Raw genomic sequence first — 45,828 nt, 5'->3', positions numbered from 1 at the left:
TCACTTATTTTAGGTGCTCCTATGTTTTTGTGGTAAAAAGTGGAAGAAGCACTTTATTTAAAACCTTTTATATAATAACTGGTCAATTTAGGATTTCTACAAAGCCAATTTTTCTACTCCAAAATATTGGTCTAGAAGGGATTGGAGGTAGTTTTGAAATAAGCTCAGTAGATGGTAAGCAACTAATATCACAGGTCCGGTCCTGCCTGTAATTAGGACTACTGGATATATGGTTGCTTTTTTTCAGGTTTTTATTTATAATATTCCGTGAGGTAAGGAAGATCAGGATAAGTCACTTTTTCCTCTAAGCTCGTTTGCTCTCCTTTCTGCTTCTTCTTTTGTCTGGAAGATTTCATTGGTGCAGGTACATTTTCGCATGTTATGGTCACAGTGGTAAATAACATACAGAATGTCAGACAGGCTGTCAGTGGGCACATAACTTAACTCGGTTAATCCCCGGCCTATACGGGTATAATTTTGCCCGTCGATCTCGAGTTCTCCTGCGTCCTTCATCGGATCATATTCAAAATATATCTCGCTGTCCAGTGCAGCCTGCCATTCTTCAACAAAATAATTAGGCTGGCCCTGAATGTAGTCTTTCTCGCAATCCGAAGTGCCGGAGCTTTTTACATACTCAAACATACTTTCATATACATCCACCGGTTTTACTTTTCCATAGTACAGGATGTTTATGTTTCTCATTTTCGTTTCATCTCCATTTCAAATTCGTATTACTCTTTATGCACGTTAAAGTATTAAAGGAAAAAGCAAAGGAAAAAGCTAAAAAAAATTATTTTTTTCAGTTTAAAAAGTTTAAATAATACACATCTAAAATAATTATACTGAAACGTTACTCCTCTTCTTCTCTATCCCATAATTTCGTCTTTTTACTATCCTGTACATATCTAAACTACAAATATCCAGGTACAGACAAATGTAGCAAATCCGATCAAAAGAGCTATCAAACATAAACTAATCCCCAGTGCAGCAAGTATCGCAAATCCTCGAAGAGGATAACCTGTGTAAACCTGACCAAACCCTAGAATTGCGCAGGATAAGAGCACTGCAATTGAAGGGCTTTTTTCTTGTTTTTTATTTTCTCTGTATCGCAATCAGGATAAATTTTAACTTCTTTCTTTTAGTTGCTTATCCAATAATTTTTGTTAGCTCATATCTTTAGATTTTTTGTATGTTTCTCATTTCTTCTCTATACTCTCTGACAAACTCCACATATTCTACAGCGTTTTCTGCTATGGCTTTAATTTCGGATTTTTCAATTTCTCTCTTAACCTTCCCCGGAACTCCGATAATTAGGCTGTTCTCAGAAAATTTCTTCCCCTCAGGAATCAGCGCATTTGCACCTACAATAGAATTTCTTCCTATTTCAGCCCCGTTCAATATTGTAGAATTCATCCCTATAAGCACATTGTTTTCAATTCTGCACCCGTGAAGTACAGCTCCGTGTCCCACACTTACATCATTCCCAATCTGAACTCCATTCTCAGGATTTACGTGAATAACCACGTTATCCTGAATACTTGTCCGGCTCCCGATTTTTATTTTGTTCCTGTCTCCGCGAAGCACGGCGTTAAACCATACACTTGAAAAGTCCCCGATTTCAATATCCCCTATCACGTCTGCAGAATCCGCAATAAAAACCGTTTCCGAGATCTTCGGGCTTTTGCCTTTAAAATTCATTATCATAAATATGTCTCCGTTCTTTCAAACGCAGTTTTTTATTATCCGAGAATTGATCATGTCATTTTTCAGTTTTAATTTCTGTCATACAGGAAACTTTGCCCTTCATAAGCCTCAAAAGTTTCATTTAGGCTTTTTATATCGAAAACAGGCCTATTGCTTTTGTAATTGTCTCATGAGTCAATTGGTTTAAATTCTTACTTAGACTGCATAATGGTAAATAAGGTATGCAACGATCAGTAATGTCAAAATAGAACGGAAGTTGTACCCGGATTCTATATGTATGCTGTTTCTCCTTTCAGGTTTTTTTGGTTGAAATACATGGTCTATTATTGAAGAGATTGAAGGATCTGTTAACTGCTCTTTCCTTCTGTATCTGACCATGAGTGCGAAATGAATTGATGTTATTATGAAGGCCAGGATAAAAGTTGCAATACCTTCTACCGATATGTATCCCATAGCATTCAGGGCTCCCACGATCAAAAAAGATACAAAATATACTGCAACTGAGCGCCATAGTTCCTGTTCCACAATTGGATCTCGGTTCATACCTCGACTTCCTTCCTATTTTCAGTAAATATCCTGCTCGATAGATTTACCTGGGATACTTCCATAAGATCATTGTATTTTCTGTGACTACCCTGTTCTTAAAATCTTCTCAACTTATTTTATCATTATATTACGAATTTCTATAAGATAATTTACTTTTAAACATTATTTATTACTAGTGGCTGAGAAATCTCAAAAATGTAAGCTGGAAAACATAGACTGAATAGAGATTGAAAACGAAAAAATAAAAAATAGAGAATGAAAATAGAGAATGAAAATAGAGGATGAAAAACAGATAATGAAAAATAGAGAATTAAAAGAGAAATTAAAAAGAGAAATGAAAAGTAAATCCAATTAAACGAGAGGAAACAACTTTACTTCTAAACTCAATTCCAATATATTTTAATCAACCTCAGCTGGTGCCTGGCGATTTTTAGCATACTCTGGGAATCGGATCTCCAGCAGGTACATCTACAAAGCGCATGCCGCCGAAACGGTTTCTCAGTATTACTTCTCTCTTATCTGGAGTAACTTCTCCTATGACAGCGGCATCCCTGCCGTAAGGATGCTGCCTTAGAATCGAAAGCACTTCTTCTTCAAAGCCGGATTTGACTCCTATAACTGCTTTTCCTTCATTTGCAACCTCAAGAGGATCAAGGCCCAGCATCTCACAGGCCGCGGAAACGGCTGGTTTGAAAGGAATCCAGTCTTCTTCAATAAGAATGCCTGCTCCGGATTTTGCTGCCATCTCATTCAGAGCATTTGCAAGCCCTCCGCGAGTTGGGTCTTTCATTGCCGTAATTACGGGTTCGCCCTCCGGGGTTCTGAGTTTCAGGAGGGGTTCTATGAGTTTCCAGAGTGGGGCTGAATCCGAGGCAAGGTCGGTATCAAAGTCAAAACCTTCCCTGTGAGCCATAAGCGAGATTCCGTGATCGCCAATAGTTCCTGTAACCAGTATTTTGTCTCCCGGCTGAAGCCCTGAGTCCCTGACAGGACTATCCGTGATCCCCAGGCCTGCAGTGTTCAGGATAATTGAATCGAGCGCGGTTTTCTCCATAGTTTTCGTATCGCCCGTTATTATGGGCACGCCAACCTCTGCAGCCGTTTCATCCATTGTTTTAATTATTTCCTCAAACTCACTGAGTGGAAAACCTTCAGGAACTATGACTGCACAGGTAAGGGCAAGGGGCTTTGCACCCATAACCGTAAGATCATTAACAGTTCCTGCAACTGCAAGCCTTCCTATATTGGTATTTGGGAAAAAGGCAGGTGTTATCACATGACTATCAGTAGTCAATACGAGTTCGCATCCCTTATTGAAGCCCTCAAGCCTGACCGTGGACCCATCATCAAGACATTCAAGCCCTATCGAGCCTGCACTTTTATTACGAAAGTTTTTAAGAATTATTTCTCCTATAAGTGCCTGCATGACCTCTCCGCCTGCACCGTGCTCAAGAGAAATGGTATTGGATTTCATATAAGTCTCCTTTTTTTCGCCTTTTAAACCCACTGGATCTTTTCAATCTACTTTAAATCTTCTTAACCCTAGCTTCGAGTTAATTCTCTTTAATCTGGTTTCTACCTTGATTTCTTTAATCTTGCCTTTTATCTATTCTGAGCTTCTTTAACTCCAAGCTCGATAAAGCTAATCCAGGTTTCCAGGCTTTCCCAGTCGTGCTTTGAAGTCAGGATAACCGGCACCTTCGGGTTTAAGGAAAGAATGTCGTCTCTCATTTTTTCAGCATCGACGTCAACCGCGTGTGCAATGTCAACTTTATTTATAACTGCAAGCTCTGCAGTCTTGAATATCATGGGGTGCTTGAGTATAATATCGTCTCCTTCAGTCACGCTCACGATTACGACCCTCAGGTGTTCCCCTAGCTTGAAATCCACAGGGCAAATCAGGTTGCCTACGTTCTCAATTAACAGTAGATCCGTGTTATTAAGATCTATTTCATCCAGGGCTTTTTCCACCAGTTTTGCATCAAGGTGGCACTCTTTCCCAGTATTTACAGGAATAGTAGGGACATCGAGTTTTCTGAAACGGGAAGAATCCATCTCTGCAATTACATCTCCTGCGATCACAGCTATTCTATACTTATCCTTAAGTTGCCTGATAGCCTCTTCAATCAGAGTGGTCTTTCCTGACCCGATTGCACCCATAACATTTACCGAGAAAACCTGATGCTTGTCAAGTTTCTTTCTGTTTTTTTCAGCAACTTTGTCATTTGCTTTGTAGACATCGTGTCCCATATCAATTACGTGCATTAACATAAACATCACTTGGGAAATTTTTTTCTCATTTTTACTTGTTTGCGGTTTAATCCTGGTCTTCAGTTTCAATCTCTATACTTTTAATTATCAGCTCTCTGCCACCTGTAATCTGGGCAGGCTTTCCGCAGGCTGGGCATTCCATGACTGCAGCGTAAGCAAGAAGTTCGCTTTCGAATTCACAGTTTTTTCGTATCTTTTTTTCATCTACTTTTCCCGTGTATCCACAGTCGCATTCAAGGGAGGGAGGGATCATTTCTACAATAAAATCCGCATCTTTGGCAATACTTTCCTCTGCAAGAACTTTAAAACAGAAATTAAGCTGTTCCGGATTAGTATGAGATAGCCTTCCCATCTGAAGGGTTACGTGCTTAACTTCCGTGGCTCCGTGCTCTTTGGCAGTAGCCATCACCTGCTCGTAAATTTCACACGCAATGGAAAATTCATGCAACCCTGTTGCCTCCTTCTCTTGAGTACCTGAACCAGTTATAACACATACCTTCCTGGCTTACCATACAGGGGCCTGCAGGGCTTTTCGGGGTACAGTCCTTCCCGAAATTTGGGCATTGGGAAGGTTTTGCTTTCCCAGTAAGGATAGCTGCGCAGATACAGCGTTTTTTGTCTTTTCTTCCGGTTTTCTTTCGGACATCTTCAAGGGCAGAAGCATATAAGTCTTCATGCTTTTTTGCGGCGTCTTTTTCCTCAAACTCTTTCCTGAGTGCAAGTCCAGAATTCTCTATTCTTCCTATGCCTCGCCACTCAGAATCCGAGGTTTCAAATACTTCCTTCATTATTTTGAGGGCAATCTGGTTTCCCTCAGGTTTTACAGCTCTCGGATAACCGTTATCTACCCTTGAGATCCCTTCCTCTGCCTGCAGTTGTAACAGGTTTATTCCAAGGAGAATGTCTGCGGGTTCAAACCCACTTACGACAACAGGAAATCCTTTTTCTGCAAGAGATTCAAAGGGTTTTGAGCCTATTATGGTTGCCACATGCCCTGGAGCTATAAAGGCATCAACGTCTGCATCCCTTGCAAGGAATTCGACTGCGGGAGGAGTTCGCTTCTGCGAGGCAAGGAGGCTGAAATTTTCGGGGGTATTTCTTAAAAGGGCAGCCGCATTTGCAGGAACGGTGGTCTCAAAGCCTATTCCAAAAAAGACTACCTCAAGTTCTGGCTTTTTTTCCGCAAGGGCAACTGCATCATCGATACTATAGACCATTTTTACATTTGCCCCTTCAGACTTCGCATCCAGTAAACTTTCGGCCGAACCTGGAACCCGCATCATGTCTCCAAAAGTGACAACGGTTGCCCCACTTTTCGCAAGGGCTATTGCAATATTAACGTCTTCTTCAGGAGTCACACAAACAGGGCATCCAGGGCCGCTTATTACCTCAATATTTTTCGGAAGGACACTCCTTAACCCATATTTTGCTATAGTCCGCTCGTGAGTTCCGCAGACATGCATTATGCGAAGCGGTTTATCCGAGCTTCTTATTCTTTCCAGAAGCTTTCTTTCAAGTTCAGGAACTTCTGGCTTTGAGAGGGAATTCCCGTTTTCCATTTTTCATCAGCGTCCGCTTTCAGATAGATTCGCTTTCTGGGGTATCTATCTCCTCAAGTCCCGCAATCTGTCTGAGAAGGTGCATTGTTTCTTCACTTTCTTCTTCCGAGATTTCGGCTATTGCATATCCAACATGGACAAGAAAGTGTTTTCCTATTTGGGATTCATTGGCGCCTCCCATAAGGTCCATATTTACATCTCTGCAGATCCCGCCCATGTCAATCGTTGCAGTATTCTCATTTACAATGGATTTTACTTTTCCAGGAATAGCTATACACATGTTTCCTCGAACTCTTTTCTTTTAAAATCCTATTAATTTATATAAATTCATTTTTTATGAGGTAAATTCCTGTATTAAGAGTTTTGTAAGATATATATTAAGGGTTTTACTAAGGGTTTTACAAGAATTATTTTACAAGAGATATATATTTGTGGGGTATATATATTTACAGGTCTCAACTTAGCAAAAACCCTCCAGTTTTATTTCCTTAACTGGTTAAACAGTTTTTATCCCCTACTTGTTTTTATTTCTCTACTGCTGCTTTTAAATGCTCGTTTTTCCTTTCTCCACTTGCCGCAGATAGAAAAATGGAGGTATCATGAACAAGAACCTGATTTTACGTTTTAAATAAATCTATTGTCGAAAATTATTTTTTAAAATTCTATGGTTCTATTTTATATTCTTTTTGTTTTTTCATTTCGCTTGCATAATTTAAAGATGTTTTTTGTTTTGATCTTGAACTTGCTTTAGATATGTTTTAGAAAGGGTTCTAAAATCGCTCTATTTGAGTCTGAATACCTCTAATTCTAAAAGATATGAATAATTGAGGTTTGAGTAGTATTTATTCTGCAGCTTCACATAATAAGATGAGCTTTTTAGCACTTCTTTTCCGTTTTAAGTTCCTATTGAGAGTGTTTTTCAGAACACTGAAGATCATAGTTAATAGAGAAAAACCCGGGTTAAAAACTGAAAAGCTTTTAGTAGAACCGAAATTATCCGGATCCTTGAGACTTAAACAGGGTCAGTAGTGGTAATGTAGTTCCCTATCATGAAATTTTAGTTCTTTTTAGAAGCTCGATCTACTAAAATATTCCTTAAAAAATAAGTGATTTTTTCTTTGCTTTTCAAAACTTTTCTGCTTTTTATCTTATTTTATGCTTTTTGTCATAAATATAAGTAAATTTCTAAATATGAATCACGATTTCAGCATTAACTTTTAACTTTCAAAATTAAATTGATTTTTTTAATTCTTTTTTCTCCTTCAAGATACCCAAATTCCACTTTTATATACTATAACGCACATTTATGTGCATCAAATTGTGTTATTTATATTTGAAGGCCTATTATATTTATTATTGAATCATATACTCCCAATGCAGCCAATTAATATATTTATCGGAGCGTGTAAAAAACCTTAAATACTATTCCCACATTGAAAACATTAGTGGTAAATTTATGCATGAATTTATATAATTATTGTGGACAATTATTCAAAATTTTCTTTCGTATGTATAATTTGGGTAAAATCAAGATGTGGTAGAGATGAGTACTGGAATAAAAAATCTTGTCCGTACACTGGATAGTGTAGATTTCCTAAAAATGGATCGGCGCACTTTCATGAAAGCATTAGGTGCAATGGGTGCAGCTACATTCCTGAACACATACCAGGCTGAGATTGTAGGTGCGCTTGAATTTGCAGAGACCAAGCTTGTATGGTTGCACGGCTCTGAATGCACTGGCTGCTCCGAATCGGTCTTAAATGCCGGCAATCCTGACCTTGTACAGGCACTAGAAAAGCTCAACGTCAATCTTGTTTTCCATGAGACTATTTGTGCACAACAGGGAATCTGGAATGACGGTAAGCTTGTAAACAACTCCGAGCTTAACTCTGAGATTCTCCTTGAAGAGACTTACAAAGCAGGCAAGTATATCTTGGTTGTTGAAGGCTCAATTCCGAACGGTCCAAATGGTTCAGGACGCTACCTGGTTATTGGAAACAAAACTTTCAAGGATTCCCTTGCAGAAGCTGCAAAGAACGCAGTCGCCATCGTCGCAGTCGGTGCCTGTGCCGCATACGGAGGAATTACCTCTGCAGACAGCGATGTTGCTAAGGATACAGATTACAAAGGAGTAGCTTACTCAAAGGACGTAAAAGGAGGCATGCTGAAGGAGCTTGGCATAGATAAGCCAGTAATCAACATTCCTGGTTGCCCTGCCCACCCTGACTGGATTCTTCTGACCCTGGGCGCGGTGATTCTTGGAAAGATCAAGGTTCCTGACGATCTCAATACCCTCCTGGATGACTACGGCAGGCCAAAGGTCTTCTATCCCCCAGATCATGTTGTCCATGACAATTGTCCCCGCCGCGGATACTATGACCGCGGAGAGTTCGATGAGGAGGTTGGCGGGCCAGGTTGCCTGTGGAAATTGGGATGTAAAGCTCCCTATGCGCACGCAGACTGTGCGATTCGTAAGTGGAATGGTTCAGTAAGCATGTGTACCCAGGCAGGTGGTCCCTGTATTGCCTGTGTCGAGCCTGGCTTCCCAGACACATCAAGGCCACTGTATGTCGAACGTGAAGATATAGGAGTTGCCGGAACAAACATTGACACCGTAGCCAAAGTTGCAGTCGGAGCAGCTGCAGTTGCTGCAGGCGTACATGCTGTTAGGAGAATGGGAAAAGGAGAGTGAGTGAAAAATGGTAAACGTTACAGTTGATCCCTTAACCAGAATTGAAGGCCACCAACGCATATCCACCGAAGTAGGTGCTGACGGTGTTATTACTGATGCACAGTCATCTTCCCTTATATTCAGGGGTTTTGAACGCATTCTGCAGAAACAGGATCCAAGAGACGCAGCTTTTCTTACTCAGAGAATTTGTGGTGTCTGTCCTCTTGCTCATGGATTGACAGCCACAAATGCTCTTGACGATCTTTATGGTGTAGCTGGGAGTGTTCCAAAAGATGCTCTTATGATGAGGAACATTTTCCAGGGTCTGAACATGGTTGCAAGCCATGCAACTCATATATATGTTCTCTTCGGTCCTGACCTTGCAAACCCAGCGTACAAAAAAGTCCTTACAACACTGGGAGACACCGGAAACGCAGTCTGGAAAGAGATGGTTGGAAGGTTTGCTCCAATCAGCTACAAGATGGATGGAGTGGCTGTACCTGTAGGAAGTTCCTATCTTGCAGCAATTCCTGAAAAGAAACGCCTTCAAGAGGCTATTGCACTTATTGCAGGCAGAATGCCTGGTCCTTCATCCCTTTATCCAGGTGGATATACCTACCCGGCTACTGTCGCAGATGTAACCAAACTTGCCTCTTACTATTTGCAGGTAATGGACTTCGTATCCAAACATACTCTGAAAGTTCCATTCAATGACTGGATCAATAATACCTATAAGGCAAGCTCTCCTCAAAAAGCAGTAAGCTTTGTTACTGAACACCTCCAGGGACTTGTTGACAAGGCAACCACTTCCAACGATTTCTCCAAAGACGCAGGTTGGGGAGATGTGGAATTCTATGCAGCTTTTGGTTCCAAGCTTGTAGGAGAAGATATTCTTGGCCTTCCAGCAAGCCTTAAACATGATACAATCGGTGGGTACAAGGACCCCTCAAAGATCTGCTTCGTTGCATACGGTGGATACTACAAGTACAAAGACGGATACGACCCGAAGAGCCCAGCAGGCGACCGTATTTTCACCTCAGGTGTGGTATCAGGAAAGCTCGAATATCAGAAATTTGATCCGGAAAAGATTACGGAGAGCACTGCTCACTCCTTCTACCAGAACAGTGCCAATGACCTCGCACCAACAAAAGGTGAAACCGTTCCGTTTACGGATCCAAATAAAATCGCCTTCACAGGAGGTTCGAACAGCCAGTACAGCTGGGACAAGGCTCCGAGATACGACGGAATTCCAGGTGAAGTCGGGCCTCTTGCACGCATGCTAAATATAAAAGAGCCTCTTGTAACCGGCCTGGCTCAGACTTTCAATGAGAAAGGCTACTCTGCAGCTAATGTTTATACCAGAATGCTGGCTCGTATGCAGGAAATGGCAATTCTCGCATATGAACTTCTCAACTGGGTAACAGTCGACTATACACCAGGAGGCAAGATTTCCGTACCTATAGACCTTAATGCAGCTAAAAATAATACGGGAATGGGCCTATGGGAAGCACCTCGTGGAGCTCTTGGTCACTGGATATCTGCTGGCAGCGATGGAAAGGTTACCAACTATCAGGCCATAGTTCCAGGTAGCTGGTTAATGTCCCCAAGAGACAGCAAAGGCATCCCTGGTCCGCTCGAACAGTCTCTCATTGGTTCAAATATCAGCCCAGTAGGATCTGTTGATTATACCAATCCAGTTGGCATCTTCCATATGGGCAGGTCCTATGATCCTTGCATCTCATGTGCAGTCCACACCATTGACCTGACTGGGAAAAACGCTCCAAATACTCTAAGAATACTCTAAGTAAGTATAGTACAGGGAGATGACCCACAATGAAATCCAAAGACAACCGGTCAATGGTTGTTGAGCGCTATACCGCAACTGACAGGATAGCTCATACCGTCCATGCTGTTGCAATGTTAGTGCTCATCATCACCGGATTAAAGATCTATACGGGATGGGACTTTATGAGTTTCCATACCGCCCGCGGGCTTCACATGATAGCGGTCCCGTTCCTGCTTGCAGTGAACTGGATTCTTATCCCTTACAACATCTTTTCCGAAGGCCATGGGTTTATGGGAAAAATTTCACACTTTACGGACCATTATGTTTTTGGTCCTAAGGATGCAGCTCGCATGGGCGGTATAATTGGCAACTTCTTCAGGAAAGGCAGATACCCTGCATTTAGTATCTATGATGAGACTACTGGCCACTACAAGACCAAACTTCATCCCTTAATGAAGATCCTGATCGTGCTTGAAGGTACAGCTCTCTTCTTTATCGCGGTTTCAGGTGTTGTTCTTTACAAGCTCGACTGGTCGGTTTTCGGCCTCCCTATAGCCTCATGGATCCTGTATGTGGCAGGCCTTATTTCGCCTTTATTCAACCTGTCTGCTTTGGAGTTCCTCAGGATACTTCACCTGCTGCTGACCTACTGGTTTGTTTTTGAACTGGTAGTCCATGTGGGCATTCTGGAGTTTGATCCTCATGTCTTGAAGTACTACAAAGCTATCTTCCTGACAGGAAAAGAGGATCTCTCAGATACTCATTACTCTGAGGTTATCACAGCTAAAACAAAGTATTGTCCTACAGAGGAAAGGCCCTGAAAATTTCTTAAAGAAAAATATTAAATTTAAGGTAGTACAGGCATGTTTGAAAAGCTTGTATACCTTTTAAATCCTTTTTTGTTTGAGTGAAAATATGTCTATACTAAATGCTCCTGTCCGTATCCTTGGCTGCGGAAGCCCATTAATGGGAAACGATGGTGTTGGCCTCAAAGTCATTGAAGCCCTTAACAAAACCGAACTTAAAGATCTCAAAGATCTCGATATAGTGGATGCAGGGGTCTGCGGACTTGACCTTCTAAATCTTCTCGACGGTGCCAGAAAAGTCATTATAGTTGATGCAATTCTGGCTAACAGCCCCCCAGGTTCAATACACCGTATAGAAGGGAAAGACTTACTGGAAGGTACCGAATTTCACCCCCTGGTTTCAGTACATGACCTGACAATTACAGATGTATTGAAAATAGGAGAACAGGTCCAAGAGCTTCCGGAAATCGTGGTTATTGGGATTGAAATCGGATTGATTGTCACGGAAGCTACGCAGGAAATAAGTCCGGATGTCCTTAAGGGTGTGGACAAAGCCATAGGGATTATCAGGGAAGAGATTTCTTACTCACTTTAACCATTTTTATTAAGTTACTTTTTTTCGGTTTCGTTCTCTATTTTTATTCGTTTTTCTAATTAATCTATATCCTAAATTCAGCTAGACAAATAAGTTATGTTTCAAGACTCTACGAATAAAAAGCTTATTTTAAAATCTGCCAGACAGAACTCTAAAAAGGACTGAATATGCCTCTGAAAAGAAAAGAAGTTAGGTTTTTGTCTCTCAGGACATATCCTCATTTTAATATCTTTTAAGGTTAATACAGCTCTCCTTTTTCATCTAAACTTTCATTTGGAGCCTGCTTAATATAAAGGGCTCTTTCCTCTTAATAAGTTACTCTGATTTTCCCGGCACCCAGTTGCTATAGAGTTTCCACTCGATTAAAGAGTCTTCACTGTCAGTTTCGATGTAAAATCTCCATATAAAGGGCTCTTCTATTGCAGAGAATTCAAAATCTACAAGGGCTTCAGGTAAAAGTACGGATTCTTTTGCTTCTCCTGTATTTGTCTTTACCGTGACGCTTGACTCCTTGACATTGAGGTTACTTAACTCAAGACGTATAGATTTTCCAGCTTCAGCTTCAAAAGAAGAATTATTTCCACTCACGGTTCCTGCAGTATGGAATTTACGTCCTTTATCATCAACCGTCTCAGATAATCTGGTCACATGTGGAGTTATCGGTGGTCTGACTGTACGTGGAGTTGTCGGCCTGGTCTCATGTGAAGATCTTACGACTGTTGTAGTTGGAGGTCTAGGTACTTTTACTTCAGGCGCTTCTACTCGCGGAGCTCTGGGTACCTTTACTGGCGGTGCTCCTACCGGCCCCAATGGAGACGCCCTTGGTGATCGAACCGGAGATTCTGGGTATAAAGGAGTTGAAACTTCTGATAGCTGCGGCTCGATTGTTGGCGAAACCGAGGGTTCCGGAACGCCCGTGAAAAATTCGTTATCCAGGCTTCCTATGGTCTCTGACCCTACTACTCCGTCAACTTTCAATCCGCGTGATTCTTGGTAACTTCTGACCGCCAGTTCGGTTTCATCGCCAAAAATACCGTTGGCTCCAACCCCAGGCACAGGAAAGCCTAAAATTATTAGAGCCTGTTGAACTTTCTTTACTGCAGAGCCGCTATCTCCTCTCTGGAGAATTCTTTCTTTGTCATTGCAAGCCTCCAGAACCTCATCGCCTGCAAATCTCGGCGACCTTAAATCGTGACCATCCCCAATAGTCATATCCTATCCCCCTTATTTTGCTGCAAAATCTTTTCCCTTAAATATGCAGCATTATTACTAAATGTTACTAACCTTAAAATTTCAATAAATAGAGTAGCGATATTAAAATATATAAGTTTTTAGAAAAATTAAATTTATTCTAACTGTTATTTAATTATCTTTATATATTGAAAGTATGACAAATTTGTCAAGAATGTCTAAGATTTGTCAGGAATATATTTTTCTTGATCACTAACAGAAACCTGTCACTAACAGAAATACCAATAGAAAGAGCCTTTATCTTTTCTTTTTAAAAAGTTGAATCTTGAAATATCTTAATTTCCTGCTGCAACATAAAAACTTACTTGCGAAGCGGGTTTGAAGATGTGATAGCCTTTAATATATTGGATTCCATTTTTTATATATCTTTATATAAAATTATTTGCAACATGGGGGAAGTGGAACGGATAATGATGGCTTACTTGAAAAGTTTAAAAATCTCGATTTCATGAAGATGGATCGAAGGACTTTTATAAAAGCTGTTGGGGCGTTAGGAGCTTCGCTTTTTTTACAAACATATAAAAGCGATATAGCGAAAGCCCTTCAACTTTCGGAAACTAAAGTGGTGTGGCTTCATGGGGTAATGGACAGTGGTTGTACCATATCAATGCTGGATGGAGGATCACCTGATATCGTAGAGTTCCTTAGGGTTTACAATCTCAAACTTCTCTATCATGAAGTTCTAATGATGCAGCAGGGAATTTTCGTAGATGGGAAGCTTGCAAATACAAGTGATCTGAATTCGGAGATTCTGCTGGATGGGATCTTAGAAAAAGAAAAAGGCTACGTTCTAGTTTCTGAAGGAGCGGTCGCTAATGGACCACAAGGCTCCGGGAAATATCTTATGTTAGGGGGTAGACCCTATAAGGAGATTTACGCGAAAGCTGCTAAAAACGCTTTAGCAATTGTTGCAATTGGAAATTGTGCGACTAATAGTGGGGTGAACGCTGCTAAGAGTGATATAGTTGAACTTATGGATCCCCGTGGGATTGCCTTTACTATGGAAGATTCCTCAAAGGGGATTTTAGATCTTCTTGGCATCGAAAAGCCTGTAATTAATCTTACTGGTTGCCCTACTCATCCAGACTGGGTTTTTTTGACAATAGGCGCAGTTGTTTTGGGAAAGATAAAGATACCTGATGATTTACCTTATGTACTGGATCACTGGAAACGTCCAAAGGTTTTCTTCCCGCCTGACCATGTTATTCATGATAACTGTTCTCGTCGCGGATACTATGACCGTGGAGAGTTTGAGCTGACAGTAGGTGGACCTAAGTGCCTCTGGAAACTGGGATGTAAGGGGCCTTATACTCATGCAGATTGTGCCACTCGCAACTGGAACGGCCACCTCAATTACTGTCCTCAGGCAGGTTCTCCCTGTATTGGTTGCGTTCAGTCGGGTTTTCCGGACAGCACCAGGCCTTTTTTCGTGGAAGTTGAGAAAACAGGAATTGTAGGTACAAATATCAATACTATAGCAGGAGTGGCAATAGGAGGCGCGCTACTTGCTGCAGGGGCTCACGCTGTGAGAAGAACTGTTATGAAAAGACCTGAGGACGAGGGAGAGGTTGCCGAAGAAACAACTTCAGAAGAAACTGGGGGTGAGAAATAATGGTACAGGTCACTGTTGATCCTCTTACAAGAATTGAAGGACACTACAGGGTTAACACCGAAGTCAACGGGGAAGGTGTAATTACTGACGCCCAGAGTAATGGCTTGCAATTAAGGGGTTTTGAACGTCTCCTACAGCATCAGGATCCCAGGGATGCGGCACTTTTGGCACAGAGAATCTGTGGAGTCTGTCCTATTTGCCATAGCATATCTGCAGCAAATGCCCTAGATCAACTTTTTGGGGTTGCAGGTCAGGTTCCCAAAAATGCTCTTGTAATGCGAAACATTGAACAGGGGTTTAATTACATAGCCAGTCATGCGGCACATATCTATGTACTTTGGGGACCTGATCTTGCAAACCCGGCTTACCGTGATATTCTGGCAAAATATGGGGATGTTGGAAATGCAGTATGGAAAGAACTTTCCGGACGTTTTGCACCTTTGATTTATCAACTTAATGGGACCAGTTATCCGGCTGGCTCGTCCTATGTTGGTGCTATAGCGGAATTTCGTCGCTTGCACGAAGCCATTGCTCTAATAGCTGGCAAAATGCCTCATCAGGTTCTTCAGCATGTTGGAGGAGTTGTATATTCCCCAACTGTTGCAGATATTGGGCAACTTGTAGGCTACCTATCAAAGACGATGGAGTTTGTTGAAGCATTTACTCTTGGGGTCTCTCCTGATACATGGATTGCAAATACCTACAAAGCTTCTTCTCCTCAAAAGGCTGCTAATTTCGTTCTTAATCACTTGCAAGAACTTTTGAACAAATCCCTCACCAGCAAGGACTTCTCACACTCTGCTGGCTGGGGGGATGTTCCACTCTTTGCGGCTTTTGGCTCGGAGTTGATAGGAGAAAAGCTTCTTGGTCTGCCTATTAGTATGAAAATGGATCTTGCCGGGGCTTACAAAGACCCTAATAAAATCGGATTTCTTTCTTACGGAGCTTTCTTCAAGCCTGAGAAAGGAGATGGATACGATCCCACAAGTCCTGCAGACAGTAGGGTTATTCCTTCCGGCTACATGAATGGAAATTTCAAGCTTGAAAAATTCGATTACAAAAAGATCTCAGAAAGCACTCGTCATGCCTTTTACATTGACAATGTAGAAGACCGTCCTCCCTGGAACGGGGCTACGGTTCCAGAAGGGGATCCTGGGAAAATCGATTACACTAAAGGATCAGCGAGCCGTTATTCATGGTCAAAAGCTCCAAATTATAATGGTATCCCATGTGAGGTTGGCCCTCTTGCTCGTATGATAATTATGGGAGAACCCCTTGTCACTGGCTTGGTAAAAACTTTCCAAGACAACGGCTACTATCCTGTCAATAATTATACTCGCATGGTTGCAAGGATGCAGGAAATCCTTGTGTTATATTCAGAACTTATGAAATGGCTTACACAGGATCTTGAGGCCGGTGGAAAGGTTGCTGTGCATACTGAGCTTTCCATGGCAGCGAATTCCGCAGGTATGGGCTTGTGGGAAGCACCGCGAGGGGCATTGGGGCACTGGATTGCCACAGGGCCGGATTCTATGGTAACTCTTTACCAGGCTGTGGTTCCGAGTACCTGGAACCTTGCCCCCAGAAACTCACAGGATATTCCAAGCCCTGTTGAGCAGGCTCTCATAGGCACCAAAATTTCAGCTGCCGAAAATGCACTTGGAGTAGATTATTCGAATCCTCTTGGGATTCTACATACAGCCCGTTCTTACGATCCCTGCCTGGCATGTGCAGTTCACACAATTGATAAAACCGGAAAACACCCGGATTATACAATCAAGATACTTTGAAGGAGGTTGGAAGTATGGTACGATCTGCTCAAAGACCCGCCTTCAGAAGAGTAATTGTTGAACGCTATACCTGGCTTGAGAGGGTTACTCATTTAGTGCATCTTATTACCATGTTTATCCTGCTTATTACGGGATTCAAAATCTACTTTGGTTGGGATTTCATGGCTTTTCAGACAGCTCGAACTTGGCATATAATTGCTGTACCTTTTTTCCTGGCTGCAAACTGGATTTTGGTTCCATACAACCTTTTTTCATGCAAAGAAGAAAGATGCAGCGCCAGAGACAGAATAGTGCATTTTAAGGACTCTTACGTTTTCGGAAAAGCTGATGCAGAGCGCCTCATTGACATAATAAAGAACTTTTTTGGAAAAGGCAGGTATCCGGCATTTAGTATCTATGATGAAACTACTGGTCACTACGAGACTAAACTCCATCCTATGATGAAAATACTGATTGTCCTTGAGAGTATAGCAATTGTCATTGTAGCAATTACAGGAGTAGTGCTTTACAACCTTGACTGGTCTCCTTTTGGAATCCCTGTTTCGTCATGGATACTTTCCGTAACCTGGTATTTTGCGTCCTTTTTCAATGTCAATGCCTTGGGGTTACTTCGCTTATTGCATCTGCTTGCAGCTTACTGGTTTGTCTTTGAAATTGTGGTCCATGTAGGAATTATTGAACTTGATCCTGATGTCTGGAAATATCACAAGGCAATTTTTTGGTCAGGGAAAGAAGATCTTTCAGACAAACATTATTCCGAGGTTACCACAGCTAAAACAAAGTATTTCCCTACAGAGGAAAGGCCATGAACATCTCTTACAGAAAATTATTAAATTTAAGGTAGTATCGGAATATTTGAAAAGCCTGTACACCTTTTTAACTCCTTTTTTGAGTGGAAATATGTCTATACTAAATGCTCCTATACACATCCTTGGCTGCGGAAGCCCATTAATGGGAAATGATGTGTTGACCTTAAAGTCATTGATCTTCATAGAACCGAAATCCTTATTGTAAAGCCCGCGCTATGGCAGGACTATGGCAACACAAAGGGAAATCCAGGTAGTCTGCGGGAACGTAAATATCCCGAATCTTTCCGGCTTTCTGAAATCAATAGGTTCGATTGCTTCCGAAAATGACGTCATTATCCAGGGCTTGAACGCAGATCTTATTGCAGGTGAAAGGCACCTTCATTTCGCATTGGGAAAAGCTCTTCGGGCAATTGCCGTGGGCAGGAACATAGCAAACGATCCCGGTATCGAGATTATGCGGTATGCATCCGGAGAAAGGCAGATTGAAAGAAGTTTTTCTATAGGGCTGCGTAAAGGGGAAAACAATGCCGTATTCGTGCTTATTGGAAAAATGGACAATCTTGTGCTGGCTCTCACTGCATTGAAAGAACTGATCATCGAAAAGCCCTGTTCCGAGCTCCTTGCTTATTCCGATTCCAAAAGGCAGGGAATCCTTTCCATGTTCGGCATCACGGATGCTGAAATTGAGGCTTCAGGCGAAGAGCACATTCCTGAACTTGTGATTGAGAGGGTGGCGCTGGCAGATTTTTCAAAGTAAAAAAGGCAACCTGAAGCTGCATTCAAAGTTTCTCTTCAGCTTCTCTTTCGCACTTTACTCTCTTTCACATTTGACTTCTTTTTCACATTTTACTCTCTTTCACATTTGACTTCTTTTTCACATTTTATTCTCTTTCACATTTTACTTCTTTTTCACATTTGACTTCTTTTTCACACTCTGTTCGCTCTCACGTTAATTTTTTTCACTCCTTAGTTTCTTTGTCTACATTTTTCTTCAAACCAGTCCATGAGAGAAAAAGCCAGGTTTCTGGAACTTTCAAAAAAGCTTTCCTGTATGTATATCTCCTTTTCAGACTGGATATATTTTCCTTGCACGAGCTCGTGCCCCGAATCCCTTATCAGGTTTCTTACCCACTGCCGGTTTGCCTCAGGATGAAACTGCAGGCCGAGAACCTTTCCATTGTAGAGAAATCCCTGATTCGGGCAGGCTTCACTTTCAAAAAGTTTCACTGCACCGGCTGGAATCTCAAAAGTATCCCCATGCCACATGAAACCTGTAAATTCCGGAAACATGCAGGCTGGAAGTTTCGAACTTTCTATCTTGCTAGGGCTTTTCCCTTCCATAGACCGTACTGTGTGCCAACCAATTTCCTTATACCGATTCTTCGTAACTTTTCCGCCCAGCACTTCAGCAATCATCTGAGCTCCAAAACAGCTTCCAAGTACAGGTTTGCCTGCTTCTATCGTTTTTCTTACAAATTCTTTTTCAGGCTTTAACCAGGAATATTTGTCTTCTTGGTAAACGCTCATGGTGCCGCCCATTATCAGGAGCAAATCTAATTTCTCAGGGGCAGAAAAAAAAGCGTCTTCATAGAGTAGGGTTTTCGTAAGTTTATATCCTCTTTCGGCTATCCAGGTCCCTATATTTCCCAGGGTATCGTTTTTAAGGTGTTGTAAACAGTGAATTCTCACGGGTGTTTCCCCTTGAAGTAAATTGAGCAGAAACTGCTCTTTTTGAATCAAACTTGAAGTTATGCTTCAGACCAGGCTCAAATCAAGCTTTTTTAGCAGCTACTTTGTTTTATGAAGCGTTCTTAATTGAGCTTCAGGGGCTTTAGAGCCCAGGCTTTTGGAAGCTTTAAACCAGCTTTTTTAGCCATTTTTTTATACTTCTTATCTGTATGCTTTATTTTGAAGCCTGCTTGAAGGTCCTCTGTCTACAGGACTTTCTCTGATGAAAGCTTCATAAAATAAATACCTGACTCCGGTTCGGCCAATAGATTCATTAATATACTATTGTGTTATGAGACCAATTAAATATCGAGAGTAAATTGCCTTAAAAAGGTTTCATTACCAGGAAGCAGATTATCCAAAACAGAAAATGGGAGTTGATCCTTATATCTCATCCAAAAACCGTAGAGGAAATGATTGATTGTTCAGGGCCTATAGAATGTGAATTATTGCCCAGACTTATTCATGTGACCGAAGCGGCTGCCATTGCCGCAGCGTACCAGATGGGGCGCGGGAACAAAAGTTTTGCCGATCAGGTGGCAGTTGCCGCTATGCGAAGAATGCTGAACAAGCTTGACATGAAAGGCATAATCCAGATCGGGGAAGGAGAAAGGGATGAAGCTCCCATGCTTTACATCGGGGAGCAGGTAGGAACAGGAAAGGGAGACCTCGAAGTTGATATTGCAGTCGACCCGCTTGAGGGAACAAATCTTACTGCAGACGGCGGGCCTGGCTCGGTTGCAGTTATGGCAATGGCGGAAAGAGGCGGAATTTTCCATGGCCCGGATATCTACATGGACAAAATCGTTGTCGGGCCAGATGTGGTGCGCTACGAAGAGGAACACCCTGGTGAAAGGATTGATCTGGATGCCCCTGTCAAGCACAATCTTGAGATAGTCGCAAAGGCTCTCGACAGAAGTATTGAAGAACTTGTTGTCGTAATTCTTGACCGGCCAAGACACGTCCAGAAAATAACCGAGGTTCGGGAAGCAGGCGCTCGCGTAAAACTGATCAGTGACGGAGACCTTATGCCTGGAGTTTCAACTGCGATCCGCGGGTCAGGCGTTCATATGGTGATGGGCGCAGGCGGTTCAGGTGAAGCCGTGCTCACAGCGGCTGCAATTAAAATCCTTGGCGGAAAAATCCTTGCAAGGCTTGTGCTTCCAACAGTTGCAAATGGAAAGGGTCAGGATAAGATTGATGCAGAAATCGAAGAAAAAATGCCAAGGCTCGAAAAAATGGGGATTACCCTTGAAAACATCAACGATATCCTTGATACCGACAAGCTTGTGCCCGGGAACGACGTGATCTTTTCAGCATCAGCTGTAACTCCCGGTCATTTTCTGCGAGAAGTCAACCTGTTTGGCGGCGGAGATGCGAGGGTACACACGATTTCTATGGGTGCATCCGGAGCTGTCAGGTTTACAGATAGTATTTACATAAAGGATAAGCAGGAGACTCCTCTCTACCTGTAAATCCTTTTATTCTCTTTTTCCTCTTTTTTAAAACACGAACTTTGCGAAAATATAATTTGATTCCAGAATTTAATTACAGTACTTGATTACGAAATTAGCAAATGCAGTATTTAAAAGTGCAGAATTTAAAAGTACAAAATTTAAACATGAAGAATTCAAAAGTGCGGAACTAAAAAATGCAGAACTAAAAATTACAGAATTAAAATACATAGAATTTAGAGTTAAATCATGAAAGTCTATCTTGAAAGTTTTGGCTGTTCAGCAAGTCAGGCATCAGCTGAGATAATGAAGGCAAGTGTCGAAAGACTAGGGCATAAACTGCTGGGCCCTGAGGCTGCCGATCAGGCAGAGGTCTATATCTGCAACTCCTGTACGGTAAAATACACTACAGAACAGAAGATCCTGTATAAAATCCGCAGCATGGGCGAGAAGAATGTGGAAGTTATCGTTTCAGGTTGTATGCCTGAAGTCCAGCTTGAGGACATCCTGCATGCAAATCCCGAAGCCAATATCCTGGGAGTAAATGCGATTTCCCGGCTTGGTGAGCTTCTGTCCTCAATCGAGCAGAGAAAAATGAGAGGTCTGCCCGGAGGGGAACATCTGGAATTCCGGGCTTCCGAACCTGTGGGCTTTCTCAATGTTCCACGTGAGCGTTCCAACCCTAATATTCACATCTGCCAGATCTCGCAGGGCTGCAATTTTGCCTGTTCCTACTGCATTGTAAAATATGCAAGAGGCAAACTGCACTCTTTTCCGCCGGCTGAGATCGTCGAAGATATTCGTTCAGCGGTTGCAGACGGCTGCAGGGAAATCTGGCTCACTTCTCAGGACGACAGCCAGTATGGAATGGATACGGGTTTCAAACTTCCTGAACTCCTGCGAATGATCTCGGAAATTCCAGGGGACTTCAAAGTAAGGGTCGGAATGATGAATCCTTTTTCTGTCCTCCCCATTCTCGACGACCTGATAGATGCTTTTGATTCCGATAAGATCTTTAAACTTCTTCACCTGCCAATCCAGTCTGCTTCCCATTCGGTCCTGAAGAGAATGAACCGTCTGCACAAAATGAACGTAGTGGACACGATAATTACAAAATTCCGTGCTCGTTTCGAAGACTTCTCCCTCTTCACCGACATAATTGTTGGTTTCTGCGATGAAACCGATGCTGATTTCAAAGAAACTGTCGAGTGGGTACAGAAATATCGCCCCGAAAAGGTCAATATTTCAAGATATTCTCCCCGCCCGCACACGAAAGCCTTTTCCTTCCGAAACCTCGACTCCCGGATTCCCGCTCAGCGTTCCCATGAATTGCATAAGGTCTGTGAACAAATCAAGATCGAGTCCAAGCAGGCGATGATCGGCTGGAAAGGCCGGGTCTTTGTCTCAAAATATACGGAAATAGGGGATGTTCTCACTCGTACTGATGCTTACCGCCCGGTTGTTATAAGCGGCTCGAATCTAAAGCCCGGCCAGTATGCAGAAGTGGAAATCGTTGCTGCAAAGCCTGGATATTTCCTTGGGAAGCTTATCAAATGATAATACAGGTTTTTTGCTTTTTCAACTAGATTTTTTTATGTACTTTTTTATTACGTATATTCGTAATCTGAAATTTAATCTGAGATTTTTTCATGGGCTGCTTATTTATATAATGTTATTTTTATATAAACTCTGCAACTAATAATCTCTAATCAATTATCTCCACTATTAATTTTTGATAACTATCGGGCTTTTGCCTGCATTTCTTTGACTAAAAGCGATTAATCGCATATAGGGGGTTTAGTACTGAAAGATATTGCTGTTGGAACCTGTGTACATATTTTGTCCCGGATAGATGACGAAGCTCTTGACGAGTTCTGGAGAGAAACCTCTGCCGGAAAATCTCCAATAATCGATTCTCAGGGCAATCTGGGTTATTCCCTGTTGAGCGAGGAAGGTATACTATTCATCAGAAACGATTTTACGCCTGCGAATTACGAGTATTTTGAACTGGTTTTTGGGGACCTTTTCCTGCCAGACACGGTTCAGGAACTCCTTCTTAAAGACAAAGTGCTGCTTCTTATGGTGTGCAGGAAAGGCACGCAGGACTTTTTACTATCCGAGCTTCGTACAGATGTCAAGTTCATGCTTGACCTGCCGCGTGGGGAATACTTCTTTTTCGTATTTCTTCTAGACGCGGGCGCTTAATCCCTTTTAAGTTCCACAGTCCATGCCATAGGTTTTTCATCCAGAATGCATTTGAACAGCCCAGAACTTGAGACCTTTTATCTCAAACACCCTGTTGACATCTGGGAATTCGTAGACTCCTCACCTATAGAGATTAAACGCGGAGGGCCTTTTTATATCAATCTGATTATGGTAAACATCGAACATATTCCGGGCTGTTCCCTGCTTTTTTCCGAACTTCTGCAGGAAGATGAATCCACACCTTCTCTTTGAAACCTTCTCTCTTAAATGGGATTTGCATCTAAAGCCCTATTTTCTCTCGACTTCAGGTGCAGATTGAGGACTTTAGGTGAAAATGTAAAATTAGTATAGTTTTTCAGATTCGAAAAGTTCAAAAACAATAAAATTAAATCAAAAATATATTAAAAACGATATCCGATAAAAGCTCAATTTCTCACGTCATTATTTGATTAACTGCAAGGATATCAAATAATGTAATTACTCCAGCCACGAAGAAATTACTGAAGGTATTGTGGTATAAATAATCGAACCTCCTGTAGCTAATGAATATAAAAAATAAAGCACATATAATGGACTTAAAATTAAAATAGCCCACGTAACGTATGTGAATGCATCAGTACTCATATTTTTGCTAGTACTCATATTTTCGCTACTGATATCTGGTTTTTTATTTGGTTTCATATTTCATGCTCCGAGTATCATTATTCATCGAATTATCTTCTACTACTAATTAATAATGTATAACATATATAATAATTTGAGCCTGGGGCGGCTTTGCAAGAAAAGTTCCAGATAAGAGAGTTCAGGTGCAAAGTCTCTTGAATGGAAAAATAGTTATAATCGCGGTTTCCAGTAATTTACAATGCAGCTACTTACCAGATACGAAGAAGTAGAACCTTATATCACAAAAGATGGTTCAATTATCCGCGAACTCATGCATCCGTCGGTCCACGGCAACTCAAACCAGAGCCTTGCCGAAGCTACCGTGCCAGCCGGTGGAGAAACTCTTCTTCACAAGCACCGCCTGACCGAAGAAATCTATCACATTACCGATGGCAGCGGAATAATGACTCTTGGCTCTGAAGAATTCGAGGTCAAAAAAGGGGATACCGTTTGTATTTCGCCAGGAATCTCGCACAGGATTCAGAACACAGGAAATACACCGCTGAAGATTCTCTGCTGCTGTGCGCCGGCTTATTCGCATGAGGATACCGAATTGGTGGAATGAGTGAATAAAGTCATAAAATCAGGTTTTAAAGATTTTTTCGTCTTTAAATAAAACGACTCTCGATTTCTCTTCTTTTTCGATTTCATAGAGGATTTCGAATGCGGTATTAGCTGAAAATTCATGATCTGATTCCAGTAAATCTTCTAGTTGCTTTTTACTTTTGACAGTACAAATTTCTCTGAGTGACTCTGCCGCGCTCTCTGGCACAGACCAATCTTCATCTTTCAGTGCGTTGATTAGCGGCTGTACGGCTTTATCAGACTTAATTTCTCCAAGTGCCTCTGCCGCCTTCCTCCTGACATATGAATCTTCATCTTTCAGTNNGCTTTCTCCGATTTGATATATCTAAGTGACTCTATCACACTTTTTTGCACATCTTTATCTTCATCTTTCAGTGCGTTGATTAGCGGCTGCACTGCTTTCTCCGATTTGATATATCCAAGTGCTTCTGCTGCACTTTTCCTCACATCATCATTTTTATCTTTCAATGCATCTATTAGAGGTTGCACTGCTTTTTCAGGTTTGACATCACCAAGTGCCTCTGCCGCCTCTCGCCGGATATATGAATCTTCATCTTTCAGTNNTGATATATCCAAGTGACTCTATCACACTTTTCTGCACATCTTTATCTTTATCTTTCAGTGCATCAATTAGCGGCTGTACTGTTTTTTCCGATCCGATATCTCCAAGTGACTCTACTGCACTTTTCCTCACATCTTTATCTTTATCTTTCAGTGCATCAATTAGCGGCTGTACTACTGTTTCTGACTTAATATTTCTAAGTACTTTTGCCGCACTTTCCCTTACATCATCATTTTCATTTTTTAATGCATCGATTAGCGATTGCACTGCTCTCTCCGACTTGATATCTCCAAGTGCCCCTATCGCACTTATTCGCACATTTTTATCTTTATCTTTCAGTGCATCAATTAGCGGCTGTACTGTTTTTTCCGATCCGATATCTCCAAGTGCTCTTATCATGCTTTTCCGCACGTCATCATTTTCACCTTTCAGTGCACTGATTAGTGGTTGCACTGCTATTTCCAATCCTAGATATCCAAGTAAATATGCCGCACTTTTTCTCACATCTTTATCTTCGTCTTTCAGTGCACTGATTAACGGCCGTACTGCTGTTTCTGACTCGATGTCTATAAGTGCCTCTACTGCACTTTCCCTCACATCTTTATCTTCATCTTTCAGTGCGTTGATTAGCGGTTGCACTGCTTTTTCTGACCTAATGTTTCCAAGTGCGTCTATCACACATTTTCTCACATCTTTATCTTCATCTTTCAGTGCGTTGATTAGCGGTTGCACTGCTTTTTCTGACTCTATATATCCAAGTAAATATGATGCACTTTCTCTCACATCTTTATCTTCGTCTTTCAGTGCACTGATTAGCGGCTTTTCTATTGCTTCTGACTTGATATCTTTAATTGCCTCTACTGCACTTTCCCTCACATCATCATTTTCATCTTTCAACGCATCGATTAGAGGTTGCACTGCTTTTTCCGACTNNTATCTCCAAGTGCATATGCTGCACCCTCTCGCAAATGCCAATTTTCATCTTTCAGTGCATCAATTAGCAGTTGCACTGCTTTTTCTGACCTAATATTTCCAAGTGCATCTTCCACACTACATCGCACATCTTCATCTTCATCTTTCAGTGCATCAATTAGTGGTTGCACTGCTTTTTCCGACTNNTATCTCCAAGTGCATATGCTGCGGTCCACCGTATATTTTCATCTTCATTTTTCAGTGCGTTGGTCAGCAGTTGCACTGCTGTTTCAGATTTAAAATTTCTAAGTGTCTGTCCCGCGTACCACCGCATATCTTCGTCTTCACCGTTTAGTACTTCAGCAATTACATTGATTCCGACGGTTCCAATTCTCCCCAGACTTTCAATAGAATTTATCTTTTCCAGCTCATATTTAGAATCCATTTTCTCTGCAAGTAAAGCACACAGTTTTTCCTTTGTGTTATCACTTGCTTTATTTACACACTTTGAAGCTAGGAAAAGCTCATCTTTTGAAAGTATTGAATCCACAAATTCGTCTATAAAATCTAAGTCTAGCATTTCAGAGGTAAATATCACGACTTCTTCCCATTTTGGATGACTAAAAGCCTCTGATATATCAAATCCCGCTTCAAAAAGCTCTTTTAGTTTTATAGCTGCAAAATATTCCTGAAAAGACTGGTGAATTCCATATGATACGTAATTATCATTTCTATTAAGTATTCCAAGTGTGAAGCAGTCTTTTAGAATTAACTCTGGGCTAATTTTTTTAAATGTAGAATCTTCAGAGCTTTTTTTGACAAATTTGAGAGCTTCAGAATATTTGCATGAAACGTCATTCCTACACTGAAGTTTAAAATACAGGTCAGTAAGAGAATTCTCGATTTGCGTTCTGTCTGCGTGAATACTTTTTCCTTTTTCTTCTTGATGATTGAAAAGAGTAGAAATAAACGCTTCGTACAATTCAGAACGGTTTGAAGGAAGTAAGTCATCTAACTCGTCTTTTCTTTCCATGGCAACTTTGATAGCGATGTAAAGCATCATTGGGTTTGAGAGTATGGATTCTAGCTGTTGGTTAAGGATTTTGTCTTTGAGAATATCTGCTAGTTCTTCATTTGAAACGTAGTGATTTATGAATATCTCTATTTTCTCGTCGGTTAGTTTTTCCAGTTCCGAGACTTTGAAACTGCTTTTTATGCTCTCAAAAAAGCCTGGTCTTGAAGAAATAATAAATCTGCAACTGTTGTACTCGGCAATGAAATTTGAAATCTTATCGTAGGGATGGAATTCATCGGTAGGTGAAAGTAAGTCAAAGCCATCGAAGAGAATAGTTGCTTTTCCTTTCAATATCGTTTTCAGGGTATCCTCTGAGATTCCTTTTCCGTCGGCTTTCTTAGCGACGTATGTATCAAATGGGTTTTTTATAAAACGTTCTTCACCGATGTAAGAATTTAATTCAATGTACAGGGGAACATTTTCGTTTTTTCTCTCAAGGTAGTTTTTAGCAAAGATATAGTTAAGCCATCTAAGTGTAGTTGTTTTTCCTGAGCCTGATTCTCCAGAAATGATAAGCTTTTCTTCTTTTTCAACAAGCTCAAGAACCTCAAATTCTTGTGTTTTATCGCTTTCCTTGTCGTGGAACTTGAGAGTTACTGGCAAAATTTCTTTGGCTGAAAGTTCTGTATAGACTTGACTGATTTCGTTTTTTCCATCTTCATCTATTATTTTATTCAGGTATTTTTCTAATGATTTTTCAAAGTCTACGCCGGACTCTTTTTTATCTTGATTTTCTCTACCGCCGTTGATTACTTCGTGCATTTCCTGAACTTTATGAGATATTTCTTTGACGTCTTGAGATAGCTCTTTAACTCCTTGATTTATCTCTTTGGTTGTTTTGTCTGTTTTCTTTGCTAAGTAGAGTATAAGATAGTCTCTGAGTTCAGGTTCTTTTTCTATTTCGGCGTCTATTATTTCAAAAAAGGAATTTAAGATTAAATCTGCATCTTCGCGGGAGAAATCTTCCTCACTGAATAATTCAAAAAACTCGTGGATTAAAATATTTGAGCAATCGAGCTTATTCGGGCTTTTCAGGTATTTTTCGATTGCTTTTTCCACGTTTTCCTGACGAAAAAACGTATCAATTTGTATTCCAGTCAATTTATAGTTTTTATTCGAGAACTCTTCAATTGCTTTATCATATACTTTTGAAGAGGTATCAGAAATATGTTGAGGGATACGCTTGAATGAATCATATAAAAGGTTAATAAATAGGCCTAGAGCTATTTCTGAAATAACCATCGTATCCCCGTTGATATGAAAATCTCTTCTTTACTTCTCAATCAACTCCCTTATGAAACCATCTAAATTAATTCTTTCTATTTTATTTGGGAAAGGCCGCTTTCCTGCGTCGAGCGTGACATAAAAAGACAAAATGCGGCTAGTAAGGTTATTTGGTCTTATTTCTCCTCTTTTTCCCTTTTTTCCTTTGTTTCTTACTTTTTTCATTTTTACAATTCAAATGAAGTTGTTTTATACTCTTTACTGGTTTTTTAGCTTAAATTCAAAGCTTTTTAGTAATTAGTGACTGTATCAATAGTCTTGATATGAAAATCATAACTTGGAATTGTAATATGGCTTTCCGGAAGAAGTACAAACACATTCTTCCTTTTGATCCTGATTTATTGATTGTTTCTGAGTGTGAGCATCCAGATAAATTCAGCGATAAGTTTTACGATGATGTTTTATTGATAGGTGATAACAGAAACAAGGGCCTTGGTGTTTTCAGTTTCAATGATTTTGAAATTGCAGTCCATGAATCCTATTGTGAAAATTACAGGTATGTCCTTCCTGTCACAGTGAACGGCAGTGAAGCCACGAATCTTATCGCTGTCTGGTCGCAGAATAATATAGAGGACCCAGGAAGAAGATACATTGGAGAAGTTTGGGAGTCATTGAACTACTATAAAAGTTTGTTCAGATTTCCAACGGTTATTGCAGGTGATTTCAACTGGAATGTCATCTGGGATCAGGGGAATCAGAAATATCCTCTTTATGGAACACTCACTGATGTAATTAATTTGTTAGAGCAATTTGATATTTTCAGTATGTATCATACTTTTACAAATGCAGAGTTTGGAATTGAAAGGGAACCTACGCTGTATTTCAGAAAAAATAAGAAGACCCCTTATCATATAGATTATATTTTTGCGCCTGCTGAAATTATTAATCGCGGGAAATCGTTTTCGGTTGGTAAATATAAAGATTGGATCTCTCTGAGCGATCATATGCCTTTAATAGCAGAATTAGAGTGAGTTAATTTGTGTTTTGGAATTTCTACACGGAAATCTTGAAGTATATTCTTTTTAATCATGTAGCTTCTTTTTATCTGTCCTCTGTTTTTACATGGGAAAGGCCGCTCTCCTTCGTCGAGCGTGACAATAACGACCTAATACGGTGAATATGGGGTTATACGGGTTTGAATAATCTATAATTTAGTTTTTTTGAACAAAATAACTGCTATAGCCTATAAATTAGTCCTCTTAAGCGAAGCGAAAAGGACAGCGCACTGCAGAGCCGCAACTCTGCCACTCTAAAAACAGCCCGGTTTTTAAAATTTCTTCCATTTCAATGCCTTCCAGGATCTCAAAACCAAGATTTGCCGTAAATTCATTTTTCGAGTCCATTAAAGCCTGTAAACGTTGCCTGTCCTCTTCTGTACATATCTTTTTGAGGGCTCCGGCAGCTTCGGCTTTTACGAAGCGGTTCCAGTCATATAGGCTGTTGATAAGGGGCTCGATGGCTTTTTTCGGCTTTATCCGGCCGAGGGCTTTTGCAGCAGCCAGGCGAGTAAAATCGTCCGTGTCCATAAGGGCGGCAATAAGGTGATCAACTGCATTTTTAGCTTTAATCCGGCCTAGTGCTTCGGCTGCTCCCGATCTTCCTTCATTATTCTGGTCCATCAGCGCGTCAATAAGGGGCTTTATAGCCTGCCTGGATTTTATTTTTCCAAGCGCTTTTGCAGCTTCTTCTCTTACAGAGCCATTGTTGTCAAAAACCAGGACATCTATCAGGGGCTGGATAGCTTTTTTTGACCTTATCCGGCCTAGTGCTTCGGCTGCAAAACGACGCACGGTTACGTCTCTGGACTTGAGAGCACTGACCAGCGGGGGAATAGCTTTTTCACAATCAAAAAGCCCCAGGAACTCAGCTGCAAGCCTCCTGACCTCATCGTCTTCATTATCTAGGGCGCTGATAAGGGATTCAAACGCTCTTTTGCGCCTGCTTTCAGATAAATTTTGCAGAGATTTTGCTGTCTCCTTTCGCACAAACTTATCTTCATCTTTCAGGGCGTTATCAATGAAATCAAAGATTCGGTCCGCTATGCAGTCCGGAACTCCATCGCAATTTATCTGGCCAAGGGCTCTTACTGCCCCCTGCCTTGTAAAAGGGTCTTCGGACTTGAAAATCCTAATAAGCGGCTCAAGAACTTTTTCTGATTCAAGCTGCCCGAGTGCGTTTGCAGCTTCCTTCCTTACAAAACGGTTTTCATCCCCCAGTGCAAAAAGAAGCGGGGCAATAGCTTTTCGGACTTTTATCATTCCCAGGGCTTTTGCAGCTTCCAGTCTAACTAAATGGCTGTTGTCCTGGAGTTTATTTATCAGGGTTTTAGCAGTTCTTTCAGATCTTATTTCTCCAAGGGCTTCTACGGCTGTCTTTCTTACAAATTCATCTTCATCCGAGAGTGCCGAGACTAGGGGGTCCAGCGTTTTCTCGGACCCTACCACCCCGAGCCCTTTTGCAGCTTCCCTTCGGACGAAACGGCTTTTATCTCCAAGCATATCGATGAATTTGCCGGAAGTTTTGTCCGATTTGATTTCTCCAAGCGCTTTTGTAGCGATCCAGCGCACAAACTCATCATTATCTTCAAGTGCATCTACAAACGGTTCAATAGCTCTTTCCGATCCCATCCGGCCCAGGGCTTCGGCAGCTCCCAGACGGACAAGCTTATCTTCTTCTTGAAATGCTTTTATAAGAGCTTCCGCTGCTTGCCTGGAGTTTATTCTTCCAAGAGCTCCTACAGCTCCAATCCGAACAAAGTCATCGTTAGCCCCAAGTGCGGAAATAAGGACTTCCAGCGCTTTTTCAGATCCAATCTGCATTAGCACATTTGCAGCCTCCAGCCGGACAGCCCGATTCTTATCTTTAAACGTGTCTCTGAGCAATTCGATTGCCCTTTCGGACCCTATTAAGCCAAGAGACTTTACGGCTTCTATCCGCACAGAATAATCTTCGTCCCCAACTGCAGCCTCAAGCGGAACAAGTGCCATCTCTGACCTTGTTTCCCCAAGCACTTTCGCAGTTTCTCTTTTTACCCCGATATCTTTATCCTTAAGTGCTCCAATATTGGCTCTGATCCCACAGGTGCCTAGCCTTCCAAGGCTCTGAACAGCCTTTACTTTTTCTACAGTATACCTGCTGTCAAGTTTCCTAGCAAGTAAAACACATAGTTTTCCTTTTGTTTCGGGGCTGGCTCTCACAGAACATTTTGAAGCCAGATATAAGTTTCCGCTCGAGACTATCGAATTTACAAGTTCTTCTCCTGATTCAAGTAATTCCGAGGTGAGCATTATCACATTTTCCCATCTCGGATTCCTGAATGTTTTTGAGATGTCCATCCCTTTTTCAAAGTATGTTTTCAGCTTTAAGGCCGCAAAGTAATCCTGAAAAACTCGATCTATACCGAACTTTACTTTGGATCTCTTTCTTAGCAGGAGTCCGAGACCTGAGCATTCCTGGAGGAGTTTTCTGGCCCTTATCCTTCCAGAACTGCTGCACTCTGTAATCCTTCCAGATTTGCTGGATTCTGTATATGCTTCTGCCACTTCAAGGGCATAAGCGTACTTACATGAAATTTTATTCCTGCACTGGAGCTTAAAGGCCAGGTTCATCAGGACATTTTCAATGTCTGTTTTTTCGGTATTCAGTCCCTGAAAATCTATTTTTCCAGTATTTAGCTCTTGAGAACTTACTTTTCCATTACTGAACTCTTTAGGATTTATTCTTCCAATATTCAGATTCTGAGAACCTGTTTTTTCGGTACTGGGCACTTGAGAATCTGTCCTTCCATAAGGTCTCCTTTCCGAGTTTATTCTCTCAAAGCCTATTCTTAGAGGCAACTGGCTCTGGGATCTGAAAAATTCCTCTCTTGCCTTGTAATCTTTGAAAAGCTCTGAAACGAAAGCCTGATAGATTTCTACCCGTCGGGAAGGAATAGAATCGAAGAGGGTAAAGTGCTGGAGGTCTTCCTGTTTTCCTCTCCTTCCCATATGCGTGGTTGAGAGTCTGATCCAGAGGTAAAGCAGCAGAGGATTCTGAAGGGCCGTCTTTGACTGATTCTCCTCCAGGATTCTGGCTTTTAAAAGCTTTGCCTGTCTCTTATTGGGAACATTTTTTTCTATAAAAAGCCTAATTTTTTTATCGGTTAATTTTTCAAGCTCGGAAAGTGCAAACATACTTTTCAAGCTATCAAAAGGTTCGGGTCTTGAGGCAATAACATATCTACAGGATTCATACTCGGAAATAAAATCGGAGATTTCATCAAAAGGAGAGAAATTCTCGGTAAGTGTGAGCAGATCAAGCCCGTCCAGTAACAGCAGGGCTTTTTCTTCAAGTAGTTTCTTAAAATCCGTCTCAGAAATGCCTTTTTTGGTTACATTTCGTTTTAAATAGTTATAAAAAGAACCTTTAACATAGGAACCAAGTTCTATATATATCGGAACAAAGCCCTCTTTTTTCAGGAGGTATTCCCTGGCATAGAGAGTACTTAGCCACTTAAGGGTGCTCGTCTTTCCCGAACCTGCTTCCCCGTAAAGTATCAGGTGTCTTTCTTTTTCTACAATTTGTGAAATCTTGAAATCGTAAGCAAGGGAAACCCTTTCTTCGAAAAGTCTGCACGTGATTGGTAATATTTCTCTGGCAGATAGTTCTACGTAGTTACAGACTTTATCCCTATTTTCCAGTATTACGTTTTTCAGGTATGTTCCCAGGTCCCCTTTTGAGCTACTTTCAGTTACGGACTCAGACATAATGCCCCCCACAATCTATAAGTGATTTTTCCTTTCCAGTTTTTATTCTTTTTGTCAGGGGACCTTTTTTAGGTTTACTGTTTTCGTATGTATCTTCAGTATGTATCCCGGACTTCTTCCACGACTTTTTTGTTATATAAATTTACAATGTCGCTTCGGGTAATGAGACCGAAGAGTCTGGTTTTATCCTCTCTGTCCACGACTGGAAGCCTGCCTATTTGTTTTGAAGCGAAACGTTTGAGGACCGTATCAAGGGTTTCATCAGGGTAGGCGACTTCCAGACGCCGGGTGGCTATATCCTTTATCTTTTTGTCAGATTCTCCGGACTTTATTTTGTTCCGGAGGTCTGAAAGGGTTACTATACCTGAAAGTTTGCCTCTGGAATCAAGGACTGGAAAACCGACATGGAGGCTTATCTGCATTAGGGCTGTAAGGGCTTCAACGCTCTTCTCTTCAGAAACTGTCTGGACATCTGTGATCATGGCATCTTTTACAAACATAGAGCTCATGATGTCTACTTCCCTGCCTCTTCGGATCTTAAACCCTTTCCTTCGGAGGCCTCCCGTGAAAATGGATTCCGGATAAAGGGCATTTGACATTACACTGCTGAGGACGCAGGCAAACATGAGAGGCAGAATCATATTATAATCTCTTGTAATCTCAAACAGGATCAAGATGGCAGTAAGAGGAGCCCTGGCAGTTCCGGCAAAAACTGCTCCCATCCCGACCATAGCATATGCTCCTTGCTCGGCTACAGTACCCGGAAAAAGCAGGTTTGCTGCTGTCCAGAAAGCTCCTCCCAGCATTGCACCTGTAAAAAGGGAAGGGACAATCGTTCCTCCAGAGCCCAGGCTCAGGGAAAAGGCAAAGATCTTTAAAAAGAGCAGGATCAGAAGGAGCTTGAAGGTAAACTGGCTGTTCAGGGCATCCATTATTACATTATAGCCCATTCCCAGGACCCTGGGGTAAAAAAGGCCGATTAAACCTACTCCGAACCCTCCAAGGGCAGGCTTGAAAACGGGATGGGGAGGGATCTCCGAAAAAACATCTTTTGTGTAGTAAAGCGTCCGAATCAGGAGTGTAGAGATGACCCCTGCAAGAAGTCCGAGCACAAGGCAGAGTCCGAGTTCTTTGTAAGGACTTACCAGCTGGTAGGAAGAGATTTCTATAGGTTTTATTCCGAAAAGTGTGCTTGAGACAAGAGTTGCAAAAACCGAGGAGATAACTATCGGAATAAAAGTCCTGGTTTCAAGTTCTCCGTAAATTACCTCTACTACAAAGACTACCCCTGCAAGCGGGGCATTAAAAGCAGCTGCAATTCCGCCGGCAGCTCCGCAGCCTAGAAGTATCTGAAGCTGCCTTTCAGTGCTCTTCAAGATTCTCCCGACAAAAGCCCCAGTCCCGGCTCCTGCAAGGATTCCGGGTGCTTCCTTTCCCAGTGCACCTCTTGAACTGATTGTGATTATTGAAGTAAAAACCTCCAGAAAAACATCCCTGAGATTAAGCCTTGCTCCGCGAAGGGTTACAGTTTCTATAAGTCCATCAACGCCGTACTTTTTTTTCATCAGAAAATGGGAGATTATTCCTACCAGCAATCCTCCAAAAGCAGGCACGAATAATACATAATATTGTGGGAATTCGTGTAATGAGAATTCTTGCTGCATACCCAGAAAAGCGTTGCTGTATTGGAGAATCCGATCATAAACTCCTATTACGAAGCCTGTAAGGAGCCCGATTATAATGGCAATTAAATTGATCTTGGCAGTTTCGGTATCAAACCGAGCAATATACTCTGATATTCTGGGGTATTCTTTTACATTATGAAATATGAATCTGTGTTCTGGACTAAATTCCAAAAACTCGTGCCTCTTGAATCCTTTTATGTCTGCCTTTTTCTTGAAAAAAGGTAAGTTTCAAGTTTAATTCGACCCGAATATTTTCACTTGAAGGATTTCAAGCACTTATTTAAAGGTATCTGTATTATATTATACGATGTATACCCACTTATAGTCTGTAAAAATCGAAGATTTTTCCTCTATTTCAGGATTTATGCACTTGAGGCACAAAACAATATCAGTAAACCCATAATTTTATAAAATCAAAATTTTAATTATGACCTTTCCTGTACTTGATTTTGCGGCATAAGCGCGTAAATCCTATATTTTTTCGTTATCTTCAGCCTTCTATATTTACAGCTTTTTGTTCTGTCCTTATCTTTTGTTATTCTGGATAAGTTCCAGAACTTCGCAGAGTTTTTTTGCAGTTTCAGAAACGGTTTGCATACCGATGGAGTCTTCTTCTACCGGGTTCCAGGCTATTCCGCCGAAATGGGCGTTATCGCCAACTACAATCATGCCTTGAATGTGCATCCAGTCCTGGATTGACTGAATGGTTTTTTCCTGACCTCCATTTCTTGAGCCTCCAACTGAGAGAGCTGCTCCAACTTTGTTTTTAAGTGCAGAGTTATTGCGGCGAAGCAGGACACTTCTGTCAAAAAGGGCTTTAAGCTGGGCGGGGTAATTCCCCATATACACCGGAGATGCAACAATTATTCCGTCTGCTGCTCTCATTTTCTCATATACTTCTCCCATACTGTCATCAATAGTACAGGAAGCTTTCTCTATACAAGCCCCGCATACTTTACAGGGGGCAATTTCCTCTTTTGAGAGATAAAAAGTATCGGTTTCAAAACCTCTTTCTTTTGCAATTTCGAGAGTGGCTGCAATCATTTTTTCACAATTCTGGCCCTTCCGCGGGCTTCCTGAAATTCCAAGTATCTTCATTGAAATCATTCCGGAACTCTTTTATATTAATTTATCATTTATATTCAGTAATATTGTCTTAAGTTTCACGGATCTGATATAAAATTAGTCCAGATCGTTAAACATCTCAAGATAAACTTGTATTTAAAACGGCGCTGGATGTTCTAAATATATATTTTTTATTTTTATATATATCGCTATCCATTTTACGTAAATTTATATATTAAGACCCAGCTAACTTAAACTACTCTAATTATATAGGAGGTTGGTTGATTGGTAACATTTTTAGAAAAGATCAGTGAAAGAGCAAAGAAACTCAACAAAACAATTGCTTTACCTGAAACTACCGATATAAGAACTCTCCAGGCAGCTGCCAAGTGCCTCGAAAGAGGTATTGCAAATATCGTTCTTGTCGGCGATGAAGCAAAGATTAAGAAGCTTGCAGGAGATCTTGACCTCTCAAAAGCAAAGATTGTAAATCCTGAAACTTATGAGAAAAAGGATGAATACATTCAAGCTTTCTACGAGCTGAGAAAGCATAAGGGTGTCACACCCGAAAGTGCAGCCGAAATCATGAAAGATTACGTTTACTTCGCTGTTATGGCGGCTAAACTCGGTGAGGTTGACGGTGTAGTATCAGGTGCCATTCACTCTTCCTCAGACACGCTTAGACCTGCTGTCCAGATTGTTAAAACTGCTCCTGGTGCAGCTCTCGCATCTGCTTTTTTCATCATTGCCGTACCGGACTGTGAATACGGGTCAGATGGGACATTCCTCTTTGCTGACTCAGGTATGGTCGAAATGCCCAAACCCGAAGAAGTTGCAAATATTGCTGTGATTTCTGCAAAAACCTTTGAACTGCTGGTTCAGGACAAGCCATATGTTGCAATGCTTTCTTACTCCACTAAGGGAAGCGCCCACAGCGCTCTGACAGAAGCGACAATCGCTGCTACAAAGCGTGCACAGGAGCTCGCTCCTGACATTCCAATTGACGGTGAACTCCAGGTAGATGCAGCAATTGTTCCCAAAGTTGCAGCTTCAAAGGCTCCAGGAAGCCCTGTTGCAGGCAAGGCTAATGTCTTTATTTTCCCTGACCTCAACGCTGGAAACATAGCATACAAGATTGCCCAGAGGCTCGCCAAGGCCGAAGCTTATGGCCCTATCACCCAGGGACTTGCCAAGCCAATTAATGACCTGTCCAGAGGCTGCAGCGACGAAGACATCGTAGGTGCCGTTGCAATTACCTGTGTCCAGGCCGCAGCACAGGACAAATAATCTCAAACGTTTCTATATTTGTGAACGTTTTAGGAAGCTTTTTATTGACTTTCATATATAAAATATTTTATTGTATATATAAAACGTAAATTAAAAGCAATCTATGAATTGGGGTTTAAAGATGAAGGTATTGGTAATAAACGCAGGAAGCTCATCACTGAAATATCAGTTAATTGATATGACCAATGAGTCCCCCCTTGCAGTCGGTCTTTGCGAAAGGGTGGGAATCGACAACTCGATCATTACTCAGAAGAGGTTCGATGGCAAGAAACTGGAAAAGCAGGTTGACCTGCCAACCCACAAGATAGCTCTCGAAGAGGTTGTCAAGGCTCTTACCGATTCAGAATTTGGTGTCATCAAAGATATGGGTGAAATCAACGCGGTCGGGCACAGGGTTGTGCACGGTGGCGAGAAGTTCACAACATCTGCTTTATTTGATGCAGGTGTCGAAACAGCTATTAGAGATTGCTTTGATTTGGCTCCTCTCCATAACCCTCCAAACATGATGGGAATCTCAGCCTGTGCAGAGATAATGCCTGGAACGCCCATGGTTATTGTTTTTGATACTGCATTCCATCAAACCATGCCTGCTTATGCCTATATGTATGCTTTGCCATATGACCTCTACGAAAAGCATGGAGTACGAAGATATGGTTTCCACGGGACTTCCCATAAGTATGTTGCCGGAAGAGCCGCCCTTATGCTTGGAAAGCCTATAGAAGATACCAAGATTATCACCTGTCACCTTGGAAATGGTTCAAGTATTACAGCAGTGAAAGGCGGAAAATCTGTTGATACCAGCATGGGCTTTACCCCGCTTGAAGGAGTTGCAATGGGTACCAGATGCGGTTCCATTGACCCGGCAGTTGTCCCCTTCGTTATGGATAAAGAAGGACTGTCAAGCAGGGAAATTGATACACTCATGAACAAGAAGTCCGGTGTACTTGGAGTTTCCGGGATAAGCAATGACTTCAGAGACCTTGATGAAGCAGCCTCTCACGGCAACGAGAGAGCTGAGCTTGCCCTTGAGATCTTCGCATATAGTGTTAAGAAGGTTATTGGTGAGTATTTAGCTTCGCTCAATGGTGCAGATGCGATTGTCTTTACTGCAGGTATTGGAGAAAACAGTGCAACTATCAGAAAGAGAATTCTTACCGGTCTTGACGGCCTCGGCATAAAAATTGATGAGGAAAAGAACAAGATCAGAGGCCAGGAAATCGATATCAGTACCCCTGATGCAAAGGTAAGGGTTTTTGTCATCCCAACAAATGAAGAACTTGCCATTGCAAGGGAAACAAAGGAAATTGTTGAGACCGAAGCTAAACTACGCAGTTCGGTACCTGTTTGATAGTAAAGGAGATTTCTCCTTTACCTCTTTTATTTTTTAATTTTTAGCACACTCACTGAAAAGCTTGAATTGTATTTTCTTGTTGAAACCTGCTTTGCTGTTAAGGGTTCAATTTCTACTGTTTTTGTTCTTGTATTTCCCGCTTTTTTCCTTCTTTTCAAAAAATAACTTTTCAGCCTTCGAAAATTGGAGTCTTGAGAGTTGGAGTTTATATTGTCACAAAATTAATAACCCTAAAGAATAACTGTCCTTAAGCTGTCATATAATTATGAAGCAGGTAGATATTGTCCCTCATGTACCCAGACCAGATAGGGTATTGGTAGCCAGGATTTTTGAGGCTGCCAGAGCAAAGAACCGGCACATACTGGGCCTTGAGGCTTTTGATATTCTGAAAGCTTACGGTATTCCTGTGGTGAAGACTGCGTTTGCAAAAACTGCAGAAGATGTTATAATCGTAGCAGAAGAGAGAGGTTATCCTCTTGTAATGAAGGTCGTTTCTCCGCAGATTTCTCATAAATCCGATATTGGAGGAATCAAACTTTCTCTACAGAATGCCACTGAGGTGAAAGCTGCCTATCAGGACATGATGGATAGTATCCCAAAGAAACTGCCGGACGTCTTCCTTGAAGGTGTACAGCTTCAGCCAATGCTCTCAGGCGGCAAAGAAGTAATTCTAGGGATGGTTCATGACTCTACTTTTGGACCCATGCTGATGTTTGGGCTTGGTGGAATTTACATCGAAATTTTCAAAGATATCCAGTTTGCGATAGCCCCTGTTGACGAAAGAGAAGCCAGAGAGATGATTACAGGGATTAAAACCTATCCGCTTCTTTCCGGAATCAGGGGGGAAAAGCCTTCTGATATTGATTCGCTTGTGGACATAATTCTCAAGGTTTCGAGCCTTGTTTGCGATTTTCCGGAGATTAAAGAATTCGAGATAAACCCTGTAATGGTTTTTGAAAAAGGAAAAGGCGCACTTGCTGTAGATTTAAGGCTGATACTGAAGAATAACCTGTGACTTTTTGGGTAAAGATAAAACGTTGATCTGCAATCATTGTGCCGTTTAATCAAAACCGTTGCGCCGGTTTATCACGCCGCTGCTCGGGTTTTCGATAAAACCTTTTTTGAAAAGGTTTTCGCTCAAGCAGTTTATTTAAAAGGCTTGCTTTTCTACTCAAATTATTTCCAGTTTGTTCTCATTTTGCTGCAGTCTATTCTACTACAGGTCGATTTTTCTAATTTTTCCAAATCCTTATCAAAAACTTTTTCGCTATCAGTTGGCTGTGGTTGCAGAATTCTGAGACGTTTCAGGGCTGGTCATACTAAAATTATAACATTTGTTTCGTACATACTAGGAGTAGTAAATGAGGTGGTAAGACGACCCAGGAACGGAAAAGACTCATGCTGGCTGTGGGTATTTTGCTTATTTCGAGCACTGTAGCCATTAATCTCCTACTTGAGGATTCACCAGTGGTAATCCAGCTTGAAGGGGATACGTTCAAGGTTGTGGATATTCCGTATGTATATACTGTAAAAGAGGCATATATTCTCCTTTTTTCCGGGTTTTTTGGAGGTCTGGCGCTGGCTCAGGTTTTGCGGTCACTGGGGATTCAAGGCTCTGAGCTTTCAATAACCGGACAGGCAGCACAGGTGGCGGCTCTCAATGTTATCACAGAGAAAGCTCCAGAGAAGATTTTCGAGGTTTCGCTTGAAAATGCCCCTGTTGAGGAAACCCTGCCCAGAACTAACATCGATCCCACAGATGTCCTTCTGCGGGCTCTTGAAGGAGATGAACGGAAAGCCGTTGAACTGATTGCAGCAAAGGGAGGAAGAATTCTCCAGAATGAACTTGTGAATTCCCTCGACTTTTCCAAGGCTAAAGTTTCGCGAGTTCTAATGAACCTAGAAAGGAGAGGCATAATTACAAAGAAAAAGTACGGGCTTACAAACTGCATTTCGATATCTGATGAACTTAAGGATAACGTGGAGTTGAGGGGTGAAACGAAATGAAGAAAAGTACTCTTACTTCTATTTCGGTTGTTTTACTGGTCCTGTTTCTGGGGGGATTATGGTACTATGGAAATGGGGCCGATATAAAAATTACTGGTATGTATGCTTCTCCTTTCGGGGCAGGTGATCCTGGAAAGCTGAACATAACGCTTCAAAATAATGATTCGAAGCCTGTGGACGTGTGGCTTGAAATTGAGAACGCTTTTGTGGACGAAAATGGGACGAGCTACTCAACACCAAGGCTGATTATTTCCGATAATTCCACAAATCCATGGGATGAAGGCACAGTTTCTCTTCAAAAGCCGATCGAGCTTGTTCCAGGTAATAATTCAGTCAGTGTATGGCTCGGATATAGACTTCCAGGGGAGTACCCTGTAAAAGTTAGGGTCATTGAGAATAGCAGGCTTCTGGATGAAGGCACTTATCTTGTAAATATCCCATCTCCCGAACTACATCTTAAGCTTGAGAATGAGCTTGAGCGCAGAAATACTTCTGATGTGTATAGGATTTATGGCTACCTCATCAATTACGGGCTTAGTTCTGCAGATAAAGTGAGTACGAACTTAACTGTCACAAACGAGAAGACCGGAGAAATTGTGTTCACATCTTCCGAGTCTTATTCCGTGGGTGGACAGGATAAAACTGCACTAAGGACCTGGCCGGGTTATCCATATACAATTGTGGAAATTGCACACGGCAAGCCTTCAGGAGATTCGTATATGCCTGTAGAGAATGTGATTGTCGGGAAAGATGGGGATCATTTCCTGCTTAATGTAACGTCCCGATGGCAGAATCAGGTAACATCTGCCGAATTGCATATCCCGGTTCAGGAGGAGGGCAGGTGAAGCATATGATAAAAAGAGATGAGCTTTTCAGTTGCAAGAGCACAAAACTTTTGGTTCTTATGCTTTTGCTTTTCGGAATCTGTGCTGGCTGTCTCGGTAAAGATCCTGTAGAAGCCAGGGTGAATACATTAGTTCAGGGTCTCGGGGACCAGGACGAGAGAGTCAGTTCGGTTTCAGCTAATGAACTTTGTGAGATTGGGGAACCTGCAGTAGACCCCCTTATAAAAGCTTTAAAAGACGAGAATCCGCAGGTTCGAAGTCTTGCTGCCCAAGATCTTGGAATAATAGGTGACAAAAAAGCTACAAACTCGTTAATAGAAGCTCTTAAAGATCCGGTTCCGGAAGTTCGTATGAATGCAACTTTTTCACTTGGCCAACTTCAAGCCATTGAAGCTGTTGAGCCCCTTACTGAACTTTTGAAAGATGAAAATGGAGGGGTAGTTCGCTATACGGTAATTGCACTTGGAATGTTGAAAGATCCCAGGGCTACTGAACCTCTTTGTGAGGTTTTGAAACGCGATGATGCAGGTATAAGCTATGATGGCGATTCGGATATGCGCTATACTGGCAATTCGAATATACGCTCTGAGGCTGTATTTGCCCTTGGAGAAATAGGAGATCCACGGGCAGTTGACACCCTCCTGAATCTATTATCCGATAAAGAAATTGGGAGTTCTGCAGCTTCCAGTCTTGGCCGTATTAAAGGTGAATATGTGTTCGGGAAACTCATTAAACTGCTGGACAGCAAAAACCCTACAACCCGGACCAATGCCGTAGCTGTATATGAGCATATTCAGGATCCTGCTGCCGTTCCTATTCTGGTTCGGATGCTGAATGATCAGGTTCCAGACGTGCGCAGAGAAACTGCATATGCTTTGGGTCATTTTAAAGAGCCTGAGGAAATTTCCCAGACCGAAGAGCCCCTAATTAATGCTCTCGGAGATAGCAAAGTCGAGGTACAGGCAGCTGCCGCCGGTTCTCTTGGAAATATCGAAAGCAAAAAAGCGATACCACTTCTTGCAGAGCTCATTCAGTCTAAAGATTCTACTCTCTCCGAGACTGCTATCCATGCTCTGGGGAGATGTAAAGGTCCCGAGGCTGCAGACGCTCTTATTGCCGCTCTTGGAAATGAGAACTGGCATATAAGAACAGAAATTGTTTATTCCCTTATGGAAATCGGAGATACCCGTGCGGTTGATCCTTTGATTTCCTTGCTTGGGGATGAAAATTATAAGGTAAGACAAGGTGCTGCAATCGGACTTGGAAAAATTGGCGACAGAAAAGCGGTTGAGCCTCTTATTAAGGCTCTTGAGACCGAAAGAGAGCCGGATGTCAGAGTCTCGGAAGTTCAAGTTCTTGGGGAATTGGGAGGACCCGAAGCTATCAAAGGTTTGAGTCGGATCAGCACTGACAAAGACGAATACAAAAACGTCAGAATCAATGCAGAAAAGGCACTGGTGATACTTAAAGGAGGTGGAGCAGTGAATGCCTCCTCTTTTTATTAATTAATATATTTAGATTGTCAAGATACGGATTTAGTGAAATAAGTTTTTTGAATTTAAATAATTTCAAAATGAACCGCTTTCATAATATTTGAAATTTTTACAGTTTAGAAGTTGTTGATTACGGTTAAATGTTAAAGGGGATTCCGCTAGTTTGGAATATCCAAAAAAATACTAAAATAAGGAGGAAACAACATAATGAAGAAAAATACAGTGTTTTTGCTGGCTGCCTTTGCTACCCTAATTTCAGTTGTTGCATATAATGCAAACGCAGCAGATGATGCAAGCAGTATAACCAACGTTTGCGATATAGACGGCACCGATTATAAAAGCGAGAACTGGTCTAACGAGCAATATCCATTAATCGATTTATTTGGAGAAAAAGAGATTCCACTGTTTACCACTGATGGAAATATTGGTAATATACATGTTAACAAGCTTGCCAAGTTGATTCTTGACAGTAATGAGACTTACACCCTCAAAGACGGTGAAAAACTCGATCTTGGCAATGGATACGCTCTTGAAGCCAAGCAGATCAATATTGACAATGGGAAAATATGGTTTGAGTTCAGTAAGGATGGAAAATATATCGCTGATCAAATAGTCTCATCCAGTAATGAAGGCAATAGGACATGGACTGTTACCCTTGACAATGTTCAGGGTGAAAATAATATCGTTGTCATGAAAGTTCATATCAAGAATCTATTTGTGGGTGCGGAAACCAGAGTCGTTTGGATTGACGGCATCTGGCTTACTGACTATACAAATACCACGACTCTCAAAGTAGGAGATAAAATAGGAGAATTCACTCTTGAGAAAATCATCAGCGGAGTAAACACTTCTAACATGGGAGGTCTTGTTTTTGAAAATACTACGGGATCTTCAGTAGCTTGTAATGTTGTCGGTACCAATTATAAATGCGACAGCTGGTCTAATGTTACAGCAGACACTGTAAACTCAGCAGACACTACAAGTACAGCAGACACTGCAAACACAGCAGATAATGTAAGCAATATAACCAACGTTTGTAATGTTGTTAGTACCAGTTATAAATGGGGGCCTAATGAACAATATCCAGTGATCGATTTATTTGGAGAGAAAGAAGTTCCGTTGTTTACCACTAACGGAAATATCTCAAATGCACACGTTAACAAGCTTGCCAAGTTGATTGTTGACAGTAATGAACTTCACACTCTCAAAGACGGTGAAAAACTCGATCTCGGCCAGGGCTATGCTCTCGAAGCCAAACAGATCAATATTCGCGATAAGAAAGCCTGGCTTGAATTTACCAGGGACGGACAACATATTGCTGATCAAATTGTTTCAATCAATGACGACAATGGAACATGGACTGTTGCCCTTGACAATGTTCAGGGTGAAAAAAACGTTATTGTCATGAGAGTTCACATTAACAGTATCGGCTTATTAACAGAAGATAATGGCGTTAATGTAGTCGAATATAATGACGTCGAGATTGACGGGATATGGCTCACTGACTATGCAAATGCCAGAACACTTAAAATCGGGGATAAAATAGGAGAATTCACGCTTGAAAATATAGTCAACGGAACAAATTTATCTAACCTTGGGAGCCTTGTTTTCGAAAATGCGACTGGATCTTCTGTAGTCTGTAACATTGTTGGCACCAGTTATGAATGCGACAGCTGGTCTAACCAGTATCCATTAATCAATTTATTTGGAGAAAAACAGGTTTCATTACTTGCCAATAACGGCCCAGCATGGGATCCTCATAACGACCCAATCTGGCAATGTCATGTTGACAAGCTTGCCAGGCTCATTCTTGATAGCGATGACAAATTTACCCTGAAGACTGACGAAAATCTTGATCTCGGCCAGGGTTACAGTATCCAGGTCAGGCAGATCGACATTGAAGGAAAGAAGGCTTTGCTTGAATTTGATAAAAATGGACAATATGTAGATGGCACTATCCTTTCAACTGAACCTGATAATCAGAATTGGACTTGTTTACGTAATAATATTCAAGGCGAAGACAATATTCCTGTTCTGAAAGTCTATGTTAGCGACATATATCAAGATGGAAACGACAGTGTCGTTCAGATTGACGGGATATGGCTAGTTGATTATGCAAATGCGAGAACCCTTAAGATTGGGGATAAAATCGGAGAATTCACGCTTGAAAAAATAGTTAACGGTACAAACTCATCTAACCTGGGGAGTCTTGCTTTCAAGAACTCTCAAGCTATTGATTCTTCTTCACCTACCCCCGAAGAGGAACCAGTTGTACCCACTAATAAGAGTACAAGCCCATCTACTTTATGGTCCTTGGACATTTGGAAGTTTATCACAAGCAAATTTTTAGCTGAAGAAGAACCCAACTCTGCAAAAGCATAAAACACCACAGTATAAAAAATCAACAGACAGTTTCCAGCTCTGTAGAAATCCTCTTCAGATAGACAGAAACGGATCATCTTCAATTATCGAAAATCCAGCCCACATCTTGAGTCACATGTATTTAAGACTACTCCAAGAAGATTTCTACAAAGCCTAATTTCCTTACTTCATGTTTTTATCGGTCTAGCAATAAAATTTGGGTCTTGTCGAAAGACTTTATATTGTTCCCTAGTTTTTGATCGATATCTGTCAACGATTAGTGGAAACTATGCTAGATTTTGAAGATCCAGACAAAAAATAAAAAACTAACTACAGTTAAGGCCCCCTGGACGAATTAAAGTCCAGAGGACGTGCTTAACAACCTGCAGATAGCAGGAACAAGGAGGAACAGTAAAATGAAAAATTATAAAGCAATTGCACTGGTTGCTCTTACTCTATTAATTTCAATAGCAGTAAACACCGGAAGTGCGGCAGACAATAATTGCAGTAAAGATAGTATTTGTAGTGTTGTCAGCGCCAGTTATGAATGCAATAGCTGGTCTAATGAACAATACCCAGTAATTGATTTATTTGGAGAAAAAAACGTTCCATTGGTTGCTAATTATGATCCAATCTGGAAATGTCATGTTAACAAGCTTGCCAGGCTCGTTCTTGATAGCGGTGACAAACACACCCTGAAGACCGGCGAAAAACTTGATCTCTGCAATGGATACAGTATCCAGGTCAAGGAGATCGATGTTGACGGAAAGAAGGCTTGGCTTGAATTCGATAAGAATGGAAAATATGTAGATGATACTATCTTTTCAGCTGGTGAGAATTGGACTTGCTTCCTTGACAAAATTCAAGGCGAAGACGATGTTCCTGTCCTGAAAGTCCATGTTAGCGACGTCTCTCAAAGTGGAAACGACAGTGTTGTTCAGATTGACGGAATCTGGCTGATTGACTATGCAAATGCCAAAACCCTCAAAGTTGGAGATAAAATCGGAGGATTCACACTTGAGAAAATCGTCAGTGGAGTAAACAAATCTAACCTGGGAAGTCTTGTTTTCAGAGAAAACTCTAATAGCTAACTACCTGCACCACCCACCTTAAAAAAACAA

The 45,828-nt window shown here is 41.4% G+C and carries 43 protein-coding genes; 23 read left to right on the top strand and 20 right to left on the bottom strand.

What is annotated here, in order from left to right; translation table 11 throughout:
* Nucleotides 1-282: 282 nt before the first annotated feature.
* The 8 genes from BP621_RS12225 to BP621_RS12190 all read right to left on the bottom strand — a co-directional run bounded on the left by BP621_RS12225 (nucleotide 283) and on the right by BP621_RS12190 (nucleotide 6,360).
* Nucleotides 283-702 (bottom strand): hypothetical protein, encoded by a 420-nt coding sequence (locus tag BP621_RS12225; RefSeq protein WP_292390327.1) that lies wholly within the window; start codon nucleotides 700-702, stop codon nucleotides 283-285.
* 474 nt (nucleotides 703-1,176) lie between these two features.
* The gene (locus BP621_RS12220) at nucleotides 1,177-1,704 is read right to left on the bottom strand and encodes a gamma carbonic anhydrase family protein (RefSeq protein ID WP_292390325.1); all 528 of its coding nucleotides are present in this window, start codon (nucleotides 1,702-1,704) and stop codon (nucleotides 1,177-1,179) included.
* 195 nt (nucleotides 1,705-1,899) lie between these two features.
* Complete coding sequence (locus BP621_RS12215) at nucleotides 1,900-2,247, bottom strand: hypothetical protein (protein ID WP_292390323.1); 348 nt, start codon at nucleotides 2,245-2,247, stop codon at nucleotides 1,900-1,902.
* 433 nt (nucleotides 2,248-2,680) lie between these two features.
* Nucleotides 2,681-3,724 (bottom strand): hydrogenase expression/formation protein HypE, encoded by a 1,044-nt coding sequence (gene hypE, locus BP621_RS12210; RefSeq protein ID WP_292390321.1) that lies wholly within the window; start codon nucleotides 3,722-3,724, stop codon nucleotides 2,681-2,683.
* Between the two features lie 128 nt (nucleotides 3,725-3,852).
* Nucleotides 3,853-4,521 (bottom strand): hydrogenase nickel incorporation protein HypB, encoded by a 669-nt coding sequence (hypB, locus tag BP621_RS12205; protein WP_292390351.1) that lies wholly within the window; start codon nucleotides 4,519-4,521, stop codon nucleotides 3,853-3,855.
* A 46-nt stretch (nucleotides 4,522-4,567) separates the two neighbouring features.
* On the bottom strand, nucleotides 4,568-4,969 hold the full coding sequence (gene hypA / locus BP621_RS12200) for a hydrogenase maturation nickel metallochaperone HypA (protein WP_292390319.1): 402 nt from the start codon (nucleotides 4,967-4,969) through the stop codon (nucleotides 4,568-4,570).
* Nucleotides 4,962-6,080, bottom strand: coding sequence for a hydrogenase formation protein HypD (gene hypD, locus BP621_RS12195; RefSeq protein WP_292390316.1), 1,119 nt, complete (start codon nucleotides 6,078-6,080; stop codon nucleotides 4,962-4,964). The genes hypA and hypD overlap by 8 nt, the downstream gene beginning before the upstream one ends.
* A gap of 19 nt (nucleotides 6,081-6,099) precedes the next feature.
* On the bottom strand, nucleotides 6,100-6,360 hold the full coding sequence (locus tag BP621_RS12190; protein ID WP_011306835.1) for a HypC/HybG/HupF family hydrogenase formation chaperone: 261 nt from the start codon (nucleotides 6,358-6,360) through the stop codon (nucleotides 6,100-6,102).
* A gap of 1,263 nt (nucleotides 6,361-7,623) precedes the next feature.
* On the opposite strand from BP621_RS12190, the gene BP621_RS12185 reads away from it, so the two are divergent.
* The 4 genes from BP621_RS12185 (at nucleotide 7,624) to BP621_RS12170 (ending at nucleotide 11,938) form a co-directional block, all read left to right on the top strand.
* Nucleotides 7,624-8,772 carry a hydrogenase small subunit gene (locus tag BP621_RS12185; RefSeq protein WP_292390311.1) on the top strand — a complete coding sequence of 383 codons (1,149 nt, stop codon included), beginning with the start codon at nucleotides 7,624-7,626 and terminating at the stop codon, nucleotides 8,770-8,772.
* Between the two features lie 7 nt (nucleotides 8,773-8,779).
* Nucleotides 8,780-10,555, top strand: coding sequence for a nickel-dependent hydrogenase large subunit (locus BP621_RS12180; RefSeq protein WP_292390310.1), 1,776 nt, complete (start codon nucleotides 8,780-8,782; stop codon nucleotides 10,553-10,555).
* Between the two features lie 29 nt (nucleotides 10,556-10,584).
* A complete protein-coding gene (locus tag BP621_RS12175) occupies nucleotides 10,585-11,358 on the top strand; it encodes a cytochrome B (RefSeq protein ID WP_292390307.1) in 774 nt (257 codons plus the stop codon).
* A 94-nt stretch (nucleotides 11,359-11,452) separates the two neighbouring features.
* Nucleotides 11,453-11,938 (top strand): hydrogenase maturation protease, encoded by a 486-nt coding sequence (locus tag BP621_RS12170; protein ID WP_292390304.1) that lies wholly within the window; start codon nucleotides 11,453-11,455, stop codon nucleotides 11,936-11,938.
* Nucleotides 11,939-12,253: 315 nt separating this feature from the next.
* Here BP621_RS12170 and BP621_RS12165 read toward each other — a convergent pair whose 3' ends face one another.
* Nucleotides 12,254-13,150, bottom strand: a complete 897-nt coding sequence (locus tag BP621_RS12165) for a peptidoglycan-binding protein (RefSeq protein WP_292390302.1) — start codon at nucleotides 13,148-13,150, stop codon at nucleotides 12,254-12,256.
* Nucleotides 13,151-13,637: 487 nt separating this feature from the next.
* On the opposite strand from BP621_RS12165, the gene BP621_RS12160 reads away from it, so the two are divergent.
* The 4 genes from BP621_RS12160 to cgi121 all read left to right on the top strand — a co-directional run bounded on the left by BP621_RS12160 (nucleotide 13,638) and on the right by cgi121 (nucleotide 18,157).
* Complete coding sequence (locus tag BP621_RS12160; RefSeq protein ID WP_292390349.1) at nucleotides 13,638-14,801, top strand: hydrogenase small subunit; 1,164 nt, start codon at nucleotides 13,638-13,640, stop codon at nucleotides 14,799-14,801.
* On the top strand, nucleotides 14,801-16,591 hold the full coding sequence (locus tag BP621_RS12155; protein ID WP_292390300.1) for a nickel-dependent hydrogenase large subunit: 1,791 nt from the start codon (nucleotides 14,801-14,803) through the stop codon (nucleotides 16,589-16,591). The genes BP621_RS12160 and BP621_RS12155 overlap by 1 nt, the downstream gene beginning before the upstream one ends.
* A gap of 14 nt (nucleotides 16,592-16,605) precedes the next feature.
* Entirely contained in the window at nucleotides 16,606-17,400 is a 795-nt protein-coding gene (locus BP621_RS12150) for a cytochrome B (protein WP_292390298.1), read from the top strand.
* A 226-nt stretch (nucleotides 17,401-17,626) separates the two neighbouring features.
* Complete coding sequence (cgi121, locus tag BP621_RS12145) at nucleotides 17,627-18,157, top strand: KEOPS complex subunit Cgi121 (protein ID WP_292390295.1); 531 nt, start codon at nucleotides 17,627-17,629, stop codon at nucleotides 18,155-18,157.
* Nucleotides 18,158-18,366: 209 nt separating this feature from the next.
* On the opposite strand, the gene BP621_RS12140 is transcribed toward cgi121, so the two are convergent.
* On the bottom strand, nucleotides 18,367-19,089 hold the full coding sequence (locus BP621_RS12140; protein ID WP_292390293.1) for a type 1 glutamine amidotransferase: 723 nt from the start codon (nucleotides 19,087-19,089) through the stop codon (nucleotides 18,367-18,369).
* Between the two features lie 425 nt (nucleotides 19,090-19,514).
* On the opposite strand from BP621_RS12140, the gene glpX reads away from it, so the two are divergent.
* The 5 genes from glpX (at nucleotide 19,515) to BP621_RS12115 (ending at nucleotide 23,039) form a co-directional block, all read left to right on the top strand.
* Nucleotides 19,515-20,603, top strand: coding sequence for a class II fructose-bisphosphatase (gene glpX / locus BP621_RS12135; protein ID WP_292390346.1), 1,089 nt, complete (start codon nucleotides 19,515-19,517; stop codon nucleotides 20,601-20,603).
* A gap of 82 nt (nucleotides 20,604-20,685) precedes the next feature.
* Entirely contained in the window at nucleotides 20,686-20,835 is a 150-nt protein-coding gene (locus BP621_RS12130) for a hypothetical protein (RefSeq protein WP_292390289.1), read from the top strand.
* Nucleotides 20,832-22,139, top strand: coding sequence for a tRNA (N(6)-L-threonylcarbamoyladenosine(37)-C(2))-methylthiotransferase (locus tag BP621_RS12125; RefSeq protein ID WP_292390286.1), 1,308 nt, complete (start codon nucleotides 20,832-20,834; stop codon nucleotides 22,137-22,139). The genes BP621_RS12130 and BP621_RS12125 overlap by 4 nt, the downstream gene beginning before the upstream one ends.
* Nucleotides 22,140-22,421: 282 nt before the next feature.
* On the top strand, nucleotides 22,422-22,787 hold the full coding sequence (locus BP621_RS12120; RefSeq protein WP_292390283.1) for a hypothetical protein: 366 nt from the start codon (nucleotides 22,422-22,424) through the stop codon (nucleotides 22,785-22,787).
* Between the two features lie 45 nt (nucleotides 22,788-22,832).
* Nucleotides 22,833-23,039, top strand: a complete 207-nt coding sequence (locus BP621_RS12115) for a hypothetical protein (RefSeq protein WP_292390281.1) — start codon at nucleotides 22,833-22,835, stop codon at nucleotides 23,037-23,039.
* Between the two features lie 225 nt (nucleotides 23,040-23,264).
* Here BP621_RS12115 and BP621_RS12110 read toward each other — a convergent pair whose 3' ends face one another.
* Complete coding sequence (locus tag BP621_RS12110; protein ID WP_292390279.1) at nucleotides 23,265-23,468, bottom strand: hypothetical protein; 204 nt, start codon at nucleotides 23,466-23,468, stop codon at nucleotides 23,265-23,267.
* A gap of 181 nt (nucleotides 23,469-23,649) precedes the next feature.
* Here BP621_RS12110 and BP621_RS12105 point away from each other — a divergent pair, with 181 nt between their 5' ends.
* Nucleotides 23,650-24,015: a cupin domain-containing protein gene (locus BP621_RS12105; protein WP_292390277.1), complete on the top strand. Its 366-nt coding sequence runs from the start codon at nucleotides 23,650-23,652 to the stop codon at nucleotides 24,013-24,015.
* An 18-nt stretch (nucleotides 24,016-24,033) separates the two neighbouring features.
* On the opposite strand, the gene BP621_RS12100 is transcribed toward BP621_RS12105, so the two are convergent.
* The 5 genes from BP621_RS12100 to BP621_RS12080 form a co-directional block, all read right to left on the bottom strand.
* Nucleotides 24,034-24,282: a HEAT repeat domain-containing protein gene (locus tag BP621_RS12100; protein ID WP_292390343.1), complete on the bottom strand. Its 249-nt coding sequence runs from the start codon at nucleotides 24,280-24,282 to the stop codon at nucleotides 24,034-24,036.
* A gap of 50 nt (nucleotides 24,283-24,332) precedes the next feature.
* On the bottom strand, nucleotides 24,333-24,611 hold the full coding sequence (locus BP621_RS12095; protein ID WP_292390275.1) for a HEAT repeat domain-containing protein: 279 nt from the start codon (nucleotides 24,609-24,611) through the stop codon (nucleotides 24,333-24,335).
* Nucleotides 24,586-25,515, bottom strand: a complete 930-nt coding sequence (locus tag BP621_RS12090; protein WP_422656672.1) for a HEAT repeat domain-containing protein — start codon at nucleotides 25,513-25,515, stop codon at nucleotides 24,586-24,588. Before BP621_RS12090 ends, BP621_RS12095 begins: the two co-directional genes overlap by 26 nt.
* Nucleotides 25,503-25,646, bottom strand: a complete 144-nt coding sequence (locus BP621_RS12085; RefSeq protein WP_422656674.1) for a HEAT repeat domain-containing protein — start codon at nucleotides 25,644-25,646, stop codon at nucleotides 25,503-25,505. The genes BP621_RS12090 and BP621_RS12085 overlap by 13 nt, the downstream gene beginning before the upstream one ends.
* A gap of 41 nt (nucleotides 25,647-25,687) precedes the next feature.
* The gene (locus BP621_RS12080) at nucleotides 25,688-27,346 is read right to left on the bottom strand and encodes an NACHT domain-containing protein (protein WP_422656673.1); all 1,659 of its coding nucleotides are present in this window, start codon (nucleotides 27,344-27,346) and stop codon (nucleotides 25,688-25,690) included.
* 785 nt (nucleotides 27,347-28,131) lie between these two features.
* Between BP621_RS12080 and BP621_RS12075 the strand changes: the two genes are divergently transcribed.
* Nucleotides 28,132-28,839, top strand: a complete 708-nt coding sequence (locus BP621_RS12075; RefSeq protein WP_292390264.1) for an endonuclease/exonuclease/phosphatase family protein — start codon at nucleotides 28,132-28,134, stop codon at nucleotides 28,837-28,839.
* A 228-nt stretch (nucleotides 28,840-29,067) separates the two neighbouring features.
* Here BP621_RS12075 and BP621_RS12070 read toward each other — a convergent pair whose 3' ends face one another.
* The 3 genes from BP621_RS12070 to BP621_RS12060 form a co-directional block, all read right to left on the bottom strand.
* Entirely contained in the window at nucleotides 29,068-32,613 is a 3,546-nt protein-coding gene (locus BP621_RS12070) for a HEAT repeat domain-containing protein (protein WP_292390262.1), read from the bottom strand.
* A gap of 95 nt (nucleotides 32,614-32,708) precedes the next feature.
* Nucleotides 32,709-34,469: a chloride channel protein gene (locus BP621_RS12065; RefSeq protein WP_292390259.1), complete on the bottom strand. Its 1,761-nt coding sequence runs from the start codon at nucleotides 34,467-34,469 to the stop codon at nucleotides 32,709-32,711.
* 354 nt (nucleotides 34,470-34,823) lie between these two features.
* The gene (locus BP621_RS12060; RefSeq protein WP_292390341.1) at nucleotides 34,824-35,396 is read right to left on the bottom strand and encodes a flavodoxin family protein; all 573 of its coding nucleotides are present in this window, start codon (nucleotides 35,394-35,396) and stop codon (nucleotides 34,824-34,826) included.
* Nucleotides 35,397-35,648: 252 nt separating this feature from the next.
* On the opposite strand from BP621_RS12060, the gene pta reads away from it, so the two are divergent.
* On the top strand, nucleotides 35,649-36,650 hold the full coding sequence (pta, locus tag BP621_RS12055; protein ID WP_292390257.1) for a phosphate acetyltransferase: 1,002 nt from the start codon (nucleotides 35,649-35,651) through the stop codon (nucleotides 36,648-36,650).
* 121 nt (nucleotides 36,651-36,771) lie between these two features.
* The gene (locus tag BP621_RS12050) at nucleotides 36,772-37,998 is read left to right on the top strand and encodes an acetate kinase (protein WP_292390255.1); all 1,227 of its coding nucleotides are present in this window, start codon (nucleotides 36,772-36,774) and stop codon (nucleotides 37,996-37,998) included.
* A 29-nt stretch (nucleotides 37,999-38,027) separates the two neighbouring features.
* Here BP621_RS12050 and BP621_RS12045 read toward each other — a convergent pair whose 3' ends face one another.
* Nucleotides 38,028-38,159: a hypothetical protein gene (locus tag BP621_RS12045; protein WP_292390254.1), complete on the bottom strand. Its 132-nt coding sequence runs from the start codon at nucleotides 38,157-38,159 to the stop codon at nucleotides 38,028-38,030.
* 107 nt (nucleotides 38,160-38,266) lie between these two features.
* On the opposite strand from BP621_RS12045, the gene BP621_RS12040 reads away from it, so the two are divergent.
* The 6 genes from BP621_RS12040 (at nucleotide 38,267) to BP621_RS12015 (ending at nucleotide 45,798) form a co-directional block, all read left to right on the top strand.
* Nucleotides 38,267-39,016 carry an acetate--CoA ligase family protein gene (locus BP621_RS12040; RefSeq protein ID WP_292390252.1) on the top strand — a complete coding sequence of 250 codons (750 nt, stop codon included), beginning with the start codon at nucleotides 38,267-38,269 and terminating at the stop codon, nucleotides 39,014-39,016.
* 392 nt (nucleotides 39,017-39,408) lie between these two features.
* Nucleotides 39,409-40,008 (top strand): helix-turn-helix transcriptional regulator, encoded by a 600-nt coding sequence (locus BP621_RS12035; protein ID WP_292390340.1) that lies wholly within the window; start codon nucleotides 39,409-39,411, stop codon nucleotides 40,006-40,008.
* On the top strand, nucleotides 40,005-40,853 hold the full coding sequence (locus BP621_RS12030; RefSeq protein ID WP_292390250.1) for a hypothetical protein: 849 nt from the start codon (nucleotides 40,005-40,007) through the stop codon (nucleotides 40,851-40,853). Before BP621_RS12035 ends, BP621_RS12030 begins: the two co-directional genes overlap by 4 nt.
* 5 nt (nucleotides 40,854-40,858) lie before the next feature.
* Nucleotides 40,859-42,358, top strand: coding sequence for a HEAT repeat domain-containing protein (locus tag BP621_RS12025; RefSeq protein WP_292390339.1), 1,500 nt, complete (start codon nucleotides 40,859-40,861; stop codon nucleotides 42,356-42,358).
* A gap of 195 nt (nucleotides 42,359-42,553) precedes the next feature.
* Nucleotides 42,554-44,728: an S-layer protein domain-containing protein gene (locus BP621_RS12020; RefSeq protein WP_292390247.1), complete on the top strand. Its 2,175-nt coding sequence runs from the start codon at nucleotides 42,554-42,556 to the stop codon at nucleotides 44,726-44,728.
* Between the two features lie 395 nt (nucleotides 44,729-45,123).
* On the top strand, nucleotides 45,124-45,798 hold the full coding sequence (locus BP621_RS12015; RefSeq protein ID WP_292390244.1) for an S-layer protein domain-containing protein: 675 nt from the start codon (nucleotides 45,124-45,126) through the stop codon (nucleotides 45,796-45,798).
* The last annotated feature ends 30 nt before the right edge of the window (nucleotides 45,799-45,828 follow it).

The organism is Methanosarcina sp. UBA5 (assembly GCF_002505485.1).
Lineage (GTDB): Archaea > Halobacteriota > Methanosarcinia > Methanosarcinales > Methanosarcinaceae > Methanosarcina.
The sequence above is the reverse complement of the archived record's forward strand: the minus strand, read 5'-3'. Positions and strand labels throughout refer to the sequence as shown.

Coding starts and splice junctions, on each gene's coding strand:
- BP621_RS12175 (WP_292390307.1), top strand. CDS start 10,585: ATGAAATCCAAAGACAACCGGTCAATGGTTGTTGAGCGCTATACCGCA.
- BP621_RS12125 (WP_292390286.1), top strand. CDS start 20,832: ATGAAAGTCTATCTTGAAAGTTTTGGCTGTTCAGCAAGTCAGGCATCA.
- hypB (WP_292390351.1), bottom strand. CDS start 4,521: ATGTTAATGCACGTAATTGATATGGGACACGATGTCTACAAAGCAAAT.
- BP621_RS12150 (WP_292390298.1), top strand. CDS start 16,606: ATGGTACGATCTGCTCAAAGACCCGCCTTCAGAAGAGTAATTGTTGAA.
- BP621_RS12060 (WP_292390341.1), bottom strand. CDS start 35,396: ATGAAGATACTTGGAATTTCAGGAAGCCCGCGGAAGGGCCAGAATTGT.
- BP621_RS12105 (WP_292390277.1), top strand. CDS start 23,650: ATGCAGCTACTTACCAGATACGAAGAAGTAGAACCTTATATCACAAAA.
- BP621_RS12070 (WP_292390262.1), bottom strand. CDS start 32,613: ATGTCTGAGTCCGTAACTGAAAGTAGCTCAAAAGGGGACCTGGGAACA.
- BP621_RS12190 (WP_011306835.1), bottom strand. CDS start 6,360: ATGTGTATAGCTATTCCTGGAAAAGTAAAATCCATTGTAAATGAGAAT.
- BP621_RS12185 (WP_292390311.1), top strand. CDS start 7,624: ATGAGTACTGGAATAAAAAATCTTGTCCGTACACTGGATAGTGTAGAT.
- hypD (WP_292390316.1), bottom strand. CDS start 6,080: ATGGAAAACGGGAATTCCCTCTCAAAGCCAGAAGTTCCTGAACTTGAA.
- BP621_RS12160 (WP_292390349.1), top strand. CDS start 13,638: ATGAAGATGGATCGAAGGACTTTTATAAAAGCTGTTGGGGCGTTAGGA.
- BP621_RS12015 (WP_292390244.1), top strand. CDS start 45,124: ATGAAAAATTATAAAGCAATTGCACTGGTTGCTCTTACTCTATTAATT.
- BP621_RS12025 (WP_292390339.1), top strand. CDS start 40,859: ATGATAAAAAGAGATGAGCTTTTCAGTTGCAAGAGCACAAAACTTTTG.
- BP621_RS12115 (WP_292390281.1), top strand. CDS start 22,833: ATGCATTTGAACAGCCCAGAACTTGAGACCTTTTATCTCAAACACCCT.
- BP621_RS12165 (WP_292390302.1), bottom strand. CDS start 13,150: ATGACTATTGGGGATGGTCACGATTTAAGGTCGCCGAGATTTGCAGGC.
- cgi121 (WP_292390295.1), top strand. CDS start 17,627: ATGGCAACACAAAGGGAAATCCAGGTAGTCTGCGGGAACGTAAATATC.
- BP621_RS12155 (WP_292390300.1), top strand. CDS start 14,801: ATGGTACAGGTCACTGTTGATCCTCTTACAAGAATTGAAGGACACTAC.
- BP621_RS12225 (WP_292390327.1), bottom strand. CDS start 702: ATGAGAAACATAAACATCCTGTACTATGGAAAAGTAAAACCGGTGGAT.
- hypE (WP_292390321.1), bottom strand. CDS start 3,724: ATGAAATCCAATACCATTTCTCTTGAGCACGGTGCAGGCGGAGAGGTC.
- BP621_RS12075 (WP_292390264.1), top strand. CDS start 28,132: ATGAAAATCATAACTTGGAATTGTAATATGGCTTTCCGGAAGAAGTAC.
- BP621_RS12040 (WP_292390252.1), top strand. CDS start 38,267: ATGAAGCAGGTAGATATTGTCCCTCATGTACCCAGACCAGATAGGGTA.
- BP621_RS12030 (WP_292390250.1), top strand. CDS start 40,005: ATGAAGAAAAGTACTCTTACTTCTATTTCGGTTGTTTTACTGGTCCTG.
- BP621_RS12180 (WP_292390310.1), top strand. CDS start 8,780: ATGGTAAACGTTACAGTTGATCCCTTAACCAGAATTGAAGGCCACCAA.
- BP621_RS12215 (WP_292390323.1), bottom strand. CDS start 2,247: ATGAACCGAGATCCAATTGTGGAACAGGAACTATGGCGCTCAGTTGCA.
- BP621_RS12020 (WP_292390247.1), top strand. CDS start 42,554: ATGAAGAAAAATACAGTGTTTTTGCTGGCTGCCTTTGCTACCCTAATT.
- BP621_RS12050 (WP_292390255.1), top strand. CDS start 36,772: ATGAAGGTATTGGTAATAAACGCAGGAAGCTCATCACTGAAATATCAG.
- BP621_RS12170 (WP_292390304.1), top strand. CDS start 11,453: ATGTCTATACTAAATGCTCCTGTCCGTATCCTTGGCTGCGGAAGCCCA.
- BP621_RS12220 (WP_292390325.1), bottom strand. CDS start 1,704: ATGATAATGAATTTTAAAGGCAAAAGCCCGAAGATCTCGGAAACGGTT.
- BP621_RS12110 (WP_292390279.1), bottom strand. CDS start 23,468: ATGAAACCAAATAAAAAACCAGATATCAGTAGCGAAAATATGAGTACT.